Source organism: Bifidobacterium vansinderenii, from assembly GCF_002234915.1.
In the GTDB taxonomy this organism is placed as follows: Bacteria; Actinomycetota; Actinomycetes; order Actinomycetales; family Bifidobacteriaceae; genus Galliscardovia; species Galliscardovia vansinderenii.
On record NZ_NEWD01000008.1, the window covers coordinates 1 to 45,055 of the forward strand.

At 62.1% G+C, this 45,055-nt stretch carries 39 protein-coding genes and 6 tRNA genes; 15 read left to right on the forward strand and 30 right to left on the reverse strand.

Annotation, left to right across the window (positions count from 1 at the left end; all coding sequences use genetic code 11):
- Positions 1 to 424: 424 nt before the first annotated feature.
- On the forward strand, positions 425 to 1,324 hold the full coding sequence (locus Tam10B_RS04965) for an ATP-binding cassette domain-containing protein (RefSeq protein ID WP_233133598.1): 900 nt from the start codon (positions 425 to 427) through the stop codon (positions 1,322 to 1,324).
- Positions 1,325 to 1,391: 67 nt separating this feature from the next.
- Here the strand turns inward: Tam10B_RS04965 and Tam10B_RS04970 are convergent, their stop codons facing one another.
- Together Tam10B_RS04970 and Tam10B_RS04975 are read right to left on the reverse strand one after the other, a co-directional pair.
- Positions 1,392 to 2,540: a hypothetical protein gene (locus Tam10B_RS04970; protein WP_143248540.1), complete on the reverse strand. Its 1,149-nt coding sequence runs from the start codon at positions 2,538 to 2,540 to the stop codon at positions 1,392 to 1,394.
- A 141-nt stretch (positions 2,541 to 2,681) separates the two neighbouring features.
- The gene (locus Tam10B_RS04975; protein WP_093960198.1) at positions 2,682 to 3,932 is read right to left on the reverse strand and encodes an MFS transporter; all 1,251 of its coding nucleotides are present in this window, start codon (positions 3,930 to 3,932) and stop codon (positions 2,682 to 2,684) included.
- Positions 3,933 to 4,150: 218 nt separating this feature from the next.
- Between Tam10B_RS04975 and ettA the strand changes: the two genes are divergently transcribed.
- Positions 4,151 to 5,830 (forward strand): energy-dependent translational throttle protein EttA, encoded by a 1,680-nt coding sequence (gene ettA / locus Tam10B_RS04980; RefSeq protein WP_093960168.1) that lies wholly within the window; start codon positions 4,151 to 4,153, stop codon positions 5,828 to 5,830.
- 388 nt (positions 5,831 to 6,218) lie between these two features.
- Positions 6,219 to 7,124, forward strand: coding sequence for an acyl-CoA thioesterase (locus Tam10B_RS04985; RefSeq protein ID WP_093960169.1), 906 nt, complete (start codon positions 6,219 to 6,221; stop codon positions 7,122 to 7,124).
- A 62-nt stretch (positions 7,125 to 7,186) separates the two neighbouring features.
- Here the strand turns inward: Tam10B_RS04985 and Tam10B_RS04990 are convergent, their stop codons facing one another.
- The 11 genes from Tam10B_RS04990 to Tam10B_RS05040 form a co-directional block, all read right to left on the reverse strand.
- Positions 7,187 to 8,062 (reverse strand): hypothetical protein, encoded by an 876-nt coding sequence (locus Tam10B_RS04990; RefSeq protein WP_093960170.1) that lies wholly within the window; start codon positions 8,060 to 8,062, stop codon positions 7,187 to 7,189.
- A gap of 106 nt (positions 8,063 to 8,168) precedes the next feature.
- Entirely contained in the window at positions 8,169 to 8,750 is a 582-nt protein-coding gene (locus Tam10B_RS04995) for a DUF3180 domain-containing protein (RefSeq protein ID WP_093960171.1), read from the reverse strand.
- 58 nt (positions 8,751 to 8,808) lie between these two features.
- A complete protein-coding gene (gene folK, locus Tam10B_RS05000; RefSeq protein WP_093960172.1) occupies positions 8,809 to 9,780 on the reverse strand; it encodes a 2-amino-4-hydroxy-6-hydroxymethyldihydropteridine diphosphokinase in 972 nt (323 codons plus the stop codon).
- A gap of 147 nt (positions 9,781 to 9,927) precedes the next feature.
- Positions 9,928 to 10,794: a dihydropteroate synthase gene (gene folP / locus Tam10B_RS05005; RefSeq protein WP_093960173.1), complete on the reverse strand. Its 867-nt coding sequence runs from the start codon at positions 10,792 to 10,794 to the stop codon at positions 9,928 to 9,930.
- A gap of 125 nt (positions 10,795 to 10,919) precedes the next feature.
- Positions 10,920 to 11,507 carry a GTP cyclohydrolase I FolE gene (gene folE / locus Tam10B_RS05010; protein WP_093960174.1) on the reverse strand — a complete coding sequence of 196 codons (588 nt, stop codon included), beginning with the start codon at positions 11,505 to 11,507 and terminating at the stop codon, positions 10,920 to 10,922.
- Positions 11,504 to 13,621, reverse strand: coding sequence for an ATP-dependent zinc metalloprotease FtsH (ftsH, locus tag Tam10B_RS05015; RefSeq protein WP_093960175.1), 2,118 nt, complete (start codon positions 13,619 to 13,621; stop codon positions 11,504 to 11,506). The genes folE and ftsH overlap by 4 nt, the downstream gene beginning before the upstream one ends.
- 3 nt (positions 13,622 to 13,624) lie before the next feature.
- Complete coding sequence (gene hpt / locus Tam10B_RS05020) at positions 13,625 to 14,188, reverse strand: hypoxanthine phosphoribosyltransferase (protein WP_093960176.1); 564 nt, start codon at positions 14,186 to 14,188, stop codon at positions 13,625 to 13,627.
- On the reverse strand, positions 14,175 to 15,263 hold the full coding sequence (tilS, locus tag Tam10B_RS05025) for a tRNA lysidine(34) synthetase TilS (protein WP_093960177.1): 1,089 nt from the start codon (positions 15,261 to 15,263) through the stop codon (positions 14,175 to 14,177). Before tilS ends, hpt begins: the two co-directional genes overlap by 14 nt.
- Positions 15,264 to 15,265: 2 nt before the next feature.
- The gene (dacB, locus tag Tam10B_RS05030; RefSeq protein WP_408606632.1) at positions 15,266 to 16,753 is read right to left on the reverse strand and encodes a D-alanyl-D-alanine carboxypeptidase/D-alanyl-D-alanine endopeptidase; all 1,488 of its coding nucleotides are present in this window, start codon (positions 16,751 to 16,753) and stop codon (positions 15,266 to 15,268) included.
- A gap of 74 nt (positions 16,754 to 16,827) precedes the next feature.
- Positions 16,828 to 18,054, reverse strand: coding sequence for a glycosyltransferase family 2 protein (locus Tam10B_RS05035; RefSeq protein WP_093960179.1), 1,227 nt, complete (start codon positions 18,052 to 18,054; stop codon positions 16,828 to 16,830).
- Complete coding sequence (locus Tam10B_RS05040) at positions 18,055 to 19,602, reverse strand: AI-2E family transporter (RefSeq protein ID WP_093960180.1); 1,548 nt, start codon at positions 19,600 to 19,602, stop codon at positions 18,055 to 18,057.
- 124 nt (positions 19,603 to 19,726) lie between these two features.
- Between Tam10B_RS05040 and Tam10B_RS05045 the strand changes: the two genes are divergently transcribed.
- Complete coding sequence (locus Tam10B_RS05045) at positions 19,727 to 20,680, forward strand: glycosyltransferase (RefSeq protein WP_093960181.1); 954 nt, start codon at positions 19,727 to 19,729, stop codon at positions 20,678 to 20,680.
- Between the two features lie 153 nt (positions 20,681 to 20,833).
- Here the strand turns inward: Tam10B_RS05045 and fucO are convergent, their stop codons facing one another.
- The 3 genes from fucO to Tam10B_RS05060 all read right to left on the reverse strand — a co-directional run bounded on the left by fucO (position 20,834) and on the right by Tam10B_RS05060 (position 22,477).
- Positions 20,834 to 21,985: a lactaldehyde reductase gene (gene fucO / locus Tam10B_RS05050; RefSeq protein ID WP_093960182.1), complete on the reverse strand. Its 1,152-nt coding sequence runs from the start codon at positions 21,983 to 21,985 to the stop codon at positions 20,834 to 20,836.
- A 301-nt stretch (positions 21,986 to 22,286) separates the two neighbouring features.
- Positions 22,287 to 22,362: transfer RNA gene (locus Tam10B_RS05055), tRNA-Phe, on the reverse strand.
- Between the two features lie 41 nt (positions 22,363 to 22,403).
- Positions 22,404 to 22,477, reverse strand: a tRNA-Asp gene (locus tag Tam10B_RS05060).
- A 333-nt stretch (positions 22,478 to 22,810) separates the two neighbouring features.
- Between Tam10B_RS05060 and galE the strand changes: the two genes are divergently transcribed.
- From galE to Tam10B_RS05085, 5 genes are all read left to right on the forward strand, one after another.
- Entirely contained in the window at positions 22,811 to 23,824 is a 1,014-nt protein-coding gene (gene galE / locus Tam10B_RS05065; protein WP_093960183.1) for a UDP-glucose 4-epimerase GalE, read from the forward strand.
- Positions 23,825 to 23,993: 169 nt separating this feature from the next.
- Entirely contained in the window at positions 23,994 to 24,860 is an 867-nt protein-coding gene (gene trmB / locus Tam10B_RS05070) for a tRNA (guanosine(46)-N7)-methyltransferase TrmB (RefSeq protein WP_233133600.1), read from the forward strand.
- Between the two features lie 137 nt (positions 24,861 to 24,997).
- Positions 24,998 to 25,069: transfer RNA gene (locus Tam10B_RS05075), tRNA-Glu, on the forward strand.
- A 46-nt stretch (positions 25,070 to 25,115) separates the two neighbouring features.
- A tRNA-Asp gene (locus tag Tam10B_RS05080) sits at positions 25,116 to 25,189 on the forward strand.
- Positions 25,190 to 25,232: 43 nt separating this feature from the next.
- Positions 25,233 to 25,308: transfer RNA gene (locus tag Tam10B_RS05085), tRNA-Phe, on the forward strand.
- A 214-nt stretch (positions 25,309 to 25,522) separates the two neighbouring features.
- Here Tam10B_RS05085 and Tam10B_RS05090 read toward each other — a convergent pair.
- From Tam10B_RS05090 to Tam10B_RS05100, 3 genes are all read right to left on the reverse strand, one after another.
- Positions 25,523 to 26,053, reverse strand: coding sequence for a low molecular weight protein-tyrosine-phosphatase (locus tag Tam10B_RS05090; RefSeq protein ID WP_093960184.1), 531 nt, complete (start codon positions 26,051 to 26,053; stop codon positions 25,523 to 25,525).
- Positions 26,050 to 26,718: a dihydrofolate reductase gene (locus tag Tam10B_RS05095; protein ID WP_093960185.1), complete on the reverse strand. Its 669-nt coding sequence runs from the start codon at positions 26,716 to 26,718 to the stop codon at positions 26,050 to 26,052. Before Tam10B_RS05095 ends, Tam10B_RS05090 begins: the two co-directional genes overlap by 4 nt.
- A 112-nt stretch (positions 26,719 to 26,830) precedes the next feature.
- Entirely contained in the window at positions 26,831 to 27,703 is an 873-nt protein-coding gene (locus Tam10B_RS05100) for a thymidylate synthase (protein WP_093960186.1), read from the reverse strand.
- Between the two features lie 171 nt (positions 27,704 to 27,874).
- On the opposite strand from Tam10B_RS05100, the gene Tam10B_RS05105 reads away from it, so the two are divergent.
- Complete coding sequence (locus Tam10B_RS05105) at positions 27,875 to 28,288, forward strand: OsmC family protein (RefSeq protein WP_093960187.1); 414 nt, start codon at positions 27,875 to 27,877, stop codon at positions 28,286 to 28,288.
- Between the two features lie 68 nt (positions 28,289 to 28,356).
- On the opposite strand, the gene Tam10B_RS05110 is transcribed toward Tam10B_RS05105, so the two are convergent.
- From Tam10B_RS05110 to Tam10B_RS05125, 4 genes are all read right to left on the reverse strand, one after another.
- Positions 28,357 to 29,430 carry a universal stress protein gene (locus Tam10B_RS05110; protein ID WP_093960188.1) on the reverse strand — a complete coding sequence of 358 codons (1,074 nt, stop codon included), beginning with the start codon at positions 29,428 to 29,430 and terminating at the stop codon, positions 28,357 to 28,359.
- A 274-nt stretch (positions 29,431 to 29,704) separates the two neighbouring features.
- Complete coding sequence (locus Tam10B_RS05115; protein ID WP_233133601.1) at positions 29,705 to 30,466, reverse strand: C40 family peptidase; 762 nt, start codon at positions 30,464 to 30,466, stop codon at positions 29,705 to 29,707.
- Positions 30,467 to 30,584: 118 nt separating this feature from the next.
- Positions 30,585 to 31,394: a C40 family peptidase gene (locus Tam10B_RS05120; protein WP_332881258.1), complete on the reverse strand. Its 810-nt coding sequence runs from the start codon at positions 31,392 to 31,394 to the stop codon at positions 30,585 to 30,587.
- Positions 31,395 to 31,539: 145 nt separating this feature from the next.
- Complete coding sequence (locus Tam10B_RS05125; RefSeq protein ID WP_093960189.1) at positions 31,540 to 32,508, reverse strand: CHAP domain-containing protein; 969 nt, start codon at positions 32,506 to 32,508, stop codon at positions 31,540 to 31,542.
- Positions 32,509 to 32,845: 337 nt separating this feature from the next.
- Between Tam10B_RS05125 and serC the strand changes: the two genes are divergently transcribed.
- Positions 32,846 to 33,991: a phosphoserine transaminase gene (gene serC / locus Tam10B_RS05130; protein ID WP_093960190.1), complete on the forward strand. Its 1,146-nt coding sequence runs from the start codon at positions 32,846 to 32,848 to the stop codon at positions 33,989 to 33,991.
- 96 nt (positions 33,992 to 34,087) lie between these two features.
- On the opposite strand, the gene manA is transcribed toward serC, so the two are convergent.
- On the reverse strand, positions 34,088 to 35,536 hold the full coding sequence (gene manA, locus Tam10B_RS05135) for a mannose-6-phosphate isomerase, class I (RefSeq protein ID WP_093960191.1): 1,449 nt from the start codon (positions 35,534 to 35,536) through the stop codon (positions 34,088 to 34,090).
- Positions 35,537 to 35,656: 120 nt separating this feature from the next.
- Here manA and Tam10B_RS05140 point away from each other — a divergent pair, with 120 nt between their 5' ends.
- Positions 35,657 to 35,917, forward strand: a complete 261-nt coding sequence (locus Tam10B_RS05140; RefSeq protein WP_093960192.1) for a DUF2530 domain-containing protein — start codon at positions 35,657 to 35,659, stop codon at positions 35,915 to 35,917.
- A gap of 214 nt (positions 35,918 to 36,131) precedes the next feature.
- Here the strand turns inward: Tam10B_RS05140 and Tam10B_RS05145 are convergent, their stop codons facing one another.
- Complete coding sequence (locus tag Tam10B_RS05145) at positions 36,132 to 37,442, reverse strand: sensor histidine kinase (RefSeq protein ID WP_233133602.1); 1,311 nt, start codon at positions 37,440 to 37,442, stop codon at positions 36,132 to 36,134.
- Between the two features lie 225 nt (positions 37,443 to 37,667).
- Between Tam10B_RS05145 and phoU the strand changes: the two genes are divergently transcribed.
- Entirely contained in the window at positions 37,668 to 38,375 is a 708-nt protein-coding gene (gene phoU, locus Tam10B_RS05150; RefSeq protein ID WP_093960193.1) for a phosphate signaling complex protein PhoU, read from the forward strand.
- Between the two features lie 211 nt (positions 38,376 to 38,586).
- On the opposite strand, the gene Tam10B_RS05155 is transcribed toward phoU, so the two are convergent.
- From Tam10B_RS05155 to lysS, 4 genes are all read right to left on the reverse strand, one after another.
- Complete coding sequence (locus tag Tam10B_RS05155) at positions 38,587 to 39,324, reverse strand: phosphoglyceromutase (protein WP_093960194.1); 738 nt, start codon at positions 39,322 to 39,324, stop codon at positions 38,587 to 38,589.
- Positions 39,325 to 39,450: 126 nt separating this feature from the next.
- A complete protein-coding gene (gene menA, locus Tam10B_RS05160) occupies positions 39,451 to 40,530 on the reverse strand; it encodes a 1,4-dihydroxy-2-naphthoate octaprenyltransferase (protein WP_158214132.1) in 1,080 nt (359 codons plus the stop codon).
- Between the two features lie 136 nt (positions 40,531 to 40,666).
- Complete coding sequence (locus Tam10B_RS05165) at positions 40,667 to 41,920, reverse strand: MFS transporter (RefSeq protein ID WP_093960196.1); 1,254 nt, start codon at positions 41,918 to 41,920, stop codon at positions 40,667 to 40,669.
- Positions 41,921 to 42,190: 270 nt separating this feature from the next.
- A complete protein-coding gene (gene lysS / locus Tam10B_RS05170) occupies positions 42,191 to 43,894 on the reverse strand; it encodes a lysine--tRNA ligase (protein ID WP_164520682.1) in 1,704 nt (567 codons plus the stop codon).
- Between the two features lie 199 nt (positions 43,895 to 44,093).
- On the opposite strand from lysS, the gene Tam10B_RS05175 reads away from it, so the two are divergent.
- Together Tam10B_RS05175 and Tam10B_RS13220 are read left to right on the forward strand one after the other, a co-directional pair.
- Positions 44,094 to 44,170, forward strand: a tRNA-Pro gene (locus Tam10B_RS05175).
- A gap of 278 nt (positions 44,171 to 44,448) precedes the next feature.
- Positions 44,449 to 44,589, forward strand: coding sequence for a hypothetical protein (locus Tam10B_RS13220; protein WP_158214133.1), 141 nt, complete (start codon positions 44,449 to 44,451; stop codon positions 44,587 to 44,589).
- A gap of 18 nt (positions 44,590 to 44,607) precedes the next feature.
- On the opposite strand, the gene Tam10B_RS05180 is transcribed toward Tam10B_RS13220, so the two are convergent.
- Positions 44,608 to 45,055: IS30 family transposase (locus tag Tam10B_RS05180; RefSeq protein WP_143248541.1), on the reverse strand; the 448-nt coding region annotated here is incomplete at its 5' end.

The window sequence follows — 45,055 nt, forward strand, 5'->3', positions numbered from 1 at the left end:
ACAGGCTTCGCTCGGCGTGTCGCAAACACAGCAAAATCACGTCTACAACAAGAATATGCGAGCTTTCCCCTCGACTTGCCGACGAAAAACAGCCGTAACAATCACTTCAGACGGCGGTGCATGACGATTTACCGGCGATTCACGAACGGCCCATCGACCACATCGTCGATCCGCAACACGATGTACATGTACGATCGTACATATTCGCGGTACGATAAGCATGGGCGCCAGAGATGACGCCCTCTGAGATCAACCGCGCGGCGACGGTTTCAATATCCGTTTCTCTCGAACCACGCCGCGCGGCATCCCCCGGCTCCGAACTTCCCGAAGCTCACCTACCCACCGCCATCCCCTGTTCTATGCTGTTGCTATTGCCCGGCTTCGTTCCCGCCGCAACGGCTCGAACGTTCGAGGAAAGGATCTGATGATGGCCGTAGATTCCCCTATAACGCAGCATGACGCGGTCCACGCGGAATCGTTGGGATTCTACCGGCAGCAGCGATTGATTCTCGCCGACGTGAACCTGTCCATTCCCCGCGGTCAGCGCTGGGTGCTGTTCGGACCGAACGGCATCGGCAAATCGACGCTGGTGTCGATGATGGCCATGCGCATGTTCCCGAACGTGGGACATATGGAGGTGCTCGGCTCCCGGACCGTGGGCGGCGGCGCCCTGCAGAAGCACCGCAGCCGTATCGCTCTGGCGTCGGCGTCGTTCGGACGGGAGATCAGCCCGATCGAGGATCCGCTCAACGTGGTGATGGGCGTGATGCGCGGCCAGTTCGGCAACGAATGGCGCGAGCACACCCCTGAAGAGTACGAGCGGGCCATGGGCATCATGGAGCGGTTCGGCATCGACTATCTGGCGGACAAGACCATGGCCAAGCTTTCCGAGGGCGAGCGCACGCGTGTACTGATCTGCCGCGCGCTGCTGGCCGACGCCGATCTGCTGATTCTTGACGAGCCGACCACCGGACTGGACCTGGGCGGCCGCGAGCTCATCATGCGCGAACTCGGCCGCGTGGGTACGGCTGATGACGACCGCACGATCGTGATCGTGACGCATCAGTTGGAGGAGATCCCGGCGGGATTCGATCACATCGCGCTGATGGGCAGGATCGATCGTGCGCGCTATGACGAGTATTGCGAGCGCCATCCACAGATCTATTCCACGCTGGAAGGCAATCCGCTGCCCGGTTCGGTGGTGTTCACCGGCACTCTAGAGGACGGTCTGACCGAGGAACGACTGGGTGCGCTGTTCGGTCTGGATCTGGAGATCCGCCGCATCGGCACGCGTTGGACGGCACGGCGCAGGGCGGACCGTTAGGCAATCGTCACTGGCATGATCGCCACCGGCATGATCATCGTCGGATCAGACCGGCCGAAGTCGGCCATTACCCCAACGTCAACTTCAGCACGACGAAAGCGATCAGCATCAGCAGGAACAGCGCGGACAGCAGCGCATATCGCAGCGCCATGCGACGTTCACGTTTAGCCCTGACCGCGCGCATGCCGAGATCGTCCATCGGAATCTGCGGTTCGGTCCGGGCCATGCGTTCGAGATCGGCATCGATGCGTTCTCTGTCGTGGGGAATGACGACCTCGCCGGGCAGCGCCGCATAGGACAGCAGGCGAATGCCTCGGGCGTAGTTCAATGAGAAACCGTACATGGTAGCGAGCGCGCCCGCCGCATACATATCGAATGATGTTAGCCATACGACGGCCAGCGAGATCAGTCCGACGGCGAGCATCGCCCATTGCATCCGACCAAGCACGACTATGCGATGTTCGGTCGGGTGCCGCACAAACGACAGGCACCACACTCCGATGGCGATCAGCGGAATGCATGACAATGCCATCGCCATGCCGAATTCGACCATGAGCGGCGAACGCCACAGCCGGATTTCGGAAATCATGATGCCGACGGCAAGGACCAGTAGCATCACGCCGAGCGCTCGTATGTGGCGTCGTTCCACATGAGGCCTAACGGGAAGGGACGTCCACCACCAGTCGACAGTGCCCAATTGCGGACCGTGTCGCAGGAAAGCGGCGGAGACCGGATCGCCTGACTCGGCTTCCCGAATCAGTTTCGTCGCGCGTCGCCATCCGATCGCGTATGTCAGCGCGACGACGCCGACTACAAGCGTCCCCAAGGCAAGCCATGGATACGCACGCCGCAACGGGGTGGCGTTGCTGACTCCGTCCAGTGTTTCGTAGATCCCACCGTCGAATAGATAGGCGTTGATCTGCTGACCGGCACGATATGCGTAGGGCGAGTGCCGGAGATGCCGCAAGGTGGACTCCTCACCGTTGGCGGCCACGGTGACGATGTTGTCTCCCGGATTCGTGGAGGTCACGGTCGCCGTGATCGGCGTGCCGGCCGCGGGGCCGCCGCTGGTATCGAGACCGGCCGCGATCGTGCAGGACAGTATGGCGGCAAATATCGCAAGCCACATGAACACCGTGATGCGCATACGGCGCACGGCCGTCCTGTCATCGTCGGTGACGATCGTCGACGACGACACAGACGTTGACGATGTCATAGACGTCGACGATGACACAGATGTCATATCATTCGTGAATATGTTGCGCGCCATGGTTCCATGGTCTCACCGTCGCCAATCATAATCAGGCCGCCGATCGCCATCGGTTCGGCAGACGCACGACATAAACCCGCAACGGCATCACACGCGCTCGCGACCGGCAAACACGGCGATGACGCATTGCAGGGAGGCCAATGCGGTGAAAAGAACGAGCGGCACGGCCCAGCCGCCGGACAGTTCGGCAAGGGTTCCGAAGGCGAGCGGGCCGATCGAGGCGAGCAGGTAGCCGAGGGACTGCGCCATGCCGGACAACGCCACGGTCTCGGCGGCAGTACGACCACGCAGGGAGATCAGTGTGAGCGCGACGACCAGCGCGGCGCCCTGTCCCATGCCGCCGATCACGCTCCAGAGCAGGGAGAGTCGCGGCAGCAGCATCCATCCGAGTCCGGCGACGACCATGGGAACGCTGGCGGTCATGGCGGCGCAGATCTGATTGCCGCGGGCCCGCATGAGCGTGGGGATCAGCAGGCCGGAGAGAATGCCCAACGACTGGAAGACGAACAGGTGCACGCCGGCGACCGAATCGCTGAATCCGACGGCGGTAACGACGGAGGGGAGCCAGTTCGACATCGTGTAGAACGCGGCCGACTGCAGCCCCATGAATAACGTGACGTACCAAGTCATCGGCCGGCACCAAAGCGGGCGATCATCGGCGGGCACGTGGACGACGGACTCGATGGCGGGTTCGCCGGCCGATCCCTCGTCGGGGCGATGATCGGCCGTGGCAGAGGACTCCGTGGCAGAGGACTCCGTCATAGAGGTCGTCCGTTCGCGTATCACGCGCGACAGCCACAGCAGCGCCACGACCAGCGGCGGCACGGCCCAGATGGCGAGCGCCGGCCGCCATCCGCCAAACGCAGCGGCCAACGGCGCGGCGGTCAGTCCGGCGACGGCCGATCCGGTGGTGATGCATGCCGAATACACGCCGGTCGCCATGGGCACATGATCGGCGTAGTCGCGTTTGGCGATCACGGGTACCAGCACGTTGCCTGCGGCTATGCCGGCGCCGACCGCCACCGTGCCCAGCCACACGCCGACCGGACCGCCGAACGAGCGGGTCGCATCCCCGGCCGCCAGCACCAGCAGCGCCACGAGAATCGTACGATCGGCGCCGATGCGAGCGGTGACGAACCGCACCAGAGGACTTACCACGGCGAACGCCCACAGCGGCATGGCTCCGAGCACGCCCAGCACGCTTTCTCCCCAGCCCATGTCGCCGCCAATGCGCGTGAGCACCGGCCCGACGGCCGCGATGGCCGGCCGGAGATTCAACGCCACTAGGAAGATCAGCGCGGCGAGCAACGCCGACGTCGCGCCGTTCATGCCGTTCATGCCGTTGCGCGAAGTCGTGGATGCCTCTGCCGTCTTCTCATATCTCTCATCATGCACGCCGATCACTCTACAACCCGGGCAAGGCCCTGTAGATGGGCTGTAGAATAATGGGTTTGGTACTTTTGCCGTGTCTCGCGACGATCTCGATGATCTCGGCGATCGGGGCACGCCAATACTTGTCAATGAAATACAACCAACGATAGAGATAAGGAACTCACTTGGCTGAATTCATTTATCAGATGATCAACGCTCGCAAGGCGTACGGCGACCGCGTGATCCTCGACAACGTGACGCTGAGCTTCCTGCCCGGTGCGAAGATCGGCGTGGTGGGCCCGAACGGCATGGGTAAGTCCACGCTGCTGAAGATCATGGCCGGTCTCGACACCGTGTCGAACGGCGAGGCGACCCTGACCCCGGGCTACACGGTGGGCATCCTGCAGCAGGAGCCGCCGCTGGACGACGACAAGACCGTGGGCGAGAACATCAAGATGGCGTTCGGCGACATCGCCGCCAAGGTGGCCCGCTTCAACGAGATCGGCGAGGAGATGGCGAACCCGGACGCCGACTTCGACGCGCTGATGGAGGAGATGGGCACGCTGCAGGCCGAGATCGATGCGGCCGACGGCTGGGATCTCGACTCCCAGCTCGAGCAGGCCATGGACGCCCTGCAGTGCCCCGATCCCGACACCCCGGTGTCCGTGTGCTCCGGTGGCGAGCGCCGTCGTGTGGCCCTGTGCAAGCTGCTGCTTGAGGCCCCCGACCTGCTGCTGCTCGACGAGCCCACCAACCATCTGGACGCCGAGTCGATCCTGTGGCTAGAGCAGTTCCTGCACCAGTACAAGGGCGCCGTGATCGCCGTCACCCACGACCGTTACTTCATGGACAACGTGGCGGAGTGGATCTGCGAGGTGGACCGCGGTCAGCTTTACCCGTACAAGGGCAACTACTCCACGTATCTGGAGACCAAGGCCAAGCGTATGGAGATCCAGGGCGCCAAGGACGCCAAGCTGGCCAAGCGCCTCAAGAACGAGCTCGAATGGGTACGTTCCTCGCCGAAGGCCCGTCAGGCCAAGAACAAGGCCCGTCTGGAGCGTTACGACCAGATGGAGCAGGAGGCACGCAACAACAAGAAGCTCGACTTCTCCGAGATTCAGATCCCGGCCGGTCCGCGTCTGGGTTCGCTCGTGCTCGAGGCGAAGCACCTGCACAAGGCGTTCGGCGACCGCGTGCTCATCGACGACCTGTCCTTCACGCTGCCGCGCAACGGCATCGTCGGCGTGATCGGCCCGAACGGTGTGGGTAAGTCCACGCTGTTCAAGACGATCGTGGGTCTGGAGCCGCTGACCAGCGGCGAGCTGAAGATCGGCGAGACCGTGAAGATCAGCTACGTGGATCAGAACCGTGCCGGCCTGGATCCGAAGAAGAACCTGTGGGAGGCCGTGTCCGACGGTCTTGACTTCATCGAGGTCGCCGGCGTGGAAGTGCCGACCCGCGCCTACGTGGCCAGCTTCGGCTTCAAGGGTTCCGACCAGCAGAAGCTCACGGGCGTGCTCTCCGGTGGTGAGCGCAACCGTCTGAACCTGGCGCTCACCCTGAAGCAGGGCGGCAACCTGCTGCTGCTCGACGAGCCCACCAACGATCTGGACGTCGAGACGCTGGAATCGCTCGAAAACGCGCTGCTCGGCTTCCCTGGCTGCGCCGTGGTGATCTCCCACGACCGTTGGTTCCTCGACCGCGTCGCCACGCACATCCTCGCGTGGGAGGGTGACGACGAGAACCCGGCCAAGTGGTACTGGTTCGAGGGCAACTTCCAGGCCTACCAGGAGAACCGTGTGGCCCGTCTCGGCGAGGATGCGGCCCGTCCGCACCGTCTGCACCGCAAGCTCACCCGCGTGTGAGATGCACGTGCGAGATGCGCGTGTGATATCGCACGGATGCCGCGTTCGTGATTGATGATGCGGCGGATCGGCGCCGGCTTGGGCGTTGATTGATAATGGGATGGCGTTCCGTTCGGAGTGATCCGGGCGGGACGCCGTTTTTGTCTAGTGGGCGGGTTTTTATACGGCATATTCGAACTTCTGCGATGTGTGATCCCTCCCTCAGTCCGACTGCGTCGGACAGCTCCCTCCCAGGAGGGAGCATGGAGTAAGAGGACGAGGACGTCGTTATCTCGCGTTCATCTATCTCACGAAGTCGTTACATAACACACCAAGGTTTCTTTACGAGTCCCGGATAGACTGCTTTGCAGACATATTGAATCAGGCTATACGTGAAGTGAGGAAAGCTATGCCGGTCAAGGAAAAGACGCCGCTGGAACATCTGATCAAGGTGCTTCATCTGGGAGAGCCGTCCGCGTACCGCAACCACACGTATATCAACGGCGAGAGCCTGTACTTCCCCACCGGCCGCGTCTACGGCGGTCAGGTGGTGGCACAGTCCGTGGTGGCGGCCGCGCGCACTGTGGACGAGGATCGTCTGCCGCATTCGATCCACGCGTATTTCATCGCCGCCGGAGACATTCATCAGGACGTGCTGTTCGATGTGGAGAATCTGCGTGACGGTCGTTCGTTCTCCGCACGTCGCGTGAACGCCACGCAGGCGGAAGGTCCTATCCTCACCGCCATCGCCAGCTTCCAGAAGCATGGACAGGACGGCGTGGAGTTCTCCGATCCCATGCCCGAGAACGTGCCGGATCCCGAGACGTTGAGCTCGGCCAAGGAACTGATGGAACCGTATGCCGATCAGTCGGCGTTCGCGAACTACTATGCGACCAAGTCCGCGTTCGACATTCGTCATGTGAATTCCACGGTGATGCTGGGCAGCGACAAGACCGCGAAGACCAACGACAGCGGCTGTCAGATGGTGTGGATGAAGGTGGATGGGCATGCCGACGTGCCGCAGCTATGCCATCGTGCCATTCTGGCCTGCGGCTGCGATCAGATCATGATGGAGCCAATCGTGCGTCGCGCCGGACTGAGCTTCATGACTCCCGGCATTTCATACGCGACGATCGATCATTCGATGTGGTGGTATCGCGATGTGGATGTGAACCAGTGGCATCTGTACGTGCAGGATACGCCGACCGCCGCGCATGGCCGTGGTCTAAGCTACGCGAAGGTGTATTCGCAGGATGGCCAACTGGTGGCGGCGATGAGCCAGGAGGCCATGATTCGTGTGCCACGGAAGAAGTAGGAACAGAATGACGAGCCCCCTCATCTCATCATGAGGGGGCTTGTCATTTTCTGATTCCGTCGCTACTCGCGGGGAGCGAGGACGTTGGCCAGATGGCTCATCGTCATCGTGGACTCGGCCGGCAGATAGGCGGGATCGTCCTCATCCACCGTGGGATCGGGGATGACATGCACCTGCGCCGGGGTATCGGGGAAGATCACTTCCTGCTCCTTGGAGCGTTCACGAATCCAGTCGGCGAGCGACTGGTCGTTGTGGAACACCAGCATGTTGGAATCGTCGAGCGCTCCGGCCACGTCGGCGTAGGTCGGATAGTCGAGATTCGCCGAGATCGCATCGCGGGCCTTGGCCAGCGCGGGGGCCGCGGTCTCGTCAAGATCACCCATCAGCGCATCGAACACGGCATCGATGCCCCGGTATACGATCACCGGATTCTTACGCTGATTGGAACGCGAATACACACTGGAGATGAACCATGCGTTCGGGTCGACGGGCACCGCACGCATCGGCTGGTTCTTCTTCCAGTTCTTGGTACGACGCACGTCCACGATCGGCTCGTCGTCGGGACGCTTGACATGTACGGTCACATGGTTGCTCATCAGGGCCCACAATGCACGGGCATCCTTGAAACGCCGGGCGTTGCCGGATCCGTCAGCCGCCGCGTGCGCCGCACGCTGGGCGAGGTTCCGCAGGCTCACGGTCTTGCCGCCTGCAGCCGACGCTTCGATTCGTTCGCCGTCCACGGCGGCGGCGTTGCCATCGAGCAGGTCCAGCACATCGAGGAACAGATTCGGCAGATTCGTGTAGTACCGATCGGCCGTCAGCGGATACTGTTCGTGCTCGCCATAGACGTGCACCGGACGCAGTTCCCCACCCTCGTCGGCGGTCCACAGGGCGATGTCACGGGTGCCCGTGATCATGCGCAATTCATAACGTGTCATACGTTCCATTGTGTCACATGCGTGTACATACGTGTCACGACCGCAATCGACACCCCCGTAAGGCATGGTCGATCAGACGGGGGCGTGCGAAGTGCGAGGAGCAGTGTCACCGGGCGTCGCCACGCCCGTTTTCGGATTCATGACGACGCCTGGCGCTCACACGATTGGCGGCGCCGGCCGCATTGGCCGCAGGCGCCGCGCCACGCAGACGCTCGGCTTCCTTGACCTGAGGATGCTCAGGCCCTTCATGAGGCGGCAACTGACACCAGTACTCCCCCACGATGCCGATGATCATGTCGGCGAGGCAGACCACCGCGGCCACCCCGCATTCCAGCGCGGCGTTGGCATAGTATTCCGCATCAAGATGAGGCAGGCACATGACCAGCTGGCCGCCGTACCATCCGACGAGGGCGGCGCCGGCCACGCCCAGGGACTTGGCGAGCACGAGCGTGTTCACGGCACGTTCCATGCTCAGATCCTTGAGATCCCCCTTGACGTACTTGTGCACCTGCCACGACAGGACAAGTACCAGCACGCCGAGCAGACCCAGCAGCACGGGCACGATCCACGGCGCGCCCGTGAACGTGTACTCGCTGTGCTCGGTGAGCTTGACCAGCATGACGCCGGCGAATCCGCCGAGAATCACTGCGATGGCGTAGTACCACCATGGCGTGCGACGTGCCTTCATTGTTGTCTCCCGTCAGTTCGTTCGTACTGTGTCGGTTGTTGCGTGGGTATTCGTGCCGTCACGCCTCGTCGACGGATCCGCCGAGAATCCATCCGTCCGACACCTTGTGCACGTCGTCGCGATCCGGGGTCTGCTCCAGCAGATCGGCGATGCGGCCGCCATGGGTTCCGGTCAGGCGAGCGTCGGGGTCGAGATCCGACCAGGGCGCAAGCACGAAGGCACGCTGCCATGCGCGCGGATGCGGCAGGGTGAGATGCGGGTCGGCGCTGATCTCGCCGTCGTAGTCGACGATGTCGAGGTCAAGCGGACGGGACCCCCAGTGCACTTCATGGGAACGCCCGTGCACGGATTCAATGGTCTGCAGCGCGGAAAGCAGCGTCTCCTTATCGAGCGTGGTGCTCACCTGGATCACGGCGTTGAGGAAGTCGGGTGTGCCCGGCTCCATTCCCCACGCTGCCGTGCGGTACAGCGGCGAGATGCCGGTGAGCTGGTTGCCGGGAATGCCGTCGATGGCCACCACGGCCGCCCGCAGCGTCTGCTCCACATCGCCGATGTTGCCGCCCATGGCGATCACCGCGGAATGCACCTTCGGCGCCGGCGTCTCATGGTCGTTCTCGTCGACAGTGTGGGACGAGGCTGCGGTCAGCGACGCCGCAGAGGGCTCATTCTCACCTTCGGCGGCACGTTCGATGGTCACGCTCACGTCGTCGAACGGCACGGTGATCGGCGCGTTCGGCTTGTGCACGGTGACGATGACGCGGCGGACGCGATGCGACAGCAGGATCGAGTCGGCGATCTTGGCTGCCAGTCGTTCGATCAGATCGACATGCTCCCCTTCGATCACGTTGACGATGCGTTGGGCGATCTGCCCGTAGTCGACCGTCGCCGTGAGGTCATCGGTGCGTCCGGCTTCCGAAAGATCAAGGAACATCGTGGCATCGACGATGAACGGCTGCGGCTCGACATGTTCGAAGTCGAGAACGCCGTGCGTGGCTTCGGCGCGAATACCGGTGAGACGGATGGAATCCATGGGGGTTGGAACCTTTCGTAGGTTGGGGTGGAAGGAGGGAAGGATGACGGCAGACGGGCTGCAGAACGTGGACGGAGTCGAGGACTCCCCTCAGTCCGCCGTTCAGCGGACAGCTCCCCTCCGCAGGGAGGGGAACCACAGGGGGCGTCAGCGGAAGCGACGCCAGAGAGCACCGGCGTGGACGGCGGCGACGGAACGGGGCACGTCGTGCACGCGCACGGCCCATGCACCATGTTCGGCGCACAGGGCGGACAGCGCCGCGGTCATGGAATCGCGATCCTCCATCGACGGCTCGTCGATTCCCGCCTCCTGCAGCATGGCGGTGATGAAGCGCTTGCGCGACTGGCCAATGAGCACCGGATATCCGGTCTCCTCGAACGACTCGAGTCCGGCGAGCAGCGGCAGGTTGTGCTCGATGCCCGGCTTGGAGAATCCCAGACCCGGGTCGATGATCACGCGCTCGGGCTTCACGCCGGCGGCGAGCACCGCATCCACCTGTCTCATGAGCTCGTCCTTGACGTCGCGCAGCACGCCGTGCTCATACACGGAGGTGTCGGCGTCAGGGACTCCGCCCTTACCGCCGGCGAGCCAGCCTCGCCAGTGCTGCACGATGTACAGGCAGTCATGGTCGGCGACCACGTGCGGCAGTTCGGGATCGAGCTGGCCTCCGGAAACGTCGTTGATGATCTGCGCGCCCTCGTTCAGCGCGGCCAATGCCACGGACGATCGCGTGGTGTCGATCGACAGCACGGCGTCATGCTCGAGCAGTGCTCTGACCGCGCCGGTGACGCGGGCGAGCTCGTCGTGTTCGCTGACGCGCTTGGCACCCGGTCGCGTGGATTCGGCACCGATGTCGATCAGATCGGCGCCGTCGTTCATCATCGCCACGCCGTGCTCGCGGGCCTTGTCCGGGTCCAGCCACAGGCCGCCGTCGGAGAACGAGTCCTCGGTGATGTTGAGCACTCCCATGACCAGCGTTCGTTCGGGATCGTGCAATGCATTGATATCGGTCATTCTTGTTTTCCCCTTATACGCAACTGAGGGTGGTCACCATCGTTCTGCGACCACCCTCAGTCAGTTTTCCACCGGCCGGCGCCGCGGATCGTGTTCGTCCGCAGCCACCGACGGGAGTGGATTGTTCAGTGTTGCGACAGGATCAGGCTCATGGCCTCGGCGCGCGTGGCGGGCTGACGCATGAGTCCGCGCACCGCCGACGTGGTGGTGCGTGCCTGCGACTTCTTCACGCCGCGCATCGACATGCACAGATGTTCGCACTCGGTGACCACGATCGCGCCGCGGGCGTCCACGTAGTCCATGAGCGCGTCGGCGATCTGCTGGGTGAGACGCTCCTGCACCTGGGGACGACGGGCGTAGACCTCCACCAGTCGGGCGAGCTTGCTCAGACCGGTCACGCCCTCCTTGGAGGGGATGTAGCCCACATGGGCCACGCCGTGGAACGGGAGCAGATGATGCTCGCACACCGAGTAGAGCTCGATGTCGCGGACCAGCACCATCTCCTCGGTGTCCACCTTGAAACGGGCGGACAGCACGTCCTTGGGGTCCTGACGCAGGCCGGCGAACAGCTCGCGCGACGCCCTGGCGATGCGATCGGGGGTGTCGAGCAGTCCCTCTCGGTCGGGATCCTCGCCGATGGACTTGAGGTAGAGACGCACGGCCTGGCGCACGCCTTCCTCATCGAACGTCCTGGGTGCTGCGGTATCGCTCATCGGGCGGCTCCTTCGGTATTGCCATTGGCGGGAGTGGTCTGAGACGAGGCGTCCGCACTCTCGAGACCGGCGTTGCGGCGCAGGGACTCGGGAATCGGCACCGGCGGCAGATCGGAATCGGGACGACGGTCGTTCGACAGCCACACCTCACGCTGCGGAGCCTTCTTCACCTTGGAGAAGATGGCGGCGAGCTCCTTCTCGTTCAGCGTTTCCTTGACGAGCAGCTGGCGGACGAGCTCGTCGAGCACCTCACGGTTCTCGTTGATGATCGTCCATGCCTCGGTGTGAGCGGTCTCGACGAGCTTGAGCACTTCGTCGTCGATCGTCTGCGCGGTCTGATCCGAGTACTTGCGTGGGCTCAGGCCGTCCATCACCGTGGTCTGGTCGTCATCCGACGCCCACTTGATGGCACCGAGCTTGGACGAGAAGCCGAACTCCACCACCATCTTGCGGGCGATGTTCGTTGCCTTCTCGATGTCGTTCGACGCACCGGTGGTCGGATCGTGGAACACGATCTCCTCGGCGGTGCGGCCGCCCATGGCATAGGCCATCTGGTCGAGCAGCTCGTTACGGGACTGCGAATAGCGGTCCTGCGTGGGCATGACGGCGGTGTAGCCGAGCGCACGGCCTCGCGGCAGGATCGTCACCTTGGTCACCGGATCGGTGTTGTTGAGCGCGGCCGCGACCAATGCATGGCCACCCTCATGATAGGCGGTGTTGCGCAGCTCCTCAAGAGCCATACCCTTGGAGCGGCGGCGCGGACCGGACATCACGCGGTCGATGGCCTCGTCGATGGCGCGGTTGTCGATCAGCTGGGCACCGGCACGGGCGCACAGCAGAGCCGCCTCGTTGAGCACGTTGGCCAGATCGGCGCCGGTGAAGCCCGGGGTACGGACGGCGATCATGTGCAGATCCACATCCGGCACGAACGGCTTGCCCTTCGCGTGCACCTTGAGGATGGCCTCGCGGCCTTCCAGATCGGGCGCCTCGACGGCCACCTGACGGTCGAATCGACCAGGACGGAGCAGTGCGGGGTCAAGCACATCGGGACGGTTGGTGGCGGCGATGATGATGAGGTTCGTATCGTTGTCGAAGCCGTCCATCTCGACGAGCAGCTGGTTCAGCGTCTGCTCGCGTTCGTCGTGGCCTCCGCCCATGCCGGAGCCACGCTTGCGGCCGACGGCGTCAATCTCGTCGATGAAGATGATGGCCGGGGCGTTCTTCTTGGCCTCGTCGAACAGGTCACGGACACGGGACGCACCCAGACCCACGAACATCTCGACGAAGTCGGAACCCGCCATCGAATAGAACGGCACGCCGGCCTCGCCTGCGATGGCTCGCGCCAGCAGCGTCTTACCGGTTCCGGGAGGACCGTACAGCAGCACGCCGCGCGGGATGCGGGCACCGAGCGCCTTGTACTTGGAGGGGTCCTTGAGGAAGTCCTTGATCTCCTCGACCTCCTGCAGTGCGGCGTCCTCACCGGCCACGTCGGAGAACTTGGTCTTCGGGGTGTTGCCTTCCAGCAGCTTGCCCGTCTTCTTGTTGCCCATGCCGAACATGCCGCCGGCGCCGCCCTGCATGCGGCTCATCAGCCACCAGAACAGGCCGAAGATGATGAGGAACGGCAGCAGCGAGCTCAGCAGGTACGTGAGCATGCTGGTCTGCGGCACGGTGGAGGTCCATCCCTTGGAGGGGTTGGCCTTCTCCACGGCCTGCGAGATCTGGCCGCCCTGCGCGAACACGTAGTAGAACTGCACGTTCTTGCCGTAGTTGCGGATCTTGCCGGTGTCGGGATCCTTCTTGCTGAAGTCCTCCTTCAGCTCCAGCTTCACGGTCTGCTTGTTCTCGGTGATCTCCGCGTACTGCACGGCACCGTCCTCAAGCAGCTGCAGACCATCTTGCGTATTGATGGTCTGGGTGCCGCCCATGGAGAACATCTGGAATCCGCTGATCGCGAGCAGCACCAGCAGCGTGACCCAGATCCACGGCGACTGCCAGAACGGGCGCTGCTGCCCGTTGCCGTTCTTGTTCTTGTTGGACTTACCGCCCCGACCCCCATCGGGATTGGTGAACGGGTTACCGTTATCGCCCCTGTTCGGGCCCGGAAAGCTCATGTACTACTCCTGGTCTCCTTGATATACCTTGGGATTGAGCACCGCGATCGAATCGAGATTGCGGTACTTCTCGTCATAATCCAAGCCGAATCCCACCACGAATTTGTCGGGAATCTCATATCCGCGGTATTTTACGTCGATATGCACCTTGTGACGTGCCGGCTTTTCGAGCAGGGCGAACACCTCGACGGACGCGGCGCCGCGGTTCTTGAGCTCCTTGATCAGCCAGTCGAGGGTGATGCCGGAATCGATGATGTCCTCGACGATCAGCACGTGGCGGCCACGTACGTCGGTAGACAGATCCTGACGTACCGTGATCTTGCCGGAGCTCTCCGTACCCGAGCCGTACGACGACAGGCTCATGAAATCCATGGACACCTGAATCGACAGGGCCTGGGAGAACGCGGCCAGCGTGTTGATTGCCCCCTTCAGCACGGCCACCAGCAGCAGATCCTTGTCCGCATAGTCACGGCTCACCTGAGCCGCAGCCTCCTGAATCTTGGCGTCGATCTGCTCTCGGGTGACGAGTTCTTCAATGATGTCGTCTTGGATATCAGCGATTTTCATGCATTCCATCATGGCACAGGAGAATGACGTGATTCTGACGACTTGCTGAGTAACCGCTGGAAAGACGCACAGCCCCCTGGCCGTGCCAGTCGACGATCAGACGGTCGATGGCCTCCACATGCTTCGACGACACGGGAACATTGGACTCCGTAAGAGTGCGGGCGATCACCCGCGTGCGGATCGCCTCATGCTCATCGGCCAGCGTTCGCGCGTCGATGCTTGCCATGGCTTCGCCGTCGGCGAAGTCCACCACATGCTCGTAGACGCGCGCGGCCTGTGTGTCGATATAGTCCTTGTCTCGTTGGGCGATCCGTGCACTACGCGACAGGTGGGAGACCATGTCGGTCTTCACGAAATTCGTCAGATACGGCAGCAGAGCGTTGCGGATGCGGCTGCGCAGCGGCAGATCGGTGGACAATCCTCCCTCGTCCGCGGTACCCCCATTGGTCGGATCGTCCCACCATTCGATGCCACGGCTTGTGCAGATGGCGGTGGTCTGCGTGCGGGTGAGATCGAGGAACGGACGGGCGAAGGTCACGCCGTCGCGGTCGATCACGTCGGGCATGCCCGCCAGCGAATCAAGTCCGAAGGTACGGGTAAGTCCAAGCAGCACGGTCTCGGCCTGATCGTCGCGGGTATGGGCAAGCAGCACCGTGGCGGCGCCGAGTTCCGATGCGACGTCGATCAGCGCCTGATACCGTGCATCGCGTGCCGCGGATTCCACGCCTACGCCGGCGGAGTCGACGATCACACGGCGTATGATCACGGGAGCCATGCCAAATCTGCGGCATTTGTCCGCGGCCGCGCGCGCCACGTCGGCGGATCCGAAAACGAGTCCATGGTCCACGATCACAGCACCGCAGCGTACGCCGATCGTGCCGCATACGGTGGTGGCGACGGACGCGAGCGCCAGCGAGTCACGACCACCCGAACAGGCGACGAGCACCAGCGGGGCGTTACGGTCGGGCTCGTGCATGCCGTGGCTGCGGGAGCCGGACGGCCCGTGGATTCCCAATGTTTCGAGACAGCGGCGTACGTCGCCGATGCCCTTGCGCAGTTCCGGAGTGTAGGCCATGGTCACAGCTCCGGCAGTTGGCCGACGAGATGGTCGAGTGCCTGGATGGCGGACCACATGTTCTGCGGATTGTTGATGATGACCGCGAAGGTGAGCACGCCGCCCTTGGTGCGCGACACGTTGCCGGTCATGGATGTAACCGTGTCGAGCGTACCGGTCTTGAGTCGGATCAGACCGTTGGAGGATGAGGGGAACGTATGGTGCAGTGCGGTGCCGGACAGTCCGCTGACGGCAAGCGCCTCACTGGCGGCGGCCACCTCGGTGCCGGTCTGCGCGTATTGGGACTGGGTCTGCATCAGGGTCTCCACGGTGAGCTGGGATCCGGTGGACAGTCCGGAGCAGTCGGCCATGGTCAGACCCGTGGTGCTGATGCCGTGCGATTCGAGAATGCTCTTGACCGCCTTGGTGGCGCCTTCCGGAGAGTTTTCCTGTCCGGTCTTGAGTGCGGTGAGACGTCCGAGGAGTTCGGCCTCGGTGTTGTTGGAGTTCTTGAGCATGAAGCTCATGATCTCGCTGAGCTTGGCGGAGCTGACGGAGGCTATCGGGCTGCCGTTCTGCGGCGCCGTGCCTTCGCTGGTTCCCGTGACGGTGATGCCCTGTTCGGTGAGCTGGCGTGCGAATTCGGAGGCGGTGTCAGCGGCCGGGGTGCTGGATCTTGGCGGGAACTTCGTGTCCACGTCGGGGTCGGACGGCTTGTCGGTGCCGGTCCAGTTGCGCGCCTGGTCGATGGCCATGGACGCCATGGGCGCGGCGTTCATGAGGTCGGTGTTGTTGGCGGCGATGGTGTCGGGCAGGCGTTTGCTGCCGAACAGCGAGTCGTCGTAGGCAAGATCGACCGTGGTGATGTTTTTGCTGCGCAGTGCGGCCACGGTGCGCGAGACCAGCGTGGCGATGCCCGCCCGACCATTGATGTGGTCGGGGTCGGATTCGCCGGAGCCGAGCAGCATGTCGCCATTGCCCTTGAGGGTGAGCTTCGCGGAATCGCCACTACCAGTGAGATACACTTCGGTGTCGAGCGTGGACGTCATGTCGAGCGTGGACGCGGCGGCGAACGCAGTCAGCGTCTTCATGGTGGAGGCGGGTTCGCGAGTGGCGGTTTCATTGCTCTTCACCACGGCGTTGCCTTGAGCGTCGGCGATGATCAGCGAGAAGTCGGTGCCCACGCCTTCGGAAGCGGCGAACTCATCGACGAGCTTCTGCGCCTGGGACGCGTCGATGCTCGGACCGTTCTGCAACTGTCCGGTCACGGTCTTCGCCGTACGTGCCGTTCTGGCCGTGGGGAAGGTGACGGGCTTCACCGATGATGCTGTGAGCAGGCCGGGCGCCACGTCGGCCACGTCGGCCATGACGTAGCCGGCCGACAGTAGTACGGTGATCACGGCCGCGGCGATCACCGTGCCCTTGCGTCGGCTCATCGCCCGACGGTGTACGCGAATGGATCGCCTCGACCCCGGATTGACGGGGTTGGTGTCGATGGCGGATGCAGTCACGGGTACGCTCCTCTTGTCAGTCATATCGTTGTGTCGGCGGAGTATCGCCGACGGGCCTGCGCGGAAAACCTCGGTCAGCGGCCACGGTGCTCGATGGGCTTCCATCCGGGCTTGGAGAACATGGCCTGAAACGAGATCGGAATGTAGCTGATCAGGTAGATGGGGAAGCTCAGGCAGTAGGCCACGAGTTCCTTGTTCGTCGCGTCGATCTTATCGCGTTCAGCAATGCAGGTGATGGCGGCGAGCGCCATCATGCCGAGTACGGACGCCACGCCGCCCACGATCCAGAAGTTGAGCGAGGCGAGCTGGCTCGACAGCGAGACGAAGCCGAGCGCCACGAAGACGGCGGCGAGCACGGTACGGATCACGGACAACGCGGTGAACGGGCAGATCAGCAGCGTCAGATCGATGCAGGAGAAGTCGCGCTCCTTGATGGCGCGCTGGATCATGGCGGGACCGTAGTAGCGGAACACCTGCAGGAAGCCTCGGCTCCACCGCAGTCGCTGACGCCAGCTCTGCTTGAACGTGACCGGCTGCTCGTCGTACAGCACCGCCGTGCCGCAGTAGCCGATGCGGTCGCCGTGCAGAATCGAGTCGAGCGTGAATTCGAGATCCTCGGTGAGCAGGTGGAACTTCCAGCCGGAATTGCGTTCCATGACCTCGCGGGAGAACATGAATCCGGTGCCGCCCACGTGGCAGCTCGAGCCGAACACCATGCGGGAGTTGTTGAGGAACCGGGACTCCCTGACGAACCAGAGTGCAGATCCGGAGGACACCCAGTTGTCGTCGAAGTTGACGGAGTTGCGGTAGCTGGTGAGGATGCGGAAGCCCGACTGGAAGGCGTTGTTCATCTGCGAGAAGTAGTCCTTGTCGAGCAGGTTGTCCGCATCGAACACGAAGTAGGCATCGTACTTCTTGGTGGCGCCCGAGTCGATCATGTTGTTGAGCAGGAACGTGAGCGCGAAGCCCTTGCCGATCTGCGTCTGGTCGAAGCGCTCCACCACGTGGCATCCCTTGGATCTGGCCAGCGCGGCGGTGCCGTCGGTGCAGTTGTCGGCCACCATCCAGATGTCGATGAGCTCTCTGGGGTACGTTTGGTTCTGAATGCAGTCGATGAGGTTGCCCACCACGTTCTCCTCGTTGCGTGCCGAGATGAGCACGGCGTAGCGCTTGTCCTTGGGCGCTTCGGGGAAGGTGGTGGTCTTGACGAAGAATCCGGTAAGCAGGCACACCGCCTGGTAGATCATGCCGGCGGCTCCGAGTACGAACAGCAGTACGTCGATGGCGGACAGCAGGGCCATTTAGCGCCACTCCTCCCTGGCACTACGGCCGGTAGCGGTGTCGTCCTTGTCGGGACGAGCGGATTCGGTGTGATCAGCGCGATCGGCATGATCGTGATCGCCGCGACGAGCGTCATCATGATCGCCGTGCCTGTCCACCGTACCATCGGATTCGTCGGACGGATTGAGGTCCGGCTTGGATGCGCTCGGGTTCACGCTCTTCTTCGGAATCGCCACGGTCTGCGAATCATCAAGCTCGGCGGATGTGGAGTATCCCGCAAGACGGCTGTGCACGTACTCGAGCTCACCGCTCACCGCGGAGGAATGCACGCGCACACGAGTGGTCGACCCCTGTGCGGCGCGCGGCATGTGGTCCGCCACGGGCTTGACCACATGGGTGTTGAACGCCTCCACGCCCTCCACCATCTTCGACTTCTTCACCGGCTTCGGATCACTCAGCAGCGGCGAGTCGATGAGTTCGTAACGCTTGGTGTACGCCTTGAACACGGTCTGGAAGCTGGCCGTGAGCGGCAGGGCGAGGAATGCACCCAACGCGCCGAACACCGATCCGAGCGCCAGCACCGCAAGGAAGGCGATGGCCGGGTTGAGGTCCATGGTTCGCTGCGAGATCGCCGGCGACAGGATCAGGTTCTCGATCTGCTGGTAGACGACGATATAGATGAGCACGAACAGCGCGTACTTGATGCCGTTGGTGCCCCATGCGGACACGACCGGCAGGGCGCCGCCGATGTAGGTGCCCACCGTGGGGATGAACTGCGAGACCAGTCCGCAGAAGATCGACAGCGGCAGCCAGTACGGGATGTTGAGCGTCATCATGAAGATTGACATGCATACGCTGGAGATGGCGGCCAGAATGATGCGGCTGTACAGGAAGTTCGAGATCTGGTCCTGCACCACGGTCCACACCACCAGGAAACGCTCCTGGCTCTTGGGCGCGATCCACTGGCAAAGGCTGCGGCGCATGGCCGGGAACGCCGCGGAAATATAGTAGGTGACCAGCGCCACGGTCATGATGCCCAGCAGCACGTTGAGCAGTGAGAACGTGGTGGACAGCGCCTGGTTGGCGAAGTTGGTGACCGTGCTGGTCTGCAGGCTCTTGAACACCTCCATGCCCAGATCCTCCATGCTGGGCACCTTCCAGTTGGTCTGGGACTCGATCACGTCGACGATCTGGTTGTACAGGCCTGGCAGACTCTTGACCATGCCCACCAGCTGCTGCACAAACATGTTGCCGAACAGGGTGAGCAGTCCGCAGATGATCACCAGAAGCGAGACCAGCGTCACACCGGACGCCACTGCACGCTTCCAGCCGTGGCTGACCAGCCATCGGACCACGGGCTCCACCGCCAGCGCGATGAACATGGAGATCACCACATACAAGATGATCGAGTCGATCTTGCCCCAAGTGTTCCACACGAACACCGCCGCGAACACCGCGATCGCGGTATACAGCAGGCCACGGCCGAACCATTCCGGAGGTCTCCGTGGGTCCCCCTTGCCCGGAAACACCGATCCGACGTCAAAGCGTTCTTCCTGACGTTCATTCATACGCGACATTATTCCCACCGACGGTGACATGCGATCCGAGTTCGACGATATATGAAACGTTCGTTCACAAAACGTTTGCCCGGCGGACGTCGTGCAATCCCAGCTCTCGCGTATTGTGGAAGACGTGCTTACCGTCTCGATCGTGATTCCGGCATGGAATGAGGAAGAAAGAATCGCCGACTGTCTGCTCAACGCTACGCGACAGACCGTGCGCCCCCACGAGGTCATCGTGGTCAACAACCGCTCCACCGACAACACCGCGCAGGTGGTGAAGGACTTCATCAGGGAGCATCCCGACGACAACGTGATCCTGATGGATCAGGATGAGGAACAGGGGCTGATCCCCACCAGAAACTATGGTCTCGACCACGCCACGGGCGATATCCTTGGCCGTTTCGACGCCGACTGCATGATCAAGCCCGACTGGGTGGAGGTCGTCACCGGCATCTTCACCGAGGACCCTGACGCGATGGGCGCCACCGGTCCGGTGATGTACTACGACATGCCGTCCCGCCATTTCGGCCTCAAGGGGGACAATTCCATTCGCAAGCGCATCTATCGCGCGGACGACGGTCAGCCGCTGCTGTTCGGTTCGAACATGGCGCTGCGCGCCTCCGCATGGCGTGAGATCTCCGGCGAGGTGTGCCGGGACAAGTCAGACGTGATGCACGAGGACATCGACATCTCGCTGCATCTGATGGGCAAGGGGCTCAAGACCGTGTATTCGCCGCGCATGATCGCCGGCATGAGCGCCCGTCGCATGGATACGTCGCTTTCGTCGTTCCGTAACTATATGAAGCGGTTCAAGAACACGTTCGACGCGCATCCCCAGCATTGGCGCAAGCACAAGCCGGAGATCCTGTTCACCGCCATGTATCCGATGATGCACCTGTTCTACCCGGTGTGGCAGAAGGTGCTGAATTCCGCAGATATCAATCCGGCCGAGGCCGCGTGGATCAACGAGCAGATGGAGCTCGTGGAGCGCGAGGGCAAGGAGCTGTACGATGAGACGCCCACCGATGAGGAGTGGGACGCGGAGCATGGCGAGAAGTCCGGGAAGCCGCAGTCGCACGAGTAGCAGCTGACGTGCTGGGATATGACTGAGGGGGAGAGATCCGTATGGGTCTCTCCCCCTCAGTGAATTTATAAGGTTGTTGGTTTCGGGCCGCGCGTTCCCCTCAGTCTGCGCCTTGCTTGACTGAGGGGAACGCGCGGCCCGAAAACCGATGGGTTACATCAGGCTCTTGTAGATGGCGAGGATGTCCTCCTCGGTGGCCTTGCGCGGGTTGCCCGGGGTGCACACGTCGTTGAACGCGTCGTGGGCCAGGGGCGCCAGGTCGGCCTCGGTGGCACCGACCTCGCTGATCGTGGTCGGGTTCTTCAGGTCCACGGTCAGCTTGTGCACGGCCTGCACGGCCTCCTCGCGCACGGTCTCCAGATCGCCCGTGTACGCGTCGGCCACACCGAACGCGTCGGCGATGTCGCGGAACTTCTCGCCGGTGTAGTCCTTGTTGTACTCCATGACCGGGGCCAGCAGGATGCCGTTGGCCACGCCGTGCGCCACGCCCAGACGGCCGCCCAGCGGGTGGGCCATGCCGTGCACCAGGCCCAGGCCGACGTTCGAGTAGGCCATGCCGGTGATGTAGGAGGCGTACGCCATCTGCTCGCCGGCCGGCACGTCGCCGTCGGCGGACTTCGCGAGGTTCTTGGCGATCATGCGGATGGTCTGCATGGAAAGGCAGTCGGACAGGCTCCAGGCGCCCGGGGTGATGAAGCCCTCGATCGCGTGGGTCAGGGCGTCCAGACCGGTGGCGACCTTCAGGCCGCGCGGCATGGAGTCGGTCAGGTCCGGGTCCACGAACGCGACGATCGGAATGTCGTGCGGGTCCACGGCCACGAACTTGCGCTTGTTCTTCGTGTCGGTGATCACGTAGTTGATCGTGGTCTCGGAGGCGGTGCCGGCGGTGGTGGGCACGCCGAAGATCGGTACGCTCGGGTTCTTCGTGTCGGCCACGCCCTCAAGGGAGAGCACGTCGCCGAACTCCGGGTTCGCGGTGATGATGCCGATGCCCTTGCAGGTGTCCTGGGGGCTGCCGCCGCCCAGACCGATCAGGAAGTCGGCGCCGGACGCCTTGAAGCGAAGCACGCCGTCCTGAATGCATTCCACCGGCGGGTTCGGCTTCACGTTGTCGAACACCTCGTACGGCAGGCCGGCCGCGTCGAGCACATCGGTGACCTTCTTCGCGGTGCCAGTCTCCAGCAGCACCGGATCGGTGACGATGAACGCCTTCTTGAATCCGTGCTTCTTGGCGACCTCCGGGATCTCCTTGATCGCGCCGCGACCGAAGTACGCCGTCTGGTTGAAGATCATCCTGTAGACCATGCTGTTCTCCTTTGACATTTAAGGTCTGTCGACTATTGGAGTTCCCCTACATTGGAAGCGCTCCATCGATAAACATGGTACCGCCTATTTGACCGTTCCAGTGACAGAACTCCCAAAATATCTTCATAAGTCCCTATATGTGGGACTATTGGACGGGTCGCCAACATCCTTCCTTGGATGGCCATTGTGAACGCGCACAAGACGACTGCGACACCGACACGCCATCCCACATTTAGGAACGGACCATAGGAACGCCGAACAAATACAAAAAATCCCCGCCAAGAAAACCCGCGGGGATATCTGGTGGCTCCGAGCGGCATCGATCCGCTGACCTAACGATTTTCAGTCGTTCGCTCTACCAACTGAGCTACAGAGCCATTGAACAAAAAACCCGGCGAAAACCGGGCTTTCATCCAAGCGACTCCGACCGGACTTGAACCGGCGACCTCCGCCGTGACAGGGCGGCGCTCTAACCAACTGAGCTACGGAGCCATTTCGTTGACTTCTTGACTTCGCTTGAAGCAACGAGTAGAAATATTACATGAATGCGCGAATGATGCAAATCGAGTCGTCGTTCGGCGTGTCGCACTCTGCCCAAAACCCCGAAAACCATTGAAATTCCAACGAAATCGTCTTGTTCATACGCAGACCTATGATTTACCGTGATTTTGTCTGCATGTCGCCCAACGGTGGGCTATACTGAAGATGTTAAAAAAGATAACAAAAGCGAGCAAAAGTGAACATTTTGCGTCACGGGCCGACAGATTAACCGACATATCCCGCCGACGCGCAATGTCACCGCCCGCTATGTCAGGAAGGTACACCATGACAGTTCTGGTCACAGGAGGCTGCGGCTACATCGGCGCACACGTGGTCCACGCCCTTCATCAGGCCGGCGAAAAGGTCGTCGTCGTCGACGATCTGAGCTACGGCAAGCCCACTCGCATCGAGGGCTCCCGCCTGTACGGCATGGACATCTCCGCCCCCGGCGCCGGCGAGCGCCTGGCCGAGATCCTCGACGCCGAGGACGTCGAGGCCGTGATCCACTTCGCCGCCCGCAAGCAGGTGGGCGAGTCCGTCGAGAAGCCGCTGTGGTACTACCAGCAGAACATCAACGGCATGCTCAACGTGCTCACCGGCATGACCAAGTCCAAGAAGGCCAAGAAGCTCGTCTTCTCCTCCTCCGCCGCCACCTACGGCGTTCCGCCGGTGGACGTGGTGCCCGAGGACGTGGTGCCGATGCTGCCGATCAATCCGTACGGCCAGACCAAGCTGTTCGGCGAGTGGATGGCCCGTGCGTGCGAGGAGCCGTTCGGCATTCGCTTCTGTGCGCTGCGCTACTTCAACGTGGCCGGCTGCGGCCCGGTGGAACTCGAGGACCCGGCCACCCTGAACCTGATCCCGATGTTGCTCGACCGTCTGAAGAAGGGCAAGGCCCCGGCGATCTTCGGCGACGACTACCCCACTCCGGACGGCACCTGCGTGCGCGACTACATCCACGTCTCCGATCTGGCCGACGCGCACATCGCCGCGCTGAGCTACCTCGACCGCGACGAGCGCAAGTACGATGCCTTCAACGTGGGCACCGGCGAAGGCACGTCCGTGCGTCAGATCGTCGACGAGCTGAAGAAGGTCACCGGCCTGCCGTTCAAGGAGACCGTAATGGCCCGCCGCGCCGGCGATCCGCCGCACCTGATCGGCTCCCCCAAGCGCATCAACGAGGAGATGGGCTGGCATGCCAAGTACAACGTGGAGGACATCGTTCGCTCCGCATGGGAAGCCTGGCAGGCCAACCCCGAGCATCACATCGACGTCGAGCACTGGAAGCAGGCCGACTGATAGCGTGATCACACCATGACGGATAGACGGGTCCGTGACCGCGAAAACGGCGGTCACGGACCCGTTTTTATATTCCCGCCATCGTGGCACAGGCCGACGCCCCATTCATTCGCGACGGTTCGCTAGGGTGGAGTCATCATCGATATCACGATCAGCAATCGGAGTTTTCATGAACGATTCCATGACCGCCGCACCAGCGGACAACACGCCCCAGAACGACGAGACGACGCCGCAGCCCGCGGAACGTCCCTATGAACATCGCGAACTCATGTCGTTCGTCCGCCGCTCCTCACGACTTGACAAGCGTCTGCAGAAGGCGTGGGACAACTATGCCGGCACCTATCTGCTCGATCTTCCCCAGGTGGGAGGCCGCGAACTGTCGGTTGACCCCGATTTCCATTTCGACCGGGCATTCGCGGAACGCACGTGGGGCAACGGCAACCCGCTGATCGTGGAGATCGGCACCGGGCAGGGCGAGAACATCGTCGCCGCCGCGCAGAACAATCCCGAAACGAACTTCCTGGCGCTGGAGGTCTATCGCCCGGGCGTGGCCCACGCGCTGCTCAAGGCCGGCAAATACGAACTTTCCAATCTGCGCGTGGCCGAGGTGAACGCCCCCGATCTGATGAAGGTCTGCGAGACCGGCCTGCTCGAGGAGGTGTGGACGTTCTTCCCCGACCCGTGGCCCAAGACCCGTCACCACAAGCGCCGCATCGTGCAGGATGCGCTCGCCGTGGACGTGCACCGCGCACTGCGCCGGGGTGGACTGTGGCGCATCGCCACCGACATCGAAGACTACGCCCTGCATGTGCACGAGGTGATGGACGGACGCGACGACTTTGAGAACACCGGCACGATCACCGTGAGTCTGCCCACCGAGCACGTCAGCAAGGGCACTGCGGACACTGCAGCGTCCCTCCCCCACGCCGACTTCTCCGAGTCGGAACGCTTCGACGGCCGCGTGCTTACCAATTTCGAGAAGAAGGGCATCGACGCGGGTCGCGTGATCCACGATTTCGCCTACCGCGCCAAGTAGCCGCCGTCACTCCCCAACAGACAGCTCGATAACGGTCAAACCGTTGAAAACACAGGGGTTCAAGCCGATAACCACCAACGCGACACGCCGAGAGTTGCGCATCTGAAATGACTCCCGTAATATCAATCGAGTTGTTCGCCCCCGTCGTCTAACGGTTAGGACATCAGACTTTCAATCTGACAACGAGAGTTCGACTCTCTCCGGGGGTACGAAATCAACCGCAAGGTTGGATTTCATGAGTAGTTTACTACTTGTGGCTCCGTAGCTCAGTTGGTTAGAGCGCCGCCCTGTCACGGCGGAGGTCGCCGGTTCAAGTCCGGTCGGAGTCGCGAATGGCAAAGCCCGGTTTCGGCCGGGTTTTTCACTATTCATGGCTCTGTAGCTCAGTTGGTAGAGCGAACGACTGAAAATCGTTAGGTCAGCGGATCGATGCCGCTCGGAGCCACCAGACATCCCCGTCGGGTTCTCCGGCGGGGATTTTTTGTATTCGGGTTCGGATTTGTCGGGTTCGGACGTCGAGCCCTCCCTCAGTCCGACTGTGCCGAACAGCTCCCTCCCTGGGAGGGAGCACGAAGGGTAACCAGCTCGCAGTCAACTCCCCTCAGTCGGCCATACCGACAGCTCCCCTCATTCATGAGGGGAGCCAGAACACCGCGAACTTGTCAGAGCTGGGTTTCGATCCAGTCGACGATGTAGGGGGCCACTTCCTCGATCTGGTCGATGGCCACGTCGAATTCACGAGGACCGCCATACCACGGATCCACCAGATCGATCTGATCCTCATGGCCCGGCTTGGGCGTGGGAAGGTTCGGATCGAAACTGCGGTACATGTGCACCTCGCCGCGCTTGCCGGCAGGCAGCTGACGCAGCAGGGAACGCATGTGCGATGCCGTCATGGGCAGGAACAGGTCGGATTCCTCGATCTCATCGCGGGTGATGCGATGCGCGAAATGATGCGGATCCACCGCGTACCCACGCTCGCGCAGCACCTTCTGGGCGCGCGGATCGATCGGATTGCCATGCTCCTCACTGCTCACACCGCTGGACATCACACGCACGCGGTCGCCCAGTCCACGTTCCTCCACAAAATGCCGCAGAATGATCTCGGCCATGGGGGAACGGCAGATGTTGCCGGTGCACACGGTCATTACGGTGTAGCGGTCATCGGGACGGTTGGATCGGGTATCGGTCATGACTTCCTTTCATATTCCACGAAACGGTATCCGGCGATGCCGGTGTCCTTGGCAGGCTTCATCCATCCGGTTTCGCCGGCCACCTGCCACAGTCCGGCCTCCACCAGTTCGTGCAGCGGCGGGGCGAACGTGTCGGCGGGGAATTCGGCGTCGATCTCGGTGATGAACGCCTTGTCGGCGAACGGCAGGGCCTCACGGAAGATCTGCGCACCGCCGATCACCCACAGTTCGTTGCGCTCGATGCCATCGTCCGGGATGGCTTCCTGCCGGGCCAAATCCAAGGCGTCGTCAACGGAGCTGACCACGGTGGCGCCACGCGCACGATAATGATCGTCGTGTGAGATGACGATGTTGTCACGGTTCGGCAGCGGACGATACCGCTCCCCCAGCGACTCCCACGTACGGCGACCCATGATCACTGGATGCGAGATCGTCAGATCCTTGAAATGCTTCATGTCTTCGGCAAGATGCCAGGGCATGGTCCCCTCGAATCCGATCGCGCCGTCGCGACCGTCCGTGCTACGGGACTGTGCCCAGATCAGATTGACGCGGATCGGGCGCAGACCGTCGTCATGCAGGTCCTCGTTCTCCCAATCCTCATCGTAAAGCCCGGCAGAACCGGGCTTGGGTTCGTGATAGCCGCTACGGCTACTGTCATGGTCCATCGAAAAACTCCTTCATACGCAAGTGGTTTTCATCCTAACGATGCGGCCAGACGGGGCGTACAGCGACACACGAGAGGCGCAGCACGCCCCGCCGGCCGACGTCAGGGACATATCAGACCGCCACGGGGGCCTTGATCGCCGGGTGATGGCGGTAGTCCACGATCTCGAAGTCGTCGAACTCGTAGTCGAAGATCGACGCGGCCTTACGGATGCGGATCTGCGGATAGGGGTACGGTTCTCGTCCCAGCTGGGTGAGCACCTGTTCGATGTGATTGTCGTACACGTGGCAGTCGCCGCCGGTCCACACGAACTCACCCGGCTCGAGACCCGCCTGCTGGGCCATCATGAGCGTGAGCAGGGAGTACGAGGCGATGTTGAACGGCACGCCGAGGAACATGTCGCAGCTGCGCTGGTAGAGCTGGCAGGACAGGCGTCCGTCGGCCACATAGAACTGGAAGAGCGCGTGGCATGGCGGCAGAGCCATGTTCTCCACTTCGGCCGGGTTCCATGCGGAGACGATCATGCGGCGGGAGTCGGGATGATGCTTGATGAGATCCATGACGTTGGCGATCTGGTCGATCGTGCGGTTCGGATCGTCCGGCGTGGGCGCGGGCCAGCTACGCCACTGCACGCCGTAGACCGGGCCGAGATTGCCTTCGGCGTCGGCCCACTCATCCCAGATGTGCACGTTGTGCTCCTGCAGCCAGCGCACATTGCTGGAGCCCTTGAGGAACCACAGCAGTTCGTAGGCCACGCCCTTGAAGTACACGGTCTTGGTGGTGAGCAGCGGGAAGGCGTCCCTGAGATCGAAGCGCATCTGCCTGCCGAACAGGGAGATCGTGCCGGTTCCCGTGCGATCGGATTTGAGCGTGCCTTCGGTGAGGATGGTGCGCACCAGATCCTCGTACGGCATGGGAATGTCCGTTTCTGGACGAGCGGGGATGCGTGCGCGAATGTCATCGAGCTGTTCTTGAGTCAAAGCCATGGAATCCAGTGTATAAGGGGTGCCACAGAAACGTGGGATCCGCCACAATACCATCCACTGGGAGAGTATATGAGAGCGAGGGACGCCGCCGTGGATTAGATTGGACAGTGGAATGCCGGCAAGCCTGCCGGGCATGCCGGAACACAACGAATTCTTCGACAAGGAGGAATCATGGGCAAGCGCATTTGGGTGGAACGGAACAAGGATGGTTCCTGGGACGCCTTCTCCGATGACGGTGCACACATCAAGTTCGGCAAGGACAAGGGTCAGTTCACCCCCGGCGACCTGATGAAGGTGGCTCTGGCCGGCTGCGCCGCGCTGAGCAGCCAGTTCGCCGTGGAAAGCGCCTGCGGCGAGGGCAAGGGCGCCAAGGTGGTTGTGGACGGCACATATGACCAGTACCACGACGCCTACATCAACTTCACCGAGCAGCTCACCGTGGACGCGGTCGATGCCGGCCTGAGCCCCGAGGATGTGGAGAAGCTCAAGGAGCGCATCCGCCGCCACGTGGACAAGGCCTGCACCGTGAAGCACACCTACGAGCAGGACACGCCCTGCCGCATGGACATCACGGTTCGTTCGTAGTCTTTTCCCTACGACATGAAAAAGCTCCCTCAGATGAGGGAGCTTTTTCGTAAGTGGACGTAAGAGGATCAGGCCTTGTGCTCGGGGTCGATGGTGGCCTCGATGGCGTGTGCGGCCTCGGCGTCGGCGGTGGGTACGGAAACCTCCTGCACGCCGCTGATGTCGTCGAGGGACTTGGGCTTGACGTCGGCCGGCGATGCGGGCACGGTGTCGAGACGGGACTCGGCGGCCTCCACGTACTTGCGCGGCACCACGTAGACGGGGCTGACGGAGTGCTGCAGCAGACCCTGGCTGGTGGAGCCGAGGATCAGACCGGTGAATCCGCCACGGCCGCGGGAGCCCACGACCACCACGTCGCTGTTGTGGCTGGCCTCGGTCAGCGCGGTAACGGCGGAACCCGGCACCACGGACTTGGCGATGACCAGATCCGGGAAGCGCTCCTGAATCGGGGCGATGCGCACGTCGAGATCCTCAAGATACGATTCCATGATGCTGTTCGCCTCGGCACCGCCGGAACCGCCGGATGCGAACATGCCCATGCCGCCAAAGCTCGGCACGGCGCTCATGACCGTGAGCTTGGCTCCCCACTGATGAGCGAATTCCGCGGCGATGTCGAGCGCCTTGAGACCCCACTTGGACTCGTCGGAGCCCACGACCACCGACGTGATGGTGTTGTTGAGGTGCATGAGGTTGCCGTCATCGTCGGTGTAGGGCACGACCACGATCGGGCAGTACGCGTAGGCCGGCAGGCTGGAGCTGGTAGTGCCCAGCAGACGTTCCGCAAGGCCTCCCTTGCCGCGGTTGCCGATGACGATGAGGTTGTAGTTGCGGGAGAGCTCCACGAACACCGAGCTCGGATCGCCGGTGACGATCAGCGTGGCGGCCTCCACACCCTGCTCGTCGGCGATGGCCTTGGCCTTGGACAGGATTTCCTGGGCGTCGGTGTGTGCAACGTTGTCGTCGCCCATGGCGGTGTAGGTGGCGTCGAAGGAGACCGCTGCATAGCTCGGCAGTGAGTATGCGCAGACGATCTGCAGTGTCAGGCCGGCGTGCTTGGCGTAGTTCGCAGCCCACCACGTGGCCTTGTAGCTGGCATCCGAACCGTCCACACCTACAAGGATGGCCTTTTCGTTGACAGTCATGATGTACCTCCCCTTGTGTTCTGGGAAAGACCATGCGTCTGTGCATGGTTCCTACTTGTAAGGATAGCGTCTGAAACCACGAAACGCCGGTAAGTGCCGACAGTGAACATGCTTGGCAGGGCTTGGTTCGCTTCGCTGTGAACGATCGTCTTTTGGCGGATTTTCAACCGAATACGACAATGCCCGCACCGGAAAATCCGATGCGGGCATTGCCTGGTGGCGCGTGTCTCCGATGTCACCGGGCGACTTGCACGATGACGTTCCGCGATGACGATTACAGGATGCGGTAGTACTCGAAGGTGGCGTAGGACGCCGAGCTGACGATGGTGCCGGTACTCGGAGTGGAGGCGTGGACCATCTGTCCGCCACCGATGTAGATGCCCACATGACCGGACTTCCACATCAGATCACCGGGTTCGGGATTGGTGACCCTGACGCCGTGTGCCACGGCGTAGGCACGCTGGTCGGCATCGGTGCGTCCGATCTCCAGACCGAACTGGCGGTAGACGTACGAGGTGAAGCCGGAGCAGTCCCAGCCGGACGGCGTGGTACCGCCGTAGACATAGGGAACGCCCTGGAACTGGAGGGCGTATGAGACGACCGCGGCGCCCGATGTGCTGGTGGGTGCGCTGACGGCCGCGGACGATGATGAAGAAGAGGATGAGGAGTCACCGGATGCACCAGCAGCCGTCGATTCGCGTTCGGTGGAGCGGCTGGCGGCCTGCTCACGTTCCTGCTGGGCCTGAGCTTCGGCCTCGGCCTGGGCCTTGGCGTCCTTTTCCGCCTGGGACTCGGTCTGGGGAACCTCCAGATTCTCCACGCCGCCCCAGTTGGAGGCGTGATCGACGGATGTGGATGCCGATTCCTTGAGCAGCGATGCGTAGCGGGACTGCTGGCCCTTGAACGAACGGGACGACGTCACGACGCCGGTATCGGCGGCACTGGCCGCCGGAGCGAGGAACGCGGACATGGAGACCACCGCAAGAGCGGATACAAGAGAAGAGACGAACCTTACACCAATACGAGTTTTCATCATCAGGACATGACTATACCAAGCACCGGCGAACGCCCGAAAGCCCCCGTAACGAAAAAGCGCCCCGAAACGGGGCGCTTGTACACGTAAATCAGCGGTCGGACCTTGCCGACCGGATCGGTCAGAGGACTCGACGGATCGAGTAGCCGCCGGTGAAGGCGACGTTGACCGGTGTGACGGCGGTGCCGACGCGGCTGTTCAGGGAGTTGACCACCTTGCCGTCGCCGATGTAGATGCCGGCATGCGCGCTGTTGGCGATGATGTCGCCGGGCTGGGCCTGATCGAGGCTGGCCACCGCGGTGCCGACCGTGGCCTGAGCTCCGGAGGTGCGAGGCAGGCTGACGCCGACCTGGGAGTAGACGTACTGCACGAAGCAGGAGCAATCCCACTGGCGGGCGGAGACGTTGCAGCCGCCATAGGTGGCGTTGCCGACGAACTGCATGGCGAAGCTGATCACAGCGGAGGCGCTGGTGCCGTTCACCGGGGTCACCGTAGCGGCACTGGACGAGCTCGCGGACGAGGAGGAAGACGATGAAGACGACGTTCCGGCCGTGGTACCGGTCTGGGACGTACGATCCGTGGAACGGCTGGCGGACTGGGCCTGTGCCTGAGCACGGGCGGCGGCCTCAGCCTGCGCCTGGGCCTGAGCGGCGGCTGCCGCGGCTGCGGCCTCGGCGTCCTTCTCGGCCTGGGACTTGGTCTGGGGAACATCAAGCGATTCGATGCCGCCGTAGCTGGAATCGGAATCCACGCTGGTGGAGGTGGACTCCTTCAGCAGGGCGGACGTACGGGACTGCTGGCCCTTAAACGAACGGGATGACGTCACAACGCCAGTATCGGCGGCGCTGGCCGCCGGAGCGACGAAGGCGGACATGGATACGACCGCAAGCGTCGCGGCAAGAATGGAAATGGATTTACGTGCTTTCATCATTACCTCACTACCCTAACACTATGCGCCGAAAACGCTCAGAACGTTAACAGCGAGGAACAATATCGAACATTATCGTTCATATCGCACGACAACGTTCGACCGTCACACGATGGCGACGTCAACAAGAACAACAATCCAGTACGGATCAGTAGTGGATGTACTGGAAATCATGCACGTTGGAGAACGTGCGGGACATGGTCTGGCCGTTCAGCGACGCACCGCACTCGGACGTGACTACCGAACCGTCGGGATTGATCGACTCGACGATGGCCACATGACCGTAGACGGCGCTGGCGCCTTCCTGGCCACGCTGGAATACCATGATGTCACCCACGCGCGGGGTGTTGTCCACCCAGTAGCCGAGGGCGCGGGCGGAATCAGCCCACTGTGCGCCGTTGCCGAAATAGGAGCCGACGGGCAGACCGAGCTGCTGGCGTCGTACGTAGGCCCACCACGTGCACTGGGAGAACGAATAGGCGTTGCCGGTGTCGCCCGTGTCGTGGTTCGGGTTGAAGTCGGCGGGCAGATCGGCCGCATCGCGGTCCATGAGCTTGGCGACTTCGGGGTTGTTGGCCAGGGACTTCGACATCTGCGAGGCGTCGAGCGCATCGGATTCGGACGACAGGCTCCATGCGGCGGAGTCGTCGGCGCTCACTCGGGCCTCGGAACGGGAGACCGTGGCGGAGGACACGTCGGCGTTGGTGTCACGCAACGTCGCCGTGGAGGACGAGGATTCAGAGGACTGCACCGTCGCGACGGAGGCGTCGGTGGTGTCGGTCACCAGAGAGGAGACCGCATCGGAAGCCGACGGAAGTCCCGCGGAGGACGCCGTGGATGCATAGGCGAAGCTGCTGGCGGTGGCCGCAAGCAGGGCGAACGCCGAAGCGCTCAGGAACTGCTTCTTGTGCGCCTTCTGACGAGCCGCCTGACGAATGGCCCTGCGAGTGGTGGGTGCACCCTCGTTGAGGATCTTGGCGACTTCGGGAACCACGGCAAGGGGTGAATTCGCATACACCACGGCCGAGGTATGCGCAGCCCGACCGGGACGGGCAGGCCTATACACACTTGCCGAACCGGTGCTCTGGGCATTGGCCTTATGAGCCGCATGTCTCATTGCAAATCACTCCTTGGATAACTTTGTCCAAAGTTGGATACTAACCGGTTCAAGTGACGGATACAAATCGAACCTACCGATCGGAAAGGTCAAACGTTTGATGTGCTTGACATTCACAGTATTTTCTGATAAAGGAACGGCTTCACATTGCAATCACTCAGAGAAATCACTGTAAGATCAAAGGTTTTACCGTGCAACATCGAGCCATATTGCCAGTTGAAAGTCCATCATTCCATCGGATGATTTCCATGAATCCCGAGGAAATGCGCACTATGAACCAAAATGTCCACATTCTCACATTATGAGAAAATATGGTGGTCTGGGTACGCTGGGCCCCATGATCGATGCCGTGAAAATTCCCATGTCCATGCTGCCCGAAGACGGCCGGTTCGGCTGCGGCCCCAGCAAAATCCGCCACAAGCAGGTCAAGGCACTCACCGAAGCCGGCTACAACCTGCTTGGCACCTCACACCGTCAGGCGCCCGTCAAGCACGTGGTCGCATCCATCCGCGAAGGACTGGCCGACTACTTCTCCATCCCCGACGGCTGGCAGGTGGCCCTCGGCAACGGCGGCGCCAGCGCCTTCTGGGAGATGGCCTGCGCCTCGCTGATCTCCCGCCGGGCCGCATTCGGCGTCTACGGCTCGTTCAGCGGCAAGTTCGCCACCAGCGCCGCCAAGGCCCCCTTCCTCGAGGAACCCGTAGTATATAAGGCCGAATACGGCTCCTGCGCCATCCCGCAATACACCGACGACGTGGACGCCTACTGCTGGGCGCAGAACGAGACGTCCACCGGAGTGATGGCCCCTGTCCAGCGCGTGCCCGGCAGCGTCGAACAGGGTGCGCTCACCCTCATCGACGCCACCAGTGGTGCCGGCGGCCTGCCCATCGACATCAGCCAGACCGACGCCTACTACTTCTCCCCGCAGAAGGTGTTCGGATCCGACGGCGGCCTGTGGTTCGCCATCCTCTCCCCCGACGCCGTCAAGCGCGCCGAGGACGTGGAGAAAAGTGCCGAGCTCGATGGCGCACGTCGCTGGGTGCCCCCGTTCCTTTCTCTCACGCAGGCACTCGCCAACTCCCGCAAGGACCAGACGCTCAACACCCCGGCCATCGGCACTCTGGTGCTCATGGACGAGCAGGTGCGCTGGCTCAACGAGCACGGCGGACTGGAATGGGCACAGGCCCGTTGCGCCAAGTCGGCGAACATCCTGTACACATGGGCGGAGAAGTCCGACTACGCGACCCCGTTCGTCACTGACGCCTCGTTGCGCTCCAACGTCGTGGTGACCATCGATCTGGACGACTCGATCAAGGCGTCCGCCGTGGTGTCGGCACTGCGAGACAACGGCATCGTGGACACCTCCGGATACCGCAAGCTGGGCCGCAACCAGCTGCGCATCGGCGTGTTCCCGTCCGTCAAGCCCAGCGACGTGGAGGCACTCACCTACTGCATCGACTACGTGGTGGAGCATCTGCAGTAACGGCGACGATATGCGCAATATACTAGGAGTGCGATAGGAATACGAGACGATCCGTCCTCACGGATCGGGAAATTTCGTACGGATCCACACTCCGATCTAGAGACCGGTGGAGGCCAGCAGATAGGCCCCGCCGGTCGTTTCATATGCGTCCCATGCGACGTCTCCGTCCGAGACGGCATTCGAAGCAGTGATGGATACCGGACCATCAGCCGACGGAATGAAAACGGCATCTCCCCCATGCAATGCGTACGAAGCCGGACCGGCCCCGGCATCCGCCGGACCCGGCATCACCCGGGAACAGTTCAGCTCCCCGGACAGACAGACCAGTATGCGGGGCCTGGATGCGCATTCGGGTGACGGTACGATCGCCGAGGTCTCATGAAACGGGTATCCGGCCAATGCCACTCCCCCGTCTTCGGCGTCCGCCCGACCGAGTTTGAGTGAAAACTCGTCCAGTCCGGGACGGTACAGCACGCCATCAGGCCGGGCGAAGGATTCCGGCCGGCGGACCGGTTCCGGCATCGGTCTGAGATTACGCAGCATGTTCGGCACGTCACGATGCTTCACCGTCAGTCCGGCACGCAACACGTTGTCGGAATTCGTCATGATCTCCGCGGCCATACCTCGTATATAGGCATGCGGCGTGCCCGGGGTGATGAACGCCCCCTCCCCCGGTTGCAGCCGTACGGGATTCATCATCAGCAACGCCAGTACGGACGGATCGTCGGGAAACGACCGCGCCGCATCGATAGCGTTATCGAACGCGGATCGGACAGTATCCCGATCACCGGTTCGGCCGATTCGTTCACGCGCCACAGTCAGCATCGACAGCCAATCCATGGGCCGCCGCGCATCGGTCCACCGCGCATCAGACCGCCACGCGTTTTCTCCGGCTGTCACCGCGGCCCAGAACGCACGAAATACGCTACGCCCAGGTACACCCCACGACACCGAAGACGGCGGCATGTATGCGTCCACCGAACGAACATCAACCAACGACGATGGATCACCATCGGTCTTCCCCGTCAGCAGCCGCACCATCAGACAGGCAAGATCACAATCGACTAAACGGAGTGCGGCAATCTGCTGAGAGATCGGCGCAAATCCAATCGACGCACGGAAATCCTCCAGTGCCACCACCATCTCCGACTTGCCGTGGGCGTCACGAAACGACCGGTCGAACGCATCAAGCGGCACCCCTGCGGCATTCTCCCGATGAAAGCCCGCCCTGGCCTCAAAATCCAACGGATGCACCTGCAACGACAGCGGTCGATGCACGGCGATCACCTTGAGCAGATACGGCAGCATCGGCCCCCACCGATGCGACGCCACCGGGCCGAGCATACGAGCCGGATTCTCACGAACCGCGGCATCCAACGCAACGTCTGCTCCCCGCATGGTCACGATGGACGGCGACTGCGGATGCCCTCCATACCAGAGCTCGGCCAACGGACCAGTCACGCCGCGCATCGCCGGCATCAGCGATTGCAATCTCGTCGACGATCCCCAGGCGTATCGCTTCGGTACCGGTCGAATCGGAATCATTCCATCCCCCTTCCGGCTCCCGGATTGAACAGACGCATACCGTCGACGACATTCATGCGCACTCACCCAAGGTTACCCAACATACAACCGAAGACAACCCCCGGCTGTAAGGTGTTCCCTATGAAATTGGCACCCATTCTCGATCCAGGCGCTCGCAAGCCCGGCCCCAAGCCCGCACAGGTGGATCTGCACAGGGTGTTCTTCATCGGCACGACGCTGTGGCTGATCGCGGGGATCGTCTGCCTGATTCTGGTGCTGCTGGGCAAGCACGCGACCGGTGCTCTCATCGTATGCGTGGCCGGCATGATCATCGGCGTGCTGCTGCTCATCTGGGAGCACTTCAACCGGTGGTACTACCGCAGGCTGGGGAACCAGAAGTAGGTTTTTTACTGGGGAGCCTGTTCCGTCCATCGGTGTTTTATCCCTCCCTCAGTCCGCCTTCGACGGACAGCTCCCTCCCTAGGAGAGAGCACGAAGATGCATAACACGCCCTCGACGAAGGAGAACGACAGCCTCTGCTGAAGAAGCACGAAGATGCGCAACGCGTCCCCGACGAAGGAGCACAGTCTCCGCTGAGGAAGCATGACAATAACGGCTAATCGGCCAGAGGCAGGGAGAAGGTGAAGGTGCTGCCTTGTCCGGGGGCGCTCCACACCGAAACCGAACCATGATGGGTGAGAGCCACATGCTTGACGATGGCCAGGCCCAGACCCACGCCGTCGCCGGTGCGCGACGACTGGTTGGAACCACGATAGAACCGTTCGAAGATGCGCGGCTGTTCCTCACGCGCGATGCCGCATCCCTGATCGACCACACGAACCACCGCATGCTTGCCGTCCTTGGCCCTGGACACGGCGATGCCCACGGCCTTGCGCTCCGGGGAGTAGTCGATGGCGTTCTCGATGAGCTTGCTCAACGCGCCCTGCAGCTGCTCGCTTTCCGCGTGCACCATGATGTCGTCCGCACCGTTGACGATCACCCTCACACCGTCCTTCCAGGCAAGCGGCGCCATGACGTCCGCGGCCGCGCGCACCTGATCGAGCAGGTTCACCAGATTGTCTTTGCTCGGCACAACCTTGGACTGGGCCTTGATCAGCAGCAGCAGATCGGCGACCAGATGACTCAGATGACTCGCGTAGTTCCGCACCCTTGAGGCCTCCACGAGAATCTGACTGATGTCCGCGTCATCTTCCTCAAGGTCTTCGCCCAACGTCTCCAACGCACGAGTAGGCTTGAGCAGCTGCTCGGTCACGTTCGCCACGAAGTCCTCACGTACCTGCGCGAATCGATGCTCCTCGCTCACATCGTTGATGATCACCAGCGTCTTCGTTTCGCTGATCTGACCAACGGTGACCTTCAGCCAGTTGGGCCGGGTGAACACCACCGTACCGTCGCCGATCACCTGCTGCTTCGCGGCAGCCGCACCATCGTCACCGTCATCGCCGAACCGGTATTCGTTCGCGAACCGATCGGGCGTCTGCGTCACCAGTTCGCAGGACCGTTTGCCTCCCGACTCGCGAACACTGTGCACAGCCTGCAGAATACGGTCGTTCACCAGGCATTCGTCGTTCACGATGCCGAGACGGTAGGTGTCGGTGCTGGCCTGCAGCACCTCATCGTTCTCGTCCACCACCACCGTGAGGCCGGGAATGACGGACAGCATGCGCACGGTTTCGAAATCGAGTTCATCGTCGTCATCGTCGTCGTCATCGTTGCGTTTACGGGAGCGACGGAAGCCGATGCTGGCACGCCAGTGCGCGATCGCATCGGTGTTTATATACTGAGAGAGGAACGGATACGCCCAGTTGTACAACTTGGAAATCAGAGCCACGATCGCGATGAATATCATCACGCAGAAGATCACGAAGATCACCATCGATACGATCTGGGCGTTTTGCGTAGTCATGTCACCATTGTCGCACGATGTGAGGCATCATGTCGGAACATCGAACGGCTTGCAACGGGCATTGAGGCCCGCCGCAAGGTGAAGTCAAGGTAAACATGACGGTGAACACTCAGACAATTCGCGGTTTACACCGTGCGGCAACGGAGTCATTTCGGTGTTCATCGCCTAGAATGGGAAAAGGTTTGCAATCGGAAAATTGCAACGAAAATGGAAAGGCAAAGAGAAATGCGCGTAATCTTCACCGAGGAGATGAAGCAGGTAGCCGACGACCTCGATCGCATGGCACAGGAAGTGCGTACTGCGATTCTCGGTGCCGGCAAGGCTCTGCTCGAATCTGATGTCGAAGTCGCCCAGAACGTCATCGATGGCGATCTGGAGATCGACGCCCTGGAAACCAGCGTAATCAACCAGTGCGTGCAGCTGCTGGCCCGTCAGAACCCCGTCGCCACCGATCTTCGCGTCGTGGTGTCCACGCTGCGTCTGGCCTCCACCTTCGAGCGCATGGGAGATCTGGCCCGTCACGTCGCCGAGATCGCCCGTCGCACCTACCCGGAGTCCGCGCTGACCCCGGAGACCCGCGAAGTGTTCTCCAAGATGCAGCAGTTCCTTGACGAGACCACCGAAGAGCTTATCCACGTGCTCTCCAACCGCGACGTCAAGGCCGCCGAGCAGCTGATCATCAACGACGACAAGCTCGATGCCCTGCACCTGCAGATCTTCGACATCGTTAACAGCGACCAGTGGACCGGCACCACTCAGCAGACCATCGACGTGGTGCTGTTGGGCCGCTTCTACGAGCGCTTCGGCGATCACGCCGTGTCCGCCGCTCGTCGTCTGGTTTACATCGTCTCCGGCTTCGACCCTACCAAGGCTCCGCAGACCAAGGCCGATTCTTCTGCCAAGGATCCGTACCTGTCCGTTCCGGAGAAGTAGTCCGACCGCTGATTCGTTCGAACGGTGGGTTTCCGCTTTACTGCAGGAACCCACCGTTTTGTTTTATATTCTTTCATCCGCTCAGCCGCCTCCCTTGGCACCGGGCCGGTGAAACAGACTGCGATTGCAAACAAAAAGGGAGGACCCTCCGTCATATTGGCGGAAGATCCTCCCTGAACGATTAGCGATTAGCGGACCGAAGTCCGTTCAATCACTTGCCCTGGTTGGCGACGGCGGCTGCACCGGCAGCGGCGGCCTCCGGGTCCAGGTACTCACCACGCGGCTTGATCGGCTTGAAGTTCTCGTCAAGCTCGTACACCAGCGGGATGGCGGTGGGGATGTTCACCTTGGCGATCTCCTCTTCGCTCAGGTCGTCAAGCATCTTGACGATGGCGCGGAGGCTGTTGCCGTGGGCGGCGATCAGCACGGTCTTGCCGGACTTGAGCTCGGGGATGATCTCGGACTCCCAGTACGGGGTCACGCGGGCCACGACGTTGGCCAGGGCCTCGGTCTCGGGAACCGGATCGCCGGCGTAGCGCGGGTCGTTGTTCTGCGAGTACTCGTCGTTCGGATCGATCTCCGGCGGCGGGGTGGCGTAGGAACGACGCCAGAGCATGAACTTCTCGTCACCGTACTCCTGACGGATCTCGGACTTGTTCTTGCCCTGCAGGGCGCCGTAGTGGCGCTCATTGAGGTGCCAGCTACGCTTGACCGGGATCCACAGACGATCGGCGGCATCCAGCGCGATGTTGGCGGTGTTGATGGCGCGACGCAGCAGGGAGGTGAACACGATGTCCGGAAGGACGTTCTTCTCCTTGAGCAGCTCGCCGCCGCGCTTGGCCTCGGCTTCGCCCTGCTCGGTCAGCGGGACGTCCACCCAGCCGGTGAACTGATTGGTCTTGTTCCATGCGCTCTGTCCGTGACGGAGCAGTACTAGTTTGTAAGTCATACGGCACAGTCTATGCCAATCTTGCGACGAAAACCATGGCAAAACCCTCACGATTCCATAACGGACAGGTAAACATTCGGCATGTTTTCCAGTCGATGTCACAACGTTGACATCATTGAATTGACGTCATTGAATAAAGACGATTCCGAACCCTCCTCCCGCTGCGAGCACGCCCACGGCAAAGATCACCGCGAACACCATGCACTGCCTGCCGGCGATAGCCAACGCCGAACGGAAATCATGATGGGACACGGCCTGGATCAGTCTGGTCTGCATGATCGCGGCGACGGCGGCCCATACGATCAGCCCGCCGCCGAAACCGACCAGCAGCATTAGCGCAGTGGCGATGAACCAGTTCAGCACACAGCACACGACGAGTGCGTTTCGCGCGCCGTTTCTGCCCAAGCGAACGGCCAGAGTCCGCTTGCCGTGAATACGATCATCGTCGATGTCGCGAAGATTATTGACCATGAGAATCATCACGGCGTTGAGTCCGGCGCAGACCGCGGCGAGCACGCCGATGGCGTCGATACCGTAGCGACCACGCCAGAATTCATGCAGAGGCCAGATGCCGGGCTCCCCCGGCCTGGCGAAATCGAACACCGACAAATCGGGACCGACGAACCCATTGAAGGCCTGGCAGATGGCGAACTCCGTGCCGAGGGTGGCGACGAGTCCGAAGAAGACGAACACGAAAAGCTCGCCGAATCCCGCATACCCGTATGGGTGCCGGCCACCGGTGTAGAACCATCCTGCGATCAGACAGAATGCGCCGATGAGAATCAGCCAATACTGGCGACTGACGATGGCGACGCCGAGTCCGCACAGGCACGCGAGCAGTGCGGCGACACCGGCCGCGGCGAGCACACGCCTTGGCGGGACCAGACCTGACGCCGTGAGGCGCTGCGGCTTGCCGGACGCGGCCTCGTCGACGGAACGATGTTCGTCGGCGCCACGAACGCCATCGGAGTAGTCGTTGGCGAAATTCACGGCGATCTGCAGGAACAGGGCCACGCCCATACACAGCATGGTCACGCCGAGGAATTTGGGCAGGGCGTCGGCAATGGAGTACCAAGGTGCGACGGACCGACCCGTGACGGACGGACCTCGCAGGCCCCAGCCATCCGAACGGGTGAATACGCTCCATGCCGCGGCGGCGCCGGCGATCACTGGTGCGATTGATGCGGGGAGGGTCTTCGGACGCATCCCCTGAATCCATAAGCCCATGGTCATGATTTCAGGTGTAGCAAGAGGGGGTGCCCAACCGAATATCCCAACCGAATATGAAGACTCCCCTCAGCCGACGTTTGTCGATTGAGGGGAGTCGGGGTCAAAGACCGGATCAGCGAGTGGCGCCGTAGGACTTGAAGAACGCACCCATAAGCGCGATGTACAGCACGCCGATGGACATGACCAGGATCGCGCCGAGCTGCATGCCCATGGCGTCGGAGGCCAGACCCATGAGCGGCGGGAAGATCGCGCCGCCGATCAGACCGATCATCATCAGGCCGGAGACCTCGTTCTGGCGCTCGGGCAGATGCAGCAGACCGGTGGTCAGCATGATCGAGAACACGTTCGCGTTGCCCATGCCCACGCAGGCCAGACCGAGGTAGGCCAGCCACGTCGGCATGCCGGTCAGACCGGAGAACAGCAGGAAGCACACGGCGGAGGCGACCATCAGCGCGCCGCACACGCGCAGCATCGCCTTGCGGCTGAACTTCTGCAGCAGCACGGAGCCAGACAGGCAGCCGAGCGTACGGAACGCGAAGTACACGCTGGTGGCGCCGCCGGCGGCCTCAAGACCAAGATCGGAATGCTCCATAAGGATCTTCGGCGCGGTGGCGTTGATGCCCACGTCCACGCCCACATGGCAGACGATGCCGAGGAAGCACAGCAGGATGACGGGGTTCTTCAGCAGCGCAAAGCAGCCGGCGATGCTGGTGTGACCGGTGTCGGGGGCGTTCTCCTTGATCTCGTCGAAGCTCAGCATAATGAACGCGAGCACGGCCACCACAAGGTAGATCGGGTACAGCAGCCACCACTTGCCGAACGTGACGGCGGCCCAGCCGGCGATCAGCGGGGCGATGAACGAGGCGATGGCCTTGACGAACTGGCCGAAGGTGAGCATGCCGGCAAGCTTCTCGTCGTGCGCGAGGTTGCCGACGAGCGGGTTGAGCGACACCTGCATGAACGTGTTGCCGATGCCGAGCAGGCAGAACGAGACGACGATGAACGCAAGCTGCGCGCCCTTGGCGGGAATCAGATAGCCGATGATCGGCAGCAGGCAGCCGAGCGCGGTGATGCCGATGCTCACAAGCACGGTGTGACGGCGGCCGATGCGGTTCATGAGCATGCCGGCCGGAACCGACAGCACCAGGAACCAGAAGAACACCATGGTGGTGAAGATATTGCTCACCGAGTCGGACAGGCCGAAATCGGACTGCACGTAGTTCGATGCGGTGCCGACCAGATCGACGAAGCCCATCACGAAGAACGACATCATGACGGGGATCAGGACGGCGAAAGGCGCGTTGCCGAGCTTGTCGGCGGTCTGCGCGGAAGTCTCCTCCACTTCCGTGGTCTTTGCGCTGCTCATCGTAGTTTTCCTCTCCGTATCCGTTCCGAAGGAACGGTCATCTTTCCAAAACGACCGCCATGCATGGCCGCCGAATATGCGCAACAACGGCTCCGCGGATCGAAAGTGTGTGGGATTCTTCGATGAGATCACGAAGTAACGTCGTTAAACAATTGAGAGAGTTTATTAATAGAACGTTCAAAAAAGCAAATCGACACGCAAATGGAAAGGGGCGCCCCTTCAGATGAAAGGGGCACCCCAGGAAAACATGAGGGAGGTTTAGAAGGTCGCTTACAGCGCGAGGGGCTTGACCAGCGGGAAGGTGATGGTCTCGCGGATCGTGGCACCGGTCAGTGCGATGAGCAGTCGGTCGATGCCCATGCCCATGCCGCCTGCCGGAGGCATGCCCACGCCAAGGGCCTCGAGGAAGTCCTCATCGATGTCGCAGGCCTCTTCGTCGCCGGCGAGCGCGTCCTTGGCCTGGGCCACGAAGCGTTCGCGCTGCACGATCGGATCGTTGAGCTCGGAGTAGCCGGTGGCCAGCTCGAAGCCGCGCACGTAGAGGTCCCACTTCTCCACCACGCCGGGCTTGGAGCGGTGGCCCTTGACCAGCGGGCTGGTCTCGACCGGGAAGTCGCGCACGAAGGTGGGCTCGTACAGCTTGTCCTCGTAGAAGTGCTCCCACAGGTGTTCGACGAGCTTGCCGTGGTTCTCCACGTCGTCGCGTTCCACGCCGAGCTTGTCGGCGATGGCGCCCAGGTGTTCCACGGAGGTGCCGGGGTTGTCGGGGCCACCATTGGGCACGATCTCCTCGCCGAGGGCCTCGGAGAGGGAGTCGTACATGCTGATCTGCTTCCATTCGCCGCCGAAGTCGTACTCGGTGCCGTCGAGCAGGGTGACCTTGTGGGAGCCGAACACGTCCATGGCGGTCTTCTGCACGAGCTCCTTGACGAGCTTGCCGATGGTGTCGTACGTGCCGTAGGCCTGATAGGCCTCGACCATGGTGAATTCAGGGGCGTGGGTGGCATCCACGCCTTCATTGCGGAAGTCGCGGTTGATCTCGAACACGCGGTCGATGCCGCCGACCAGGCAGCGCTTGAGGAAGAGCTCCGGGGCGATGCGCAGGTAGAGGTCCAGGTCGAAGGCGTTCATGTGCGTGGTGAACGGACGGGCCGCGGCGCCACCGTGCACGGTCTGCAGCATCGGGGTCTCCACCTCGATGAAGTCGTGGTCGTCGAACGTACGGCGCAGCGAGGCGACGGCCTTGGAACGGTTGCGCACCATGTTGCGGATGTTCTCGTCGGCGATCATGCCGATGTACGGCTTGCGCGTGCGGGTGTCCTCGTTGAGGTCCTTGTGCAGGGCGGGCAGCGGCTGCAGGGCCTTGGACGCGATCGCCCAGTCGGTGGCGAACACGGACAGCTCGCCGGTCTTCGAGGAAATCACGCGGCCACGGATGTACAGGTGGTCGCCGAGGTCGACGATCTGCTTGAACTGCTTGAGGGAATCGGCGCCGATCTCGCGCTTAGAGATCATGCCCTGGATCTTGGTGCCGTCGCCGGCGGACAGCTGCACGAAGCACAGGCCGCCCGCGTTGCGCAGGAACAGCACACGGCCGGCGATGCCCACCACGTCGTCGGTCTCGTCGCCGGCGTTGAGCTTGCCGTCGTACTTGGCGCGCACGGATTCGATGGTGTCGGTGACATCGAGGTGCACCGGGTAGGGCTCGATGCCGTCCTTGAGCATCATGGCGCGCTTGGCCACGCGCATCTGCACCTGCTCGGGGTGGCCGTAGGAGGAGAGGTCGCCCAGCTTGGCGTTGTTCGGATCGACGGCCTCGTCCAGGGTGGCGCCGGCGTTGATACGGGCGCGGATGTCGGCGTCCTGGTTCAGCAGCAGTTCGGCATGTTCAACGGTGGTAAGGTGACGGCGTTCGCTGCCCTCGGCAGCGTTTTCGGCAGTGTTCTCGCCGTTTTCGATGATGTCTTCACTCATAACTGCACAGTGTAGCGATGCGGCGATACACCGAAAATCCATACTCCTTGAACGCGAAATCACTCGCAAACGTCATCAAAAAATCATGGGGAATCCATTTCGAGATTTCCGAAAAACATGCAGGAATCGTTGAAATCTGGCGCAACACGCCGAGCTTTTGCATGAATCGACGACTCGTGTAATATCTATCGAGGTTCGACGGGCTGTAGCGCAGCTTGGTAGCGCGCTTCGTTCGGGACGAAGAGGCCGCGGGTTCAAATCCCGCCAGCCCGACCAACACAGAAGGATCGCTGGTTTCCAGCGGTCCTTCTTTTTTATTCCGAGCCGATCATGCAGCTCGGCGGTCTCACGGCTGACCTCACGCCGCCACTCCGCGACCCCTGCCGCACATACCTTGCGGCGGCACTGAAAACGGCGGTAAATCGCGTGTCGAGGACGATCACCGCCCATACAATATAGTGCGCATTCAATAGTTCACTTTCAGTGGTCCAACAGCAAGTAATCGCAACACAGTAATCGCAGAGAACATCCTCGAAACAATCGTCAGGAAGATCATGAAGAAAAGTCTTATCGCCCTCGCCTTCGGCGCATTCGCACTCGGCGCCGCGGAATTCGTCATGATGGGCATCCTCTCGCAGGCCGCGCACGACATGGCGGATTCTAGTGGTGGTTGCAACACCTGTGTTGCTGTCTGATTTGGTTGTGTGATCGTATCATGCCGCTTCGATCAGGTCGAGCATGACCTCGATCGGAGACCTGGCGTCAAGGGTCTTTCTGGGACGGTTGTTCATTTTGGCCGCGATCATGTCCAGATACGCCCGCGAATACCCGCCCAGGTCGGCCCCCTTCGGGAAATACTGGCGCAGCAGCCCGTTCGTGTTCTCGTTCGTGCCCCGCTGCCACGGCGAATGCGGGTCGCAGAAGAACACGTCCATGTCCAGCGAGGCCGAGATGCGTCTGTGGAGCGCGAGTTCCGAACCCTGGTCCCAGGTCAGGGACCGTCGCAGAACGGCGGGCAGTTCTCCCATCCGGTCGATGATCGCCCGTTGGACGTGTTCGGCGTCATGCCCGTCGGGCAGATGCAGAAGGATCAGGAACCGGGTGGAGCGCTCCACGAGCGTGCCGATCGCGCTGCGGTTGTTCGCGCCCATGATCAGGTCG

Excerpts from the sequence above, each read along its gene's own strand:
- Tam10B_RS05090 (WP_093960184.1), bottom strand. The coding sequence starts at position 26,053 with ATGACCGATACCCGATCCAACCGTCCCGATGACCGCTACACCGTAATG.
- Tam10B_RS05105 (WP_093960187.1), top strand. The coding sequence starts at position 27,875 with ATGGGCAAGCGCATTTGGGTGGAACGGAACAAGGATGGTTCCTGGGAC.
- hpt (WP_093960176.1), bottom strand. The coding sequence starts at position 14,188 with ATGAAAATCGCTGATATCCAAGACGACATCATTGAAGAACTCGTCACC.
- galE (WP_093960183.1), top strand. The coding sequence starts at position 22,811 with ATGACAGTTCTGGTCACAGGAGGCTGCGGCTACATCGGCGCACACGTG.
- Tam10B_RS05155 (WP_093960194.1), bottom strand. The coding sequence starts at position 39,324 with ATGACTTACAAACTAGTACTGCTCCGTCACGGACAGAGCGCATGGAAC.
- tilS (WP_093960177.1), bottom strand. The coding sequence starts at position 15,263 with ATGGCCTACACTCCGGAACTGCGCAAGGGCATCGGCGACGTACGCCGC.
- Tam10B_RS05100 (WP_093960186.1), bottom strand. The coding sequence starts at position 27,703 with ATGGCTTTGACTCAAGAACAGCTCGATGACATTCGCGCACGCATCCCC.
- Tam10B_RS05035 (WP_093960179.1), bottom strand. The coding sequence starts at position 18,054 with ATGGCCCTGCTGTCCGCCATCGACGTACTGCTGTTCGTACTCGGAGCC.
- Tam10B_RS05110 (WP_093960188.1), bottom strand. The coding sequence starts at position 29,430 with ATGACTGTCAACGAAAAGGCCATCCTTGTAGGTGTGGACGGTTCGGAT.
- Tam10B_RS04990 (WP_093960170.1), bottom strand. The coding sequence starts at position 8,062 with ATGACACGTTATGAATTGCGCATGATCACGGGCACCCGTGACATCGCC.
- lysS (WP_164520682.1), bottom strand. The coding sequence starts at position 43,894 with ATGAGTGAAGACATCATCGAAAACGGCGAGAACACTGCCGAAAACGCT.
- menA (WP_158214132.1), bottom strand. The coding sequence starts at position 40,530 with ATGCGTCCGAAGACCCTCCCCGCATCAATCGCACCAGTGATCGCCGGC.
- manA (WP_093960191.1), bottom strand. The coding sequence starts at position 35,536 with ATGATTCCGATTCGACCGGTACCGAAGCGATACGCCTGGGGATCGTCG.
- Tam10B_RS05125 (WP_093960189.1), bottom strand. The coding sequence starts at position 32,508 with ATGAGACATGCGGCTCATAAGGCCAATGCCCAGAGCACCGGTTCGGCA.
- Tam10B_RS04995 (WP_093960171.1), bottom strand. The coding sequence starts at position 8,750 with ATGAAGGCACGTCGCACGCCATGGTGGTACTACGCCATCGCAGTGATT.
- Tam10B_RS05140 (WP_093960192.1), top strand. The coding sequence starts at position 35,657 with ATGAAATTGGCACCCATTCTCGATCCAGGCGCTCGCAAGCCCGGCCCC.
- Tam10B_RS05095 (WP_093960185.1), bottom strand. The coding sequence starts at position 26,718 with ATGGACCATGACAGTAGCCGTAGCGGCTATCACGAACCCAAGCCCGGT.
- Tam10B_RS04970 (WP_143248540.1), bottom strand. The coding sequence starts at position 2,540 with ATGACATCGTCAACGTCTGTGTCGTCGTCGACGATCGTCACCGACGAT.
- folK (WP_093960172.1), bottom strand. The coding sequence starts at position 9,780 with ATGGATTCCATCCGTCTCACCGGTATTCGCGCCGAAGCCACGCACGGC.
- Tam10B_RS05165 (WP_093960196.1), bottom strand. The coding sequence starts at position 41,920 with ATGAGCAGCGCAAAGACCACGGAAGTGGAGGAGACTTCCGCGCAGACC.
- ftsH (WP_093960175.1), bottom strand. The coding sequence starts at position 13,621 with ATGAGCTTTCCGGGCCCGAACAGGGGCGATAACGGTAACCCGTTCACC.
- trmB (WP_233133600.1), top strand. The coding sequence starts at position 23,994 with ATGAACGATTCCATGACCGCCGCACCAGCGGACAACACGCCCCAGAAC.
- Tam10B_RS05145 (WP_233133602.1), bottom strand. The coding sequence starts at position 37,442 with ATGACTACGCAAAACGCCCAGATCGTATCGATGGTGATCTTCGTGATC.
- fucO (WP_093960182.1), bottom strand. The coding sequence starts at position 21,985 with ATGGTCTACAGGATGATCTTCAACCAGACGGCGTACTTCGGTCGCGGC.
- folP (WP_093960173.1), bottom strand. The coding sequence starts at position 10,794 with ATGACCGATATCAATGCATTGCACGATCCCGAACGAACGCTGGTCATG.
- Tam10B_RS05115 (WP_233133601.1), bottom strand. The coding sequence starts at position 30,466 with ATGATGAAAACTCGTATTGGTGTAAGGTTCGTCTCTTCTCTTGTATCC.
- serC (WP_093960190.1), top strand. The coding sequence starts at position 32,846 with ATGATCGATGCCGTGAAAATTCCCATGTCCATGCTGCCCGAAGACGGC.
- Tam10B_RS04975 (WP_093960198.1), bottom strand. The coding sequence starts at position 3,932 with ATGAACGGCATGAACGGCGCGACGTCGGCGTTGCTCGCCGCGCTGATC.
- folE (WP_093960174.1), bottom strand. The coding sequence starts at position 11,507 with ATGAGCGATACCGCAGCACCCAGGACGTTCGATGAGGAAGGCGTGCGC.
- Tam10B_RS05040 (WP_093960180.1), bottom strand. The coding sequence starts at position 19,602 with ATGAATGAACGTCAGGAAGAACGCTTTGACGTCGGATCGGTGTTTCCG.
- Tam10B_RS04985 (WP_093960169.1), top strand. The coding sequence starts at position 6,219 with ATGCCGGTCAAGGAAAAGACGCCGCTGGAACATCTGATCAAGGTGCTT.
- phoU (WP_093960193.1), top strand. The coding sequence starts at position 37,668 with ATGCGCGTAATCTTCACCGAGGAGATGAAGCAGGTAGCCGACGACCTC.
- Tam10B_RS13220 (WP_158214133.1), top strand. The coding sequence starts at position 44,449 with ATGAAGAAAAGTCTTATCGCCCTCGCCTTCGGCGCATTCGCACTCGGC.
- Tam10B_RS05120 (WP_332881258.1), bottom strand. The coding sequence starts at position 31,394 with ATGATGAAAGCACGTAAATCCATTTCCATTCTTGCCGCGACGCTTGCG.
- Tam10B_RS04965 (WP_233133598.1), top strand. The coding sequence starts at position 425 with ATGATGGCCGTAGATTCCCCTATAACGCAGCATGACGCGGTCCACGCG.